Source organism: Micromonospora sp. NPDC049497, assembly GCF_044465805.1.
Classification (GTDB): Bacteria; Actinomycetota; Actinomycetes; order Mycobacteriales; family Micromonosporaceae; genus Micromonospora.
Window position 1 is genome coordinate 1 of the sequence record NZ_JBITMC010000027.1, and the last position, 56,197, is coordinate 56,197.

The 56,197-nt window shown below is 73.3% G+C and carries 54 protein-coding genes and 2 pseudogenes (1 of these 56 cut by a window edge); 40 read left to right on the top strand and 16 right to left on the bottom strand.

Annotated elements, in window-relative coordinates:
- Nucleotides 1-150 precede the first annotated feature (150 nt).
- The gene (locus tag ACIBR0_RS26425; protein WP_396720069.1) at nt 151-1,410 is read right to left on the bottom strand and encodes a cell wall anchor protein; all 1,260 of its coding nucleotides are present in this window, start codon (nt 1,408-1,410) and stop codon (nt 151-153) included.
- 317 nt (nt 1,411-1,727) lie between these two features.
- Here ACIBR0_RS26425 and rsmD point away from each other — a divergent pair, with 317 nt between their 5' ends.
- The 9 genes from rsmD to ACIBR0_RS26470 all read left to right on the top strand — a co-directional run bounded on the left by rsmD (nt 1,728) and on the right by ACIBR0_RS26470 (nt 9,646).
- Nucleotides 1,728-2,291 carry a 16S rRNA (guanine(966)-N(2))-methyltransferase RsmD gene (gene rsmD, locus ACIBR0_RS26430; RefSeq protein ID WP_396720071.1) on the top strand — a complete coding sequence of 188 codons (564 nt, stop codon included), beginning with the start codon at nt 1,728-1,730 and terminating at the stop codon, nt 2,289-2,291.
- Nucleotides 2,288-2,776 (top strand): pantetheine-phosphate adenylyltransferase, encoded by a 489-nt coding sequence (gene coaD, locus ACIBR0_RS26435; RefSeq protein WP_396720073.1) that lies wholly within the window; start codon nt 2,288-2,290, stop codon nt 2,774-2,776. The genes rsmD and coaD overlap by 4 nt, the downstream gene beginning before the upstream one ends.
- 146 nt (nt 2,777-2,922) lie before the next feature.
- Complete coding sequence (locus ACIBR0_RS26440; RefSeq protein ID WP_396720075.1) at nt 2,923-3,420, top strand: hypothetical protein; 498 nt, start codon at nt 2,923-2,925, stop codon at nt 3,418-3,420.
- Between the two features lie 109 nt (nt 3,421-3,529).
- On the top strand, nt 3,530-4,093 hold the full coding sequence (locus ACIBR0_RS26445) for a YceD family protein (RefSeq protein WP_357034283.1): 564 nt from the start codon (nt 3,530-3,532) through the stop codon (nt 4,091-4,093).
- Between the two features lie 5 nt (nt 4,094-4,098).
- Nucleotides 4,099-4,272 (top strand): 50S ribosomal protein L32, encoded by a 174-nt coding sequence (gene rpmF / locus ACIBR0_RS26450; protein WP_357034281.1) that lies wholly within the window; start codon nt 4,099-4,101, stop codon nt 4,270-4,272.
- A 112-nt stretch (nt 4,273-4,384) separates the two neighbouring features.
- Nucleotides 4,385-5,380 carry a phosphate acyltransferase PlsX gene (locus ACIBR0_RS26455; protein ID WP_396720155.1) on the top strand — a complete coding sequence of 332 codons (996 nt, stop codon included), beginning with the start codon at nt 4,385-4,387 and terminating at the stop codon, nt 5,378-5,380.
- 76 nt (nt 5,381-5,456) lie between these two features.
- Nucleotides 5,457-6,365: a ribonuclease III gene (rnc, locus tag ACIBR0_RS26460; RefSeq protein ID WP_396720078.1), complete on the top strand. Its 909-nt coding sequence runs from the start codon at nt 5,457-5,459 to the stop codon at nt 6,363-6,365.
- Nucleotides 6,358-7,215: a bifunctional DNA-formamidopyrimidine glycosylase/DNA-(apurinic or apyrimidinic site) lyase gene (mutM, locus tag ACIBR0_RS26465; RefSeq protein WP_396720080.1), complete on the top strand. Its 858-nt coding sequence runs from the start codon at nt 6,358-6,360 to the stop codon at nt 7,213-7,215. Before rnc ends, mutM begins: the two co-directional genes overlap by 8 nt.
- A 211-nt stretch (nt 7,216-7,426) precedes the next feature.
- Nucleotides 7,427-9,646: an MMPL family transporter gene (locus ACIBR0_RS26470; RefSeq protein ID WP_396720082.1), complete on the top strand. Its 2,220-nt coding sequence runs from the start codon at nt 7,427-7,429 to the stop codon at nt 9,644-9,646.
- Between the two features lie 67 nt (nt 9,647-9,713).
- On the opposite strand, the gene ACIBR0_RS26475 is transcribed toward ACIBR0_RS26470, so the two are convergent.
- Nucleotides 9,714-10,610 carry an endo alpha-1,4 polygalactosaminidase gene (locus tag ACIBR0_RS26475; RefSeq protein ID WP_396720084.1) on the bottom strand — a complete coding sequence of 299 codons (897 nt, stop codon included), beginning with the start codon at nt 10,608-10,610 and terminating at the stop codon, nt 9,714-9,716.
- Nucleotides 10,611-10,718: 108 nt separating this feature from the next.
- Nucleotides 10,719-11,942 carry a CAP domain-containing protein gene (locus ACIBR0_RS26480; protein ID WP_396720086.1) on the bottom strand — a complete coding sequence of 408 codons (1,224 nt, stop codon included), beginning with the start codon at nt 11,940-11,942 and terminating at the stop codon, nt 10,719-10,721.
- A 369-nt stretch (nt 11,943-12,311) separates the two neighbouring features.
- Between ACIBR0_RS26480 and ACIBR0_RS26485 the strand changes: the two genes are divergently transcribed.
- From ACIBR0_RS26485 to ACIBR0_RS26495, 3 genes are all read left to right on the top strand, one after another.
- A complete protein-coding gene (locus tag ACIBR0_RS26485; protein WP_357039589.1) occupies nt 12,312-12,506 on the top strand; it encodes a hypothetical protein in 195 nt (64 codons plus the stop codon).
- A 269-nt stretch (nt 12,507-12,775) separates the two neighbouring features.
- Nucleotides 12,776-16,399 (top strand): chromosome segregation protein SMC, encoded by a 3,624-nt coding sequence (gene smc, locus ACIBR0_RS26490; RefSeq protein ID WP_396720088.1) that lies wholly within the window; start codon nt 12,776-12,778, stop codon nt 16,397-16,399.
- Complete coding sequence (locus ACIBR0_RS26495) at nt 16,399-17,025, top strand: HAD family hydrolase (protein WP_396720090.1); 627 nt, start codon at nt 16,399-16,401, stop codon at nt 17,023-17,025. The genes smc and ACIBR0_RS26495 overlap by 1 nt, the downstream gene beginning before the upstream one ends.
- Before the next feature lie 24 nt (nt 17,026-17,049).
- On the opposite strand, the gene ACIBR0_RS26500 is transcribed toward ACIBR0_RS26495, so the two are convergent.
- From ACIBR0_RS26500 to ACIBR0_RS26510, 3 genes are all read right to left on the bottom strand, one after another.
- Complete coding sequence (locus tag ACIBR0_RS26500) at nt 17,050-17,580, bottom strand: DinB family protein (protein WP_396720092.1); 531 nt, start codon at nt 17,578-17,580, stop codon at nt 17,050-17,052.
- 114 nt (nt 17,581-17,694) lie between these two features.
- Nucleotides 17,695-18,135: a MarR family winged helix-turn-helix transcriptional regulator gene (locus ACIBR0_RS26505; RefSeq protein WP_396720094.1), complete on the bottom strand. Its 441-nt coding sequence runs from the start codon at nt 18,133-18,135 to the stop codon at nt 17,695-17,697.
- Between the two features lie 25 nt (nt 18,136-18,160).
- Complete coding sequence (locus tag ACIBR0_RS26510) at nt 18,161-19,873, bottom strand: alkaline phosphatase D family protein (RefSeq protein WP_396720096.1); 1,713 nt, start codon at nt 19,871-19,873, stop codon at nt 18,161-18,163.
- Between the two features lie 150 nt (nt 19,874-20,023).
- Between ACIBR0_RS26510 and ftsY the strand changes: the two genes are divergently transcribed.
- The 6 genes from ftsY to ffh all read left to right on the top strand — a co-directional run bounded on the left by ftsY (nt 20,024) and on the right by ffh (nt 28,175).
- Nucleotides 20,024-21,211 carry a signal recognition particle-docking protein FtsY gene (ftsY, locus tag ACIBR0_RS26515; protein ID WP_357034878.1) on the top strand — a complete coding sequence of 396 codons (1,188 nt, stop codon included), beginning with the start codon at nt 20,024-20,026 and terminating at the stop codon, nt 21,209-21,211.
- 7 nt (nt 21,212-21,218) lie between these two features.
- The gene (locus ACIBR0_RS26520) at nt 21,219-22,082 is read left to right on the top strand and encodes an aminoglycoside phosphotransferase family protein (RefSeq protein WP_357034881.1); all 864 of its coding nucleotides are present in this window, start codon (nt 21,219-21,221) and stop codon (nt 22,080-22,082) included.
- Nucleotides 22,083-22,323: 241 nt separating this feature from the next.
- Nucleotides 22,324-23,724 (top strand): ammonium transporter, encoded by a 1,401-nt coding sequence (locus tag ACIBR0_RS26525; protein ID WP_396720098.1) that lies wholly within the window; start codon nt 22,324-22,326, stop codon nt 23,722-23,724.
- A 25-nt stretch (nt 23,725-23,749) separates the two neighbouring features.
- Nucleotides 23,750-24,088, top strand: coding sequence for a P-II family nitrogen regulator (locus ACIBR0_RS26530; protein ID WP_170285500.1), 339 nt, complete (start codon nt 23,750-23,752; stop codon nt 24,086-24,088).
- 15 nt (nt 24,089-24,103) lie between these two features.
- Nucleotides 24,104-26,428, top strand: coding sequence for a [protein-PII] uridylyltransferase (locus ACIBR0_RS26535; RefSeq protein WP_396720100.1), 2,325 nt, complete (start codon nt 24,104-24,106; stop codon nt 26,426-26,428).
- 190 nt (nt 26,429-26,618) lie between these two features.
- Nucleotides 26,619-28,175 carry a signal recognition particle protein gene (ffh, locus tag ACIBR0_RS26540; RefSeq protein ID WP_396720102.1) on the top strand — a complete coding sequence of 519 codons (1,557 nt, stop codon included), beginning with the start codon at nt 26,619-26,621 and terminating at the stop codon, nt 28,173-28,175.
- 42 nt (nt 28,176-28,217) lie between these two features.
- Here the strand turns inward: ffh and rpsD are convergent, their stop codons facing one another.
- Nucleotides 28,218-28,829, bottom strand: coding sequence for a 30S ribosomal protein S4 (gene rpsD, locus ACIBR0_RS26545; protein WP_396720104.1), 612 nt, complete (start codon nt 28,827-28,829; stop codon nt 28,218-28,220).
- A gap of 146 nt (nt 28,830-28,975) precedes the next feature.
- Between rpsD and ACIBR0_RS26550 the strand changes: the two genes are divergently transcribed.
- Nucleotides 28,976-30,055, top strand: a complete 1,080-nt coding sequence (locus ACIBR0_RS26550; protein WP_396720106.1) for an amidohydrolase family protein — start codon at nt 28,976-28,978, stop codon at nt 30,053-30,055.
- Nucleotides 30,056-30,206: 151 nt separating this feature from the next.
- Here the strand turns inward: ACIBR0_RS26550 and ACIBR0_RS26555 are convergent, their stop codons facing one another.
- On the bottom strand, nt 30,207-30,803 hold the full coding sequence (locus tag ACIBR0_RS26555) for a TetR family transcriptional regulator (protein ID WP_396720108.1): 597 nt from the start codon (nt 30,801-30,803) through the stop codon (nt 30,207-30,209).
- Nucleotides 30,804-31,023: 220 nt separating this feature from the next.
- Here ACIBR0_RS26555 and proS point away from each other — a divergent pair, with 220 nt between their 5' ends.
- The 12 genes and pseudogenes from proS to ACIBR0_RS26615 all read left to right on the top strand — a co-directional run bounded on the left by proS (nt 31,024) and on the right by ACIBR0_RS26615 (nt 39,395).
- Nucleotides 31,024-32,430 (top strand): proline--tRNA ligase, encoded by a 1,407-nt coding sequence (gene proS, locus ACIBR0_RS26560; RefSeq protein WP_396720110.1) that lies wholly within the window; start codon nt 31,024-31,026, stop codon nt 32,428-32,430.
- A 73-nt stretch (nt 32,431-32,503) separates the two neighbouring features.
- A complete protein-coding gene (locus ACIBR0_RS26565; RefSeq protein ID WP_396720112.1) occupies nt 32,504-33,151 on the top strand; it encodes a DUF402 domain-containing protein in 648 nt (215 codons plus the stop codon).
- A gap of 245 nt (nt 33,152-33,396) precedes the next feature.
- Nucleotides 33,397-33,927 (top strand): 30S ribosomal protein S16, encoded by a 531-nt coding sequence (rpsP, locus tag ACIBR0_RS26570; RefSeq protein WP_396720114.1) that lies wholly within the window; start codon nt 33,397-33,399, stop codon nt 33,925-33,927.
- The gene (locus ACIBR0_RS26575; protein WP_172862164.1) at nt 33,902-34,162 is read left to right on the top strand and encodes an RNA-binding protein; all 261 of its coding nucleotides are present in this window, start codon (nt 33,902-33,904) and stop codon (nt 34,160-34,162) included. The genes rpsP and ACIBR0_RS26575 overlap by 26 nt, the downstream gene beginning before the upstream one ends.
- Complete coding sequence (gene rimM, locus ACIBR0_RS26580; protein WP_396720116.1) at nt 34,162-34,719, top strand: ribosome maturation factor RimM; 558 nt, start codon at nt 34,162-34,164, stop codon at nt 34,717-34,719. Before ACIBR0_RS26575 ends, rimM begins: the two co-directional genes overlap by 1 nt.
- A gap of 14 nt (nt 34,720-34,733) precedes the next feature.
- A complete protein-coding gene (gene trmD / locus ACIBR0_RS26585; protein WP_357036316.1) occupies nt 34,734-35,507 on the top strand; it encodes a tRNA (guanosine(37)-N1)-methyltransferase TrmD in 774 nt (257 codons plus the stop codon).
- Between the two features lie 144 nt (nt 35,508-35,651).
- Nucleotides 35,652-36,008: a 50S ribosomal protein L19 gene (rplS, locus tag ACIBR0_RS26590; protein ID WP_030335223.1), complete on the top strand. Its 357-nt coding sequence runs from the start codon at nt 35,652-35,654 to the stop codon at nt 36,006-36,008.
- A gap of 184 nt (nt 36,009-36,192) precedes the next feature.
- Nucleotides 36,193-37,064, top strand: a pseudogene (gene lepB, locus ACIBR0_RS26595) (signal peptidase I).
- Between the two features lie 9 nt (nt 37,065-37,073).
- Complete coding sequence (lepB, locus tag ACIBR0_RS26600; RefSeq protein ID WP_396720118.1) at nt 37,074-37,709, top strand: signal peptidase I; 636 nt, start codon at nt 37,074-37,076, stop codon at nt 37,707-37,709.
- A gap of 59 nt (nt 37,710-37,768) precedes the next feature.
- Entirely contained in the window at nt 37,769-38,269 is a 501-nt protein-coding gene (locus ACIBR0_RS26605; RefSeq protein WP_396720120.1) for an NUDIX hydrolase, read from the top strand.
- On the top strand, nt 38,263-39,075 hold the full coding sequence (locus ACIBR0_RS26610) for a ribonuclease HII (RefSeq protein ID WP_396720122.1): 813 nt from the start codon (nt 38,263-38,265) through the stop codon (nt 39,073-39,075). Before ACIBR0_RS26605 ends, ACIBR0_RS26610 begins: the two co-directional genes overlap by 7 nt.
- Nucleotides 39,072-39,395: a DUF2469 domain-containing protein gene (locus tag ACIBR0_RS26615; RefSeq protein WP_011905215.1), complete on the top strand. Its 324-nt coding sequence runs from the start codon at nt 39,072-39,074 to the stop codon at nt 39,393-39,395. The genes ACIBR0_RS26610 and ACIBR0_RS26615 overlap by 4 nt, the downstream gene beginning before the upstream one ends.
- A 165-nt stretch (nt 39,396-39,560) precedes the next feature.
- Here the strand turns inward: ACIBR0_RS26615 and ACIBR0_RS26620 are convergent, their stop codons facing one another.
- Nucleotides 39,561-40,667 carry a sulfite oxidase gene (locus ACIBR0_RS26620; protein WP_396720125.1) on the bottom strand — a complete coding sequence of 369 codons (1,107 nt, stop codon included), beginning with the start codon at nt 40,665-40,667 and terminating at the stop codon, nt 39,561-39,563.
- A gap of 62 nt (nt 40,668-40,729) precedes the next feature.
- Nucleotides 40,730-41,359, bottom strand: coding sequence for a methyltransferase domain-containing protein (locus tag ACIBR0_RS26625; RefSeq protein ID WP_396720127.1), 630 nt, complete (start codon nt 41,357-41,359; stop codon nt 40,730-40,732).
- A gap of 117 nt (nt 41,360-41,476) precedes the next feature.
- Here ACIBR0_RS26625 and ACIBR0_RS26630 point away from each other — a divergent pair.
- Nucleotides 41,477-42,133: pseudogene (locus ACIBR0_RS26630) on the top strand (murein hydrolase activator EnvC family protein); the annotation flags it as partial.
- A gap of 21 nt (nt 42,134-42,154) precedes the next feature.
- Here ACIBR0_RS26630 and ACIBR0_RS26635 read toward each other — a convergent pair.
- A complete protein-coding gene (locus ACIBR0_RS26635; RefSeq protein ID WP_396720129.1) occupies nt 42,155-43,336 on the bottom strand; it encodes an aminotransferase class V-fold PLP-dependent enzyme in 1,182 nt (393 codons plus the stop codon).
- Between the two features lie 69 nt (nt 43,337-43,405).
- Complete coding sequence (locus ACIBR0_RS26640; RefSeq protein WP_396720157.1) at nt 43,406-44,443, bottom strand: tyrosine recombinase XerC; 1,038 nt, start codon at nt 44,441-44,443, stop codon at nt 43,406-43,408.
- Between the two features lie 304 nt (nt 44,444-44,747).
- Here ACIBR0_RS26640 and ACIBR0_RS26645 point away from each other — a divergent pair, with 304 nt between their 5' ends.
- Entirely contained in the window at nt 44,748-45,083 is a 336-nt protein-coding gene (locus ACIBR0_RS26645) for a hypothetical protein (RefSeq protein ID WP_396720131.1), read from the top strand.
- A gap of 21 nt (nt 45,084-45,104) precedes the next feature.
- On the opposite strand, the gene ACIBR0_RS26650 is transcribed toward ACIBR0_RS26645, so the two are convergent.
- From ACIBR0_RS26650 to ACIBR0_RS26665, 4 genes are all read right to left on the bottom strand, one after another.
- Nucleotides 45,105-46,307, bottom strand: a complete 1,203-nt coding sequence (locus tag ACIBR0_RS26650; protein WP_396720133.1) for a DNA-processing protein DprA — start codon at nt 46,305-46,307, stop codon at nt 45,105-45,107.
- Nucleotides 46,308-46,371: 64 nt separating this feature from the next.
- Entirely contained in the window at nt 46,372-47,892 is a 1,521-nt protein-coding gene (locus ACIBR0_RS26655) for a YifB family Mg chelatase-like AAA ATPase (protein ID WP_396720135.1), read from the bottom strand.
- A 20-nt stretch (nt 47,893-47,912) separates the two neighbouring features.
- The gene (locus tag ACIBR0_RS26660) at nt 47,913-48,272 is read right to left on the bottom strand and encodes a YraN family protein (protein WP_396720137.1); all 360 of its coding nucleotides are present in this window, start codon (nt 48,270-48,272) and stop codon (nt 47,913-47,915) included.
- A gap of 247 nt (nt 48,273-48,519) precedes the next feature.
- Complete coding sequence (locus ACIBR0_RS26665; RefSeq protein ID WP_396720139.1) at nt 48,520-49,314, bottom strand: hypothetical protein; 795 nt, start codon at nt 49,312-49,314, stop codon at nt 48,520-48,522.
- Nucleotides 49,315-49,642: 328 nt separating this feature from the next.
- Between ACIBR0_RS26665 and ACIBR0_RS26670 the strand changes: the two genes are divergently transcribed.
- From ACIBR0_RS26670 to ACIBR0_RS26700, 7 genes are all read left to right on the top strand, one after another.
- Nucleotides 49,643-50,131: a diadenosine tetraphosphate hydrolase gene (locus ACIBR0_RS26670; RefSeq protein ID WP_396720141.1), complete on the top strand. Its 489-nt coding sequence runs from the start codon at nt 49,643-49,645 to the stop codon at nt 50,129-50,131.
- A 69-nt stretch (nt 50,132-50,200) separates the two neighbouring features.
- Complete coding sequence (locus ACIBR0_RS26675; RefSeq protein WP_396720143.1) at nt 50,201-51,244, top strand: hypothetical protein; 1,044 nt, start codon at nt 50,201-50,203, stop codon at nt 51,242-51,244.
- Nucleotides 51,245-51,557: 313 nt separating this feature from the next.
- Entirely contained in the window at nt 51,558-52,430 is an 873-nt protein-coding gene (gene rpsB / locus ACIBR0_RS26680) for a 30S ribosomal protein S2 (protein ID WP_357030376.1), read from the top strand.
- Between the two features lie 138 nt (nt 52,431-52,568).
- Nucleotides 52,569-53,396, top strand: coding sequence for a translation elongation factor Ts (gene tsf / locus ACIBR0_RS26685; protein WP_396720145.1), 828 nt, complete (start codon nt 52,569-52,571; stop codon nt 53,394-53,396).
- Nucleotides 53,397-53,557: 161 nt separating this feature from the next.
- Nucleotides 53,558-54,325 (top strand): UMP kinase, encoded by a 768-nt coding sequence (gene pyrH / locus ACIBR0_RS26690; RefSeq protein ID WP_357030372.1) that lies wholly within the window; start codon nt 53,558-53,560, stop codon nt 54,323-54,325.
- Between the two features lie 76 nt (nt 54,326-54,401).
- A complete protein-coding gene (gene frr / locus ACIBR0_RS26695; protein WP_357030370.1) occupies nt 54,402-54,959 on the top strand; it encodes a ribosome recycling factor in 558 nt (185 codons plus the stop codon).
- Nucleotides 54,960-55,249: 290 nt separating this feature from the next.
- Nucleotides 55,250-56,197 carry the 5' portion of a phosphatidate cytidylyltransferase gene (locus tag ACIBR0_RS26700; protein WP_396720159.1) on the top strand. 342 nt of this gene lie beyond the right edge of the window, so the window shows 948 of its 1,290 coding nt (coding positions 1-948); it begins with the start codon at nt 55,250-55,252; its stop codon lies beyond the right edge, outside the window.

Genomic DNA, 56,197 nt, shown 5'->3' on the forward strand with positions numbered 1-56,197 from the left:
GGGCGGGGGGTGGGGGGGGGGGGCCGGGGGGTGGGGGGGGGGGGGGGGGGGGGTGGGGGGGGGGGGGGGGGGCTGGGGGGGGGGTGGGGGGGGGGGGGGGGGGGGGGGCCCGCCGGGGGGGGGCCACGCCCCTAGTTGCTCAGCCCCGGATCAGGCGGTGAAGCGGACCCGGCGCCGACGGGCGACGACGAAGAGCACCGCGCCCGCGGCCAGCAGCGCGATCGCGCCCGCGGCGATGCCGCCGGCCGCCGCACCGGTGACCGGGAGGCCGCCACCCTCGCCACCCTCGTCGCAGCCCTTCGGCTGCTTCCAGGCCAGCGGGCCGCCCGAGTCCAGGTCACCGGTGACGGTGACGGTGAAGCCGGGGCCGGCCGTGAAGGTGAGCGTCTCGGTCCTGCCGGCCTCGACGGTCACCGTCCGGGCGGTGCCGGTGCTCGGGGTGAACGTCGAGGTCACCGGGGCGCCGTTCGCGGGGTTGGCGATCTCGAAGATCATCTCGTCGCAGGTGATGTCGTACCCGGCCTCGGGCTCGCCGACCTCCGGCTCCTGGCAGTCCTGCGGCTTCTCCCAGGCGCCGGTCCAGGTCTTCATGCCCTCGGCCTCGACGGTGACCTTCGTCGCCTGCTCGGCGGTGAGCGTGAGCGTCTCGGCCTTGCGCAGCGGTACGGGGACGGTGCGGGTGAAGTCGGCGCCACCGGTCACGACGAAGTCGACCGACGCGTTGCCGGTCCGGTTGACCAGGGTCAGTTCGACGGTGCCGTCGCAGTCGGAGGCGGCGACGACCTCCGGCGCGGCCACACAGGTGCCGTCGCCGCCGTTGTACCAGGCGCTAGGGCCCTTCGACCGTGCGCCCTCGCCGGACCGGCTGCCCACCTTGCGGTCGCCGTACCGGTCGCTGGTGTCGGTGAGCGGGTCGATGACCGTGCTGCCGAAGACGAAGTCGACCTGCGTGTAGCACTTCGGCACCTCGACCTCGAAGTCCAGGGTGGCCACGGCCAGCTCGCCCTCGCCGACGCCGGTGAACGCGCTCGCCGACGTGTCGAGCACGTACTGCGGCACGGCGAAGCGCGCCGACGGCGCCACATAGGACACCAGGGTCAGGTCCTGCCGCTCACCTTCACAGAGCGGGCCGTTGGTCAGCGTGATCGACGCCTTGCCGCCCGGCCCGTCGAAGGTGTGGGTGTAGCGAGCGTCGGCGGCCGTGACACAGGTCGGACCCTCCGGCGACGGGCTCCCGGCCGGCTGGGCGGTGGCGGTCGCGGTCGACTCGGCGCTGACCGGGGTCGACGGGGACGACGACGGGTCGGTGGCGAGTGCCGGCGAGGCGGCCGCGAACACCGTGGCGAGGCCGGCCAGGGCGGCGGCGGCCACGGTGAGCGGTCGCCGGCGCGACAGCGGGGGACGGATCACGCGTACTCCCGGGGTGATGAAGCGTCAGGGGGTGCGGCGCGGGAGAGGCGGCCGGAGGGGATCGCGCGATGCGTCGCGGGCCTCCGGTTGCGGGTGCCGTCCCGTGCCGTGGGCCGGCGGTGACCGCCGGCACCGGCAGACCCTAGCGAGATCGCCGCGCGCGTCACAGCGGTCGGCAAGCACCAAGGCTGATGTTATGAATGTGAGATCATTGATATACCACGTGTGATCATCTGGCCGGTTTCCCGGCACGGACGGTGTCGCAGCCGGCCCGGGGGAGGGTCGCGTAGCGTCATCGTCATGAGCAGGAGGAGACGGTGACCCGGATCGTGGCCGGGACGCTGGGTGGTCGCCGGATCGCGGCGCCGCCGGGCGCCGGCACCCGGCCCACGTCCGACCGGGTCCGGGAGGCGCTGTTCAGCGCGGTGCAGGCCGAGGTGGACCTGGCCGGCGTCCGCTTCGCGGACCTGTACGCCGGTTCGGGCGCGGTCGGTCTGGAGGCGCTCTCGCGGGGGGCCGCGCACGTGCTGCTGGTGGAGTCCGACGCCCGGGCCGCCCGGGTGATCCGGGAGAACGTGGCGATGTTGCGCGCGGCGTCCGGAGTGCGCCTGGTCACCGGAAAGGTGGCCACCGTCCTGGCGGCCGGGCCGGACGGCGACCCGTACGACGTGGTCTTCGCCGACCCCCCGTACGCGGTGCCGGGCGCGGAGATCACCGCGATGCTCGCCGCCCTGGTCGACGGCGGGTGGCTGGCCACCGACGCGCTCGTGGTGGTCGAGCGGTCCAGCCGCACCGGCCCGGTGGAGTGGGTGCAGGGCGTCACGGCGGAGCGCAGTCGCCGGTACGGCGAGACCGCCCTTTGGTACGGTCGCCGATCATGAGACGTGCGGTGTGTCCCGGCTCGTTCGATCCGGTCACCAACGGACACCTCGACATCGTGGGCCGGGCCAGCCGGCTCTTCGACGAGGTGATCGTGGGAGTGCTGGTGAACCAGTCGAAGAGCGGCCTGTTCACCGTCGAGGAGCGCATCGAGATGCTCCGCGAGGTGACGGCCTCGTACGAGAACGTCCGGGTCGAGTCCTTCCGCGGCCTGCTCGTGGACTTCTGCCGGGCGCAGGAGGCGAGTGTGCTGATCAAGGGACTGCGCGCGGTCAGCGACTTCGACTACGAGCTCCAGATGGCCCAGATGAACATCGGGCTGGCCGGCGTCGAGACGCTCTTCATGCCGACGAACCCGCTCTACTCGTTCCTCTCCTCCAGCCTCGTGAAGGACGTGGCGAAGTGGGGCGGCGACATCTCGGCGCACGTGCCGGACATCGTCCGTGCGGCCCTGCAGGCCCGCCTGGGCCCGGGGAAGCGCGCCTGACCCGGCCGGCGAGGCGGGAGTGCGGCGCGCCGGCCGGGGTGGATGGGGCGTGGGTCGCCGGCACACGACATCATGTGGGGAGCGCCGAATCCGGGTTCAGCCCGCATCATTGAGGTCGGCCGACGAACGACAGGAGTGAGGTACCGGTGGACCCGCTCGATCGCATCGACGAACTGATCACCATGGTGGAGCAGGCCCGCTCCGTCCCGATGTCGCGCAACAACTGCATGGTCGACCGTGGCGAGATGATCGCCGTGCTCGACGAGCTGCGCGCCGAGCTCCCCGCGGACCTGCGCCGCGCCGCCGCGCTCCTGGAGGAGCGGGACAAGATCATGGAGGCCGGGAAGCGGGAGGCGGACCGGATCATCAGCGAGGGTGAGGCGGAACACGCCCGGCTGGTCTCGGTGAACGAGATCACCGTGTCCGCCGAGCACGAGGGGGCCCGGATCATCGCGGAGGCCCGCGCCGAGGCGCAGCGTCTCCGTGACGAGGTGGACGACTACGTCGATACCGCCCTGGCGAACTTCGAGCAGTTCCTCACCCGGGCGTTGGCCTCGATAGAGCGCGGCCGCGACAAGATGCACGCGCTGCGGGAGATCGGCACCTTCGCTGGGGACGAGGCGGAACGCCCGCTACCCTTCTGAGCGGCACCCCAGCAGCCGACAGCCGGGTGGTGTCCGGGCCCCGGTTCGACTCTCGGGCCCCCGTCCAGGTAACCTTTTTTGTCGGCCTCTCACCGGCCGGAGTCTGACTATGCCCAAACACTCGTCTTCATCACTCAACCCCAAGGCGCCGCTGGTCCTCGACACGAGGGACCTGCCGCGTCGCCCTGGTGCGTTGCGTACGGTCAAGCGGGTCGCCCCGGCACCGGCGGACCTCGGCGGAGAGTTGATCAGCGTGCCGGAGGGCGCGGACCTCGACCTCGACCTGAGGTTGGAGTCGGTGTCCGAGGGCGTACTCGTCTCCGGGACCGTCTCCGGTCCCGTCCAGGGCGAGTGTGGCCGTTGTCTGCGCGAGATCAACGACTCGCTGGTCGTCACCATCCAGGAGCTGTACGCGTACGAGAACAGCACCACGGACGAGACGACCGACGAGGACGAGGTGGGCCGGATGCAGGACGATCTGATCGACCTGGAGCCGGCGCTGCGGGACGCGGTGGTGCTCGCACTGCCGACCAACCCGCTCTGCCGGGAGGACTGCCCAGGCTTGTGCCCCGAGTGCGGGGTGCACTGGGACGATCTGCCGGCCGACCACAGTCACCAGCAGATCGACCCGCGTTGGGCGGGCCTGTCGCAACTGACCCGTAAAGAGGAGTAAGAACCGTGGCCGTCCCCAAGCGCAAGATGTCGCGCAGCAACACCCGCGCCCGCCGGGCGAACTGGAAGGCCACGGCGGTCGTGACCGTGGCCTGCCCGCAGTGCAAGTCGGCGAAGCTGCCGCACGCCGCCTGCGCCGTCTGCGGCACCTACAACGGCCGCCAGGTCCTCGAGGTCTGACGGACACCGAGTGACGCCCCCGACCGCAGGTCGGGTGGTGCGCGCACCCTGGCATTCGCCCGGTGTCCCGGCTCCCTCCGACGCCGGCCGGCCTGAACCGGCCGGCGTTCCGGTGGAGCCGGGCACCGCGCGGATCGCCGTCGACCTCCTCGGCGGGGACGATGCTCCCGCCGTCGTGGTTGACGGCGCTCTGCGGGCCATCCGCACCGATCCTGACCTGCACCTGCTGCTCGTCGGCCCGGCCGAGGTCGCCGACGGGCTGATCCATGCCCTCGACCCGGCCGAACGCACCCGCATCGCGGTCCGGCCGGTCGGCACCGTGGTCGGCATGGCCGACCATCCCAGCGCCGCGCGGGCCGACAGCACCGTCCGGGCCGCCGTGCACGCCGTCCGGGCGGGCGCAGCCGACGCGCTGGTCTCCGCCGGGTCGACCGGCGCCACGGTCACCGCCGTCGCGCTCGGCCTCGGCCGCTGGCCGGACGTCCGCCACCCGGCCCTCGTCGCGACCCTGCCCGCCGTCGACGGCCCGGTGGTCCTGCTGGACGTCGGCGGTTCGTTGGAGCCCCGACCGAGCGTCCTGGCCCGGCACGCCGTGCTGGGCGCCGCCTACGCCGCGGTCGCCCACGGCATCGCCGAACCCCGGGTCGGGTTGCTCTCCGTCGGCTCCGAGCCGGGCAAGGGCGACCGCGCCCGGCGCCTCGCCGACCCGATCCTGGCCGCCGCGTCGCTGCCGCACGGCGGGCGGTACGTCGGCCTCGTGGAGGGCCACGACGTCTCCCTCGGCACGCGCGCCGATGTGGTGGTCACCGACGGGTTCACCGGTAACGTGCTGCTCAAGGCGATCGAGGGCGCGTACGCGATGGCCGGTGGAGCACCGGCGGGCGGTGGCGTCCCGCGTGCGGCCGCCCTGCTCGGGGTGGCCGGGACGGTGGTCGTCTGCCACGGCGCCGCCCAGCCCGGTGACGTCGCGTCCGGCATCGCCCTCGCCGCCCATCTCTGGCGGCGTCGTGCCGCCGAACTGGTCCGCGCACTGATCGACGGCGCCGACATTCCGGGCCGAGAAACCCGCACCGACCGCACCACCGACACCGAGGTATCCAATTCATGAACGAGCGTCAGCGAGTGAATCATCGGCTCAGCGCGAAGGTGCCTCATGGCGGCACGGAGCGCAGCGGAGTGCCGGCATGAGCAATGACAAGCGGCGGCGCACGTCCGTCGGTCACCTGGAGGCGGCGTTCGGCGTTGCGCTGGACCCGGAGCTGCTGGAGCGCGCCCTGACGCACCGCTCGTACGCGTACGAGAACGGCGGGCTGCCCACCAACGAGCGGCTGGAGTTCCTCGGCGACTCGGTGCTCGGCGTCGTCATCACCACGGCGCTGTTCCACAACCACCCCGACCTGCCCGAGGGGCAACTGGCGAAGCTGCGGGCCAGTGTCGTCAACATGCGGGCCCTCGCCGACGTGGCCCGGGGGCTCGGCCCGGACGGTCTCGGCGCCTACCTGCTGCTCGGCAAGGGCGAGGAGACGACCGGCGGCCGGGACAAGGCGAGCATCCTCGCCGACACCCTGGAGGCGCTGCTCGGCGCGATCTACCTGCAGTACGGGCTGGACACCGCCGCGATCGTCATCCACCGGCTGTTCGACCCGCTGATGGCCGAGTCGGCCGGCCGGGGCGCGGCGCTGGACTGGAAGACCAGCCTCCAGGAGCTGACCGCCGCACTGGGGTTGGGCGTCCCGGAGTACCGCATCGAGGGCGCCGGGCCGGACCACCTCAAGACCTTCACCGCCTGGGTGGTCGTCGCGGGCAACCGGTACGGCGGAGCCGAGGGGCGCAGCAAGAAGGAGGCGGAGCAGCGGGCCGCCGAGTCCGCGTGGCGGGTGCTCACCGCCCACGCCGAGGCCGAGCAGGCGGAGCGCGCCGCCCAGGCCGCCACCGAGGAGTCCACCCCCGCCGCCGGGGTCGCACCGGGCGTGGAGCAGCCCGCCGCCCCGGCGCAGGCCCGGGTCGCCGCCGAGCACAACGGCAGCGGCAACGGGCGGGTCGGGGCCCCCGACGCGGTCGCCGAGGCGGCGGACGAGGCGGGCCGTGCCTGAACTGCCCGAGGTCGAGACGGTCCGGCAGGGGCTGGCCCAGTGGGTCATCGGCCGGCGGATCGCCTCGGTCGAGGTGCGCCACCCCCGGGCGGTACGCCGGCACACCGCGGGCGGCGCGCACTTCACCGACGTGCTGGCCGGCCGGACCATCCTCGACGTACGCCGCCGCGGCAAGTACCTGTGGCTGCCACTGGACAGCGGCGACGCGGTGATCGGCCACCTCGGCATGTCCGGCCAGCTGCTGCTGCAACCGGGCGAGACCCCCGACGAGACGCACCTGCGGGTGCGGTTCCGCTTCGCCGACGACGGTCCGGAGCTCCGCTTCGTCGACCAGCGCACGTTCGGCGGGCTGTCGGTGAGCGAGGGCGGGGCGGACCTGCCGGCCGAGATCGCGCACATCGCCCGGGACCCGATGGATCCGGAATTCTCGGACCCGGGCTTCGTCGCCGCGCTGCGCCGGCGGCGTACCGAGGTGAAGCGGGCCCTGCTCGACCAGTCCCTGATCTCCGGCGTGGGCAACATCTACGCCGACGAGGCGCTGTGGCGGGCGAAGCTGCACGGCGTCCGGCCGACCGACGCGCTGACCGGGCCGGCCGCGCTGCGCCTGCTCGGCCACGTACGGGACGTGCTCGGCGAGGCGATCACCGAGGGCGGGACCAGCTTCGACGCCCTCTACGTCAACGTCAACGGCGAGAGCGGCTACTTCGACCGTTCGCTCAACGTCTACGGGCGGGAGGGGTTGCCGTGCCGCCGCTGCGGCGCCCCGATCCGGCGGGAGGCGTTCATGAACCGGTCGTCCTACAGTTGCCCGCGGTGCCAGCCCCGCCCTCGGGGAGCGCTCCGGGGTTGACCCCGAGACGACTCCGGGTCGCCTGCGGCGCGTCCGGGCGTCCGGTCCGGGAAGGATCCGGGTGACGGCCCCCTCCGGGCATCCTCAGGCGGTGCGGCGGGCCGGAAGCGGGTTCCGGGGTGGACCGGGGCCGATCCCCGATGTCCCGCGCGCGTCACGCCCATAGCGTCAGCACCGTTGACAGGGGACTGACGTGACAGGGGGACCCGGAATGGGTGCAAGACCGGTGACGGTGCGGCTGGCGAGGTGGAGTGCCGAGCACCCGTGGCGCGCGATCGCGCTGTGGGTGGTGTTCGTGGCGGTGTGCTTCGTGGGGGGGAACGCCGCCGGCCTCAACGAGGCGACCGACTCGGACCAGGCGATCGGTGAGTCGGGCCGGGCGGGGCTGATCGTCTCGTCCGGGAACTTCGCCGACCCGGCCGAGGAGAACATCCTCATCACGCCCCGTACCGGCACGCTCGACCCGGCGGCGGCGAAGGTGGCCGCCGACGACGCCGCCGCCACGCTGCGGAGCGTCGAGGGCGTGGCCTCGGTCGGCACGCCGATCCCGGCGCGGGACAGCGGCGCGCTGCTGCTGCCGATCACGATGTCCGGCGACCCGGAGACCGCCTCCGACCGCGTCCAGCCGCTGCGCGACGCCACCGCCGGTGTCCAGGACGCCCACCCGCAACTGCGGATCGAGCAGGTCGGTGGGCCGTCCATCAACAAGGCCCTGGACGACACGCTCGGTGCGGACTTCAAGCGCGCCGAGCTGCTCAGCCTGCCGGTCACCCTGGCCATCCTCATCGTCGCGTTCGGCGCCCTGATCGCCGCCGGCGTACCGGTGCTGCTGGCACTGTCCTCGGTGGCCGCCGCGATGGGCCTCAGCACGCTGGCCTCGCACCTGGTGCCGGCGACCGACACCACCGCCAGCGTGATCCTGCTGATCGGTATGGCGGTCGGTGTCGACTACTCGCTGTTCTACGTGCGCCGCGAACGCGAGGAACGGGCCAAGGGCCGGTCGGGGCTGGACGCGGTGGAGATCGCCGCCGAGACCTCCGGCCACGCCGTGGTCGTCTCCGGCCTCGCCGTGATGATCTCGATGGCCGGGTTGCTGCTCGCCGGTGACGTGGTCTTCTCGTCCCTCGCCGTCGGGTCGATCCTGGTGGTCGCGGTCGCCGTGATCGGGTCGCTGACCGTGCTGCCGGCGCTGCTGGCGAAGCTCGGCCGCTGGGTGGACCGGCCCCGGGTGCCCCTGCTCTGGCGGCTGACCGCTCCGCGTACCGGGCGGCACGGCCAGCCCGCCGCGCCCCGCTTCTGGCCGGCCGTGCTGAGGCCCGCGCTGCGGGCGCCGGTCGCCACCCTGGTGATCTCGGTCGGGCTGCTGCTCGCTCTCGCCGCGCCGGCGCTGGGCATGAAGATCAAGTTCCCCGGCATGGAGGACCTGCCGCGCACCACGCCGGCCATGCAGGCGTACGACCGGCTCACCGCGGCCTTCCCGAGCAGCGGCACGAGCCACACGGTGGCGGTCCGGGCGTCCGGGGCCGAGGCCGGCCGGGTGAAGGCGGCGCTGACCGAGCTGTCCGCCCGCGCCTCGGCGGACCCGCTGTTCGCGCCGCCGGAGGCGGACGGCCCGAACATCGAGGTGTCGGCCGACGGCCGGGTGTCGGTGCTGGAGGTGTCCATCCCGTACGCCAGCCGGGACGACCGGGCCGTGCAGTCGCTGGACCGGCTCCGCGACGACCTGGTCCCGGCCGCCCTCGGCGGGCTCGGCGGGGTCGAGTACGCGGTCGGCGGCGAGGTCGCCGGCAGCGAGGACTACGCGCAGCACGTCCGGGACAAGCTGCCGATCGTGATGGGCTTCGTCCTGGCGCTCACGTTCCTGGTGATGACGTGGGTGTTCCGGTCGGTGGTGATCGCGCTCAGCTCGATCCTGCTGAACCTGCTCTCCGCCGGGGCCGCGTACGGCCTGCTGGTCCTGGTGTTCCAGGGCGACTGGGCCGACGACCTGCTCAACTTCACCTCGATGGGCGCCATCGTCTCCTGGCTGCCGCTGTTCCTGTTCGTGGTGCTCTTCGGGCTCTCGATGGACTACCACGTCTTCGTGGTCAGCCGGATCCGCGAGGGAATCCGGGCCGGCATGTCCAACTCCGAGGCCGTCGCGTACGGCATTACGTCCTCGGCGGGCGTGGTGACCAGCGCGGCGATCGTGATGGTCGGCGTCTTCTCGATCTTCGCCACGCTGAGCACCATCGACATGAAGCAGCTCGGTGTCGGCCTGGCCGCGGCGATCCTGCTGGACGCCACGATCATCCGCGCGGTGGTGCTGCCGGCGCTGATGACGATGCTGGGCGACGCGAACTGGTGGGCGCCGAAGTTCCTCCGGGCCCGTCCGGCCGCGGCGCCCGCCGACCCGCCGGCACCGGCCCCGGAGCTGGTCGGCGCGCGCTGACCGACCCCGTACCGGGACCGGAGGGCCGGGCCGCACCCGCGGGCCGGCCCTCCGGTCGTACGCGGCGTCAGGGGAGGCGGCAGGGCTGCCGCTCGGCGTCCAGCTCCCGGCTCTTGCGGATCGAGGAGAACCCGTACCCGAGGGTGGTCACGCAGAACACCGCCGGGTCGCCGGTGAACTCGACGTGGAAGACCGGCTTGCCGGCGTCGGTGAACGGCAGCAGTTTGGCGCACCGGTTCAGCCGGACGCACTCCCGGCTGACCGCGAAGTCGAAGTCCGGCGCCAGCGCGGCGATCTGGCCCACGTCGTCGACCAGGCCGGGGGAGAGGTCCAGGGAACGGGCCAGGGTCGCCAGCCGCCGGTTGAAGACGAGTTGGTCGTCGAAGCCGAGCGGGAAGCCGGTGCGCTGGGCGTACCCGTCGGCGTCGACCAGGGCGACCGCGCCGAACCCCTTGCCCCGGCACAGCCGGAACCGGTCGGCGAGCACCGGCCCGAGCAGGTCCCAGCGGCGTACGTCCAGCCACCGGCGCTGCGGGTCGCGGCTCGTCACGCCCCGTACCGCCGCCCCGCGCACGGCCGACGGGAAGCGACCGGCGTCCGGGTCGGTGTCCGCGTACGAGCCGACGGGCACGTGGCACACCAGCCTCCGGTCCCGCCGGCGCAGGGCGGCGGTCTCCTCGGCGGTGACGCCGACCGCGTCGAGCAGGAAGACGTCGGCGTCGACCGTGACGTCCACCGGGCCGGTGAGCTGCCACTGCCACTGCCAGCGGTGCGCGTACGCCGCCGGCCACGGCGTCGGCGCCTCGGGTGGCGCCAGTTGCGGGTGGCAGGCGTACACCGGGGTCGGGAGGGTGAGCACGACGGCGGCCGCCAGCGCCCGCCGGAGCGCCCGTCGCCGCGGACGCCGGCCGGTCGTGCCGGACGGCGCGTGTCTCGGCGCGGACGCCCACCACCGGATCCGCATCGGTCGCTCCCGGGTCCTGGCGGGGCCCCCTCGCCGCACGCCGTACCCGGACAAACGAGCGCCCCCCGCCCGACGTCGCGGGTGGGGGGCGCTGCGAGGGGTGCCGGGTCAGCGCGGCGCAGCGAAGACCTGCGTCCAGTACGGGCCGTTGCTGCTGGCCACGCCGACGCCGATCTCGGTGAAGGCGCAGTTGAGGATGTTGGCGCGGTGGCCCGGGCTGTTCATCCAGGCGTCCATGACCGCGGCCGGGGTCTTCTGGTTCCAGGCGACGTTCTCGCCGTAGGTGCGCCAGGCGTAACCGACCCGGTCCAGGCGCTCACCCGCATCGCTGCCGTCACTGCCGTCGTGCGACATGTCCTGGTGGTCGGCCTGGTCCTGGCTGTGCCGCTGGGCGGCGGTCATCAGTTTGCTGTCGATGCCCAGCGCGCCACAGCCGGCCTTGGCCCGCTCGGCGTTCACCAGGTCGACGACCTGGCGTGCCTGGCTGCTGACGCCGGTGCTGGTGGCGGTGGCCTGTCCGGCGGTCGTCGGCGCGCTGCTCCGCTCGGTGCGCCGCGACGGCGCGGTGGTGCGGGACGGCGCGGGCGTCGGCTTACGGCTCGGGGTCGCCGCCGGGGTCGGCTTCGCGGACGTCGGTGACGCGGCGGGACTGGTGGGGGCGAGCGCGTCGGCCGGGGGCCCGTCGGTCTCGGGCAGCACCGGGGCTTCGGCGACGGTGTCGTCGACGGCGCTCGACGCGGTCGTCCGGTCGTCACCGCCCGTCAGCGCGACGGCGCCGACGCCCAGGCTCACCACGAGGGTGGCCGCGGCGGCGGCCCCACCGATCAGCATCGGACGGGGGAACCGGCGGGGCGGACGGTGCCGTCCCTCGCTGGTCGACTCGGCGTCCGGTACCGCCGGCCGGTACGCGTGCCCCGTCCCGGTGGCATCGAGCGGCGGGACGGCGGCCAGCTGCGCGGTCGGCGCCGCCTCGTGCCGGTCGGGTGCGGGCTCTTCCCGCCACGCGTCCGCCGGCTGCCAGTCCGTGGTGGGGTCGTCCCGCCACCGGTCGGCGGGCTGCCACGGAGCGGCCGGCTGGTCGTCCCGGTAGGGGTGGTGGCCGGCCCCGTACGGCTGGTCGGCCCGGTAGGGGTTGGCCTGCGGCGGTCCGGGTCGCCACTGCTCGGTGGGCTGGTCGTGGTGCCGCTCGTCGACGGGCCGGTCCGGCTCGTCGCCGAAGAGGTACGACGAGCGGGGCGCCGGACGGTCGGTCAGCCAGGCCGGCTCGTCGCTCGGCGGCTCGGGACGCGGATCGACGTCGTCCGGGTTGATCGGGTCGGTCCAGCCGTACACGCCTCAGCCTCCAGGGGTCGGTTCGGAGCCGTGGTGACGCTACGTGTCGGCCCGAACTGCGGCAACGTGGCTAAGGAAGAGTTAAGGGGAACCGGGACGCACGGGTAGGGACTTCCGGGGATCCGGGCGTACAGTGAAGTGGTCCGGACAGAGCGTGTCCGCGCCGCGAGGCAGCCCCCGACAAGTGGACAGGTCGACGTGGAGATGATCTACGGCCTGCGAGAACTTGACGAAGGAGGGGGTATCGGCTCAATATGTAGGTGTCGCCAGTCGCGCCCGGTCATGCCCAGAATCGCCTGGGTTGACAGCCGCGTACACATTGGGCGCGCGTTGGCCGGCCTTTCCGGCAGCGCATATCAAGGAGTCAACATGGCGAAGGCCCTGTACGGCCACGTAGGTGCGGCGCCCGACCGGCGCCTGCTCGACGAGGTCACCCGACTGCGTTCCAGGGTTCAGGCACTCGAGTTCGAGATCACGCGGTTGCGTGCCGAGAACGATCGGCTCGCGGCGGCGGCGTCCGAGGCGGACGACCTGCTCCGGCTCGCTGAGCCCGCACTGACCTGATCTCCGGGTCGGGGAAAAACTGAATCGCACCACCCGCGAAAAGGCGCGCCGACACTTATGTGCCGGCGCGCAGCTCTGTCCGCCCCATTCTCCGGCGACCATTTGACGATCTTGTTAGCGCCGGCGCGGAAACTGTCCCGACGGTGATCACGGAATGCGCACCAGGCGGGTCGCGTGCCGGCTGGTCCGCGACAGCGGGTTAGGCTGCGGGTTCACCAGGTCCGCGCAGCCGGCGACGGTACGGCGGCCACCGGACGAGGATCGAGAAGGTGCATCTCAAGAGCCTGACGGTGAAGGGCTTCAAGTCCTTCGCCTCCGCGACGACACTGAAGCTGGAGCCGGGGATCACCTGCGTGGTGGGCCCGAACGGCTCCGGCAAGTCGAACGTCGTCGACGCCATCGCCTGGGTGCTCGGCGAGCAGGGCGCCAAGGCCCTGCGCGGCGGCAAGATGGAGGACGTCATCTTCGCCGGCACGGCCGGCCGCGCCCCACTGGGCCGGGCCGAGGTGACCCTCACGATCGACAACACCGACGGCGCGCTGCCGATCGAGTACACCGAGGTCTCCATCACCCGCCGGATGTTCCGCTCCGGCGAGAGCGAGTACGAGATCAACGGCGGCTCCTGCCGCCTGCTCGACATCCAGGAGCTGCTGAGCGACTCCGGCATCGGCCGGGAGATGCACATCATCGTCGGGCAGGGCCGCCTGGACGGCATGCTGCACGCCAAGCCGGAGGACCGGCGGGCGTTCATCGAGGAGGCGGCCGGCGTCCTCAAGCACCGCAAGCGCAAGGAGAAGGCGCTGCGGAAGCTCGACGCGATGCAGACCAACCTCAACCGGCTGACCGACCTCACCGCCGAGCTGCGCCGCCAGCTCAAGCCGCTGGGCCGGCAGGCCGAGGTGGCCCGCCGCGCCGCCGCCATCCAGGCCAACCTGCGGGACGCCCGGCTTCGGCTGCTCGCCGACGACCTGGCCACCCTCCGTGCGACGCTCGACAAGGAGATCGCCGACGAGACCGCGGTACGCGAACGCCGCGAGCAGGTCGAGGCCGAGCACGTCGAGGTCCAGGCGCGCCTCGCCGAGCTGGAGGCCGCCCTCGCGGAGGACGCGCCGCTGCTCGCCGCGGCCCAGGACACCTGGTACCGGCTGTCCGCGTTGCAGGAGCGGTTCCGCTCGATCGAGCAGTTGGCCCGGGAGCGGCTGCGCCACCTCAGCGCGACCCCCGACGACGAGCGCCCGGGGCGCGACCCGGACCAGTTGGAGGCGGAGGCCGAGCGGGTCCGCGAGCAGGAGGAGGAGCTGCGCGCCGCGCTCACCGACGACCAGATCCGGCTGGCCGAGGCGGTGGAGCACCGGCAGGAGCTGGAGCGTCAGCTCGCCGCCGCCGAACGCGAGCTGGTCGCCGCGGCCAAGGCCATCGCTGACCGGCGGGAGGGGCTGGCCCGGCTGACCGGGCAGGTGAACTCCGCGCGGGCGCGTACGGCCACGGCGGGTGAGGAGATCGAACGCCTCGCCGCCGCCCACACCGACGCGCTCGGCCGGGCCGAGAAGGCACAGGCGGACCTGGACGCGGTCGCCGCGCAGTCCACCGAGGCGGACCGGGACAACGCCGATCTGGACGCCCGGCACGCGGAGGCCGTCGCCGCCCAGGAACGGGCGCAGGCCACCGTCCGCTCGTTGAGCGACGCCGAGCGTTCCGCGGAGAAGGACGCCGCCACCTGGAAGGCCCGGGAGGAGGCGCTCGCCCTGGGCCTGCGGCGCAAGGACGGCGCCGGTGCCCTGCTGGCCCGCGCAGGCGAGGTTCCCGGGCTGTTGGGCAGCCTCGCCGGGCTGCTGACCGTCGCGCCCGGACACGAGGCCGCGCTCGCCGCCGCCCTCGGCGGGCTCGCCGACGCCGTGGCCATGAGCGGGGTCGACGAGGCGGTCGAGGCGATGCGGCTGCTCAAGATCTCCGACGCGGGCCGGGCCGGCCTGCTGGTCGGCAGCCCCGCGGGACCCGGCATGGACGGGTCCGCCGACGCGCTGCGCCCGAGGCTGCCCGAGGGCGCCCGTTGGGCTCCCGACCTGGTGGAGTGCTCCGCCGAGATCCGCCCGGCCGTGCACCGCGCGCTGCGTGACGTGGTGGTCGTCTCCGACCTCGCGGCGGCGGCCGAGGTGGTCGCCGGTAACCCGGAGCTGCGCGCGGTCACACCGGACGGCGACGTGGTGGGCGCGTACGCGGCGGCCGGCGGTTCGGCCAAGGCGCCCAGCTTCATCGAGGTGCAGGCCGCCGTCGAGGAGGCCCGCACCAACCGCCTCGCCGCCGATCGGACCAGTGCCGAGCTGCGTGCGCAGCTGGTCGACGCGCGCGCCGAGGTGGCCACCGCGAAGGAGGCGGTGCAGCACGCCGCCGCCGCGAAGCGCGAGGCGGAGAGCCACCGCAACGCCGCCGCGCGCCGACTGGCCGAGCTGGGGGCCGCCGCGCGGTCCGCGAAGGCGGAGACCGACCGGCTCGGTGCGTCCCGCGCGCGGGCCGAGGCGGCCCGCGAACGGGACCTGCTCGCCCTCGCCGAGCTGGAGGAGCGCCTGCGGCTGGCCGAGGAGACCCCGATCGACGCCGAGCCGTCCACCGAGGAGCGGGACCAGCTCGCCGCGATGGTCCCCGGTGCCCGGCAGAACGAGATGGAGGTGCGGCTCGCGGTGCGTACCGCCGAGGAGCGGGTCTCCTCGATCGCCGGCCGCGCCGACTCCCTGCGCCGGCAGGCCGCGGCCGAGCGGGCGGCGCGGGAACGTGCCGCGGCGCGGCGGGCGGCCCGGACCAGGGGGGCCGGCATCGCGCGGGCCGTGGCCGGCGGCGCCCGCGAGGCGCTCACCCGCCTGACCGCGTCCATCGCGCAGGCGGAGGAGCACCGCGACGCCGTGGCGCGCGAACGCGCCGCGCGGGAGGCCGAGCTTCAGGAGGTACGCGGCGCCGGGAAGCGCCTCGGCGCGGAGCTGGAGCGGCTCACCAGCCAGGTGCACCGGGACGAGGTGGCCCGCGCCGAGCAGCGGATGCGCATCGAGCAGTTGGAGGCGAAGGCCGCCGAGGACTTCGGCCTCGACGTGGAGACCCTGGTCGCCGAGTACGGACCGCACCAGCTCGTCCCACCCACCCAGGTCGACGTGGCGACCGCCGAGCGGGACGGCCTGCCGGTGCCCGAGCCGGTGCGCTACGAGCGACCGGTGCAGGAGAAGCGGGCCGCCAAGGCGGAACGGGAGCTGGCCCTGCTCGGCAAGGTCAACCCGCTCGCGCTGGAGGAGTTCGCCGCGCTGGAGGAGCGCTTCAAGTTCCTCTCCGAGCAGCTGGAGGACCTCAAGGCCACCCGCCGCGACCTGCTGACCGTGGTGAAGGACGTCGACGACCGGATCCTGGAGGTCTTCGCCAGCGCGTTCGCCGACACCGCCCGGGAGTTCGAGCAGGTCTTCACCGTGCTCTTCCCCGGTGGCGAGGGACGGCTGATCCTCACCGACCCGGACGACCTGCTCACCACGGGCGTCGAGGTGGAGGCCCGCCCGCCGGGCAAGAAGATCAAGCGGCTGTCGCTGCTCTCCGGCGGGGAGCGGTCGCTGACCGCGGTGGCCATGCTGGTGGCGATCTTCCGCGCCCGGCCCAGCCCCTTCTACATCATGGACGAGGTGGAGGCGGCGCTCGACGACGTCAACCTGGGCCGGCTGATCACGCTGCTGGCCCAGCTGCGCGAGAAGAGCCAGCTCATCGTCATCACGCACCAGAAGCGGACGATGGAGGTCGCCGACGCCCTGTACGGCGTCACCATGCGTAACGGGGTCACCCAGGTGATCAGTCAGCGGCTCAACCGGGCCGACGGGGAGACCGCGCGGCCCGGCCGCGACGGCGACGACGAGGAGATCAGTTAGTGGCTCGGGAACGTGCGACGGCGCTCCTGGTGGACTTCGACGGTGTGCTGCGGCGGTGGGACCCGTCCGTGGCGGCCGGCGTGGAGCGGGAGTACGGCCTCTCCGAGGGCGTCCTCGTCGAGATCGCCATGCAGTGGGGCCGCCTCCAGCCGGTGGTGACCGGCCAGGTCAGCCACGCCGACTGGGTGACCAGCGTGGCCGACGCGCTCGCCGATTCGGCGGGCGGCCCGGAGCGGGCCCGCGCCGCCGTCGAGAAGTGGCAGCGTTACCGCGGCGAGGTGGACCCGGAGGTGCTGGACTTCGTCCGCGAGGTGCGCGCCGGCGGCATCCGGGTCGGGCTGGGCACCAACGCCACCGACCTGCTCGACGCCGACCTGGCCGCGCTGGACCTCGTCGGCGAGCTGGACGTGGTGGTCAACTCCTCGGCGCTCGGGGTGAACAAGCCGGCGAAGGACTACTTCCTGGCGGCCTGCGAGGCACTGGAGACCGCACCGTCGCGGGTGCTGTTCGTCGACGACGAGGACTGGGCGGTTCGTGGCGCCCGGACCGCCGGGCTCTCCGCGCACCGGTGGAGCGGCCCCGGCGACCTGCGCTACCTGCGGGCCGCGCTCGCCACGGCCGGCTGACCGGTCCCGGCAGCACCGACCTGCTCAGTCGCCGGTGGCGCCGTCGATGCGCTCCCGGATCAGGTCAGCGTGCCCGTTGTGCCGGGCGTACTCCTCGATCATGTGGACGTAGACCCAGCGCAGGCTGACCTGGTGCTCGCTGCCGTCCCGGCGGCGCAGCGTGAACTCCTCGCCCAGGTCGTGCCCGGCGGCGGCCGCGTCGGCGGCCGCGATCTCGGCCCGGAAGGCGGCGAACTCGGCCTCCGGGTCGGCGGTGGACACGGTGGTGAACTCGGCGTCCGGGTCGGCCGCCCAGTCGTGCAGCTCGGGCAGGTCCTCCCCGGCGAAGCGCTGCCGGAACCAGGCCCGCTCCACGACGGTCATGTGCCGGACCAGACCGAGCAGGTTGAGCCCGGACGGCTCGACGCTCGCGGTCCGCAACTGCTCGGCGGTCAGCCCCGCGCACTTGTGCAGCAGGGTGTCGCGATGGTAGTTGAGCCAGCCCTCCAGCATGGTGCGCTCGTCACCGAGGAAGGGCTCGTGCCGACGGTTGATCTCAGGTGCTCTCCAGGTCATGCCGGCCATCCTTGCGTCCGGGTCCGACATCCGGCGACCCGATTTACCCCTCCGGAGTGTGAGGAAGGGAACCTTTACCACGCGAGGCGTTAAGAAGGGGCCCTTCCTTTCACCTCAGAAGTAGTTTTCGTTGAAGCGGTTGAGCAGCCGCGCGAAGTCCTCCACGTCGCGGGTCGGCCAGTCCTCCAGCGTGCGGTGGAACCGGTCCAGCCGGCCCTCCCGCGCCACGTCGAACCGCCGCTGCCCCTCGTCGGTCAGGCTCAGCCCCCAGGCCCGGCGGTCGTCCGGGTCCGGGTCGCGCCGGACCAGCCCCAGTTCCTCCAGCGCCTGGATCTGCCGGCTCAGCGTCCCCTTGCCGATGCCCAGTTGGGCGGCCAGGTCGGTGAGCCGGACCGAGTCGGTGCGGCGCAGCCAGAGCAGCAGCCCGTACGCGTTCGGCTCCAGGTTGGGGTGCACCTGACGGGCGATCTCCCAGGAGACCGCGCGGCTGCGGCGCAACAGCGCGGTCAACTCGTGCTCCACCGCGCGCACCGTCTCCGGCGGGTGTTCCGTCACGGGTACCGAGGGTACGGTCTCCCGCTCAGCCGGCGTCGGTCAGTCGGCGTCGCATCACCGGTCGCAGGTGCCCGTCGGCGGTGGTGCCCTCCATGGTCACCTCGGCGGTGCGCCCGCTGTGCGTCAGCGTCGCCACCGCGTTGCCGAAGTACGGCCCGGCCAGCTTCCGCCACCGCACCGGCGACCGGCGTACCCCCGCGGCGCGGGCGAGCGCCCGGGTGGCCCCGGACGGCCCGGCGGACCACCCCATCCGCATCAGCGGGCGGATGCCGGCGGGCACCTGGTTGTGGATGGGCGAACAGGTGAGCTGGTGCACGGGGGTGGCCACGTCGGCGTCGGTGAACCGGACCCGGGCCACGTACGAGTGGTGCACGTCGCCGGAGAGCACGCTGATCGAGGCCGGTGGCGCGTACGCCGGCCCGGCGCCGACCCGGTCGCCCGACTGGCCCGGCGTGCCGGCGCCGATCCGGGCGAACAGTGCGCCCAGCGCCTCGAAGGAGCGGCGGAAGGCGGCCCAGTGCTCCAGGTCCAGCCCTCGGCGCAGCCTCTCGGCGAGCCCGGCGACCCATCGGCGCGGCGAGTCGGCGAGCTTCTCGTTCCACGCCTCCACGTGGTGGATGCCCGGCGGGAGCAGCCACGGCAGTGAGGAGCCCACGACGAGGTGGTCGTACACGCCGTGGGCCTGGTCGAGGAACCAGGACCACTCGCCCGGCGGCAGCATGGCCCGTTGCCCCCGGTCCAGGACACGGCTGCACCGGTTGTCCAGCATCACCAGGCGGGTCCGGCCGAGGTCGAGCGCGTAGCTCCACTGGTACTGCGCCGCCCGCCACCGCTCGGTGTCGTGGGCTTGGTCGGACTCCTGGTCGACCCGGTGGCCGAACTCCTTCAGCACGCCGGTCGCGTCCTCGGCGGCGACGACCTTGGCGTAGACCGGATCAGCCGCGATCTCGTCGGGGGAGAGGTTGCCCAGGTGCTGGTAGACCCAGTACGAGGCGAGGCCGCTGCCGATCCGCTCGGCCCACCACGCCTGCTCGCGCATCTCCGCCCGCCACGAGGCGGACGTGTTCCAGTCGTCGATGATCTCGTGGTCGTCGAAGATCATCACGCTGGGCACGGTGGAGAAGAGCCAGCGGATCTCCGGGTCGCGCCAGGACTCCAGGTAGAGCTTGGTGTACTCGTCGAAGCTGACCACCTGGTCCCTCGGTGCGTCCTTCGGCCGCCGCCGGCGCCGCTTGAGTAGCCGCTTCACCGTCGGCGAGGTCTCGTCGGCGTAGACCTGGTCACCGAGGAGCACCAGCAGGTCGGGCAGGTCGGCCGGGTCCGGGTCCGCGATCAACCGCCGGGCGTACGCGTCCAGCGCGTCCGGCGGCAGCTTCCGCGCGGTGGCGTGCTGGGTGGTCTCCCGGCACGAGCCGAAGATCAGCCGGACCGGCTGGTCGAGGTCGTCGGCGGCCCGGGTGCGGATGACGCTCGGCGGGAACCCGGCGCGCGGCACCGGCCAGGCGACCTCGTCGTCGATCAGCACCTCGTACGTCGTCGCGCTGTCGGGAGTGAGGCCGCTCACGACGACGAGGGCGTAGTGGTGGTCGTACGCCGAGAAGGTGGGCGCGCTGCCGGTGGCGCCGTCGGCCGTGCGGACGGTGACCACCGCGGGCGCGCTGGTCTCGACCCAGACGGTCGCCCGCGTGTCGACCACCCGCCGGAGCAGGGGGCCGATGAGCAGGTGTGCGGCGGGCATGGCGGACCTCCAGGTGAACGGGCTTCATCTTTACTACCCCGCCGGCGGTCGCACCACTGCTGGCTGACGTCGAGATTACCGCCGTCGGTGCGGGGGTGCGGAGAGAGCGGTGGTGAAGACGCGGTGGTCCCCATCTGACAGGATTCCGGCATGACGGAATACCTCCTCATCGCACTCGCCCTGCTCGGCGTGCTGATCCTCGGTGCCATCGGGCTGGTCGTGCCGCGGCTGCGGCGGCGCCCGGAGCCGCCGCTGCCGAGAACGGAGGTCGACACCCGGGCGGAGGAGGATCTCGCCGGCCCGCCGGTGCTCGCGCCGGAGGCGGAGATATCCACCGGAATCCTGGTCGAGCCGCCGGTCGTCGAGGCGCCGCCGCCCACGCTGGAGGTCCCCGAGCCGACCGCCGGGCGGCTGGTCCGGCTGCGCTCCCGGCTGTCCCGCTCGCAGAACGTCTTCGGCAAGAGCCTGCTCGGCCTGCTCAGCCGCGACCACCTGGACGAGGACACCTGGGAGGAGATCGAGGACAGCCTGATCACCGCCGACGTCGGCATCGACTCCACCCGCGAGATCGTCGACCGCCTCCGCGAGCGCACCCGCGTGCTGGGCACCCGCTCGGGCTCCGAGCTGCGCGCGCTGCTCGCCGCCGAGCTGGTCAACGCCCTCGACCCGAGCCTGGACCGGTCCCTGCACACCGCGCCCAAGGAGGGCGTGCCCGCGGTGCTGCTGGTCGTCGGTGTCAACGGCGCCGGCAAGACCACGACCTGCGGCAAGATCGCCCGTGTGCTGGTCGCCGACGGCCGCAGCGTGATCCTCGGCGCCGCCGACACCTTCCGCGCCGCCGCCGCCGATCAGTTGGAGACCTGGGCCGGCCGGGTCGGCGCGGAGACCGTCCGTGGCCCCGAGGGCGCGGACCCGGCCAGCGTCGCGTTCGACGCGGTCAAGCGGGGCATCGAGACCGGCGTCGACACGGTCCTCATCGACACCGCCGGTCGCCTGCAGAACAAGGTCGGCCTGATGGACGAGCTGGGCAAGGTCAAGCGGGTCGTGGAGAAGCACGGCCCGATCGACGAGACCCTGCTGATCCTCGACGCCACCACCGGACAGAACGGTCTGGAGCAGGCCCGGGTCTTCACCGAGGTGGTGAAGGTGACCGGCGTGGCGCTGACCAAGCTCGACGGCACCGCCAAGGGCGGCATCGTCATCGCCGTCCAGCGGAAGCTGGGCATTCCGGTGAAGCTGGTGGGGCTCGGCGAGGGCAAGGACGACCTGGCCCCCTTCGACCCCGCGCAGTTCGTCGACGCGCTGCTGGGGACCGAAGCCCCCGGACGGGACGCGTAACCTCGCAGTGACGACCGACGATCGCGCCTACGCCGGGTGGCGCGACCCCCGCCACCCGGCGCCGCGCCTCGGGAGACCGTACGTGACTTCGCAGGAGATCCCGCTGCACGGCGGGAACGTGAGCACCGTGGTCCGGGTCGGCGACACGGTCCGCCGCAACGCCGGCCCGTGGACACCGTCCGTGCACGCGCTCCTGCGCCACCTGGAGTACGTCGGGTTCACCGGCGCCCCCCGCGCCCTCGGCATGGACGAGCGCAACCGGGAGGTCCTGTCGTACCTGGAGGGGGAGTGCGGGGAGTACCCGCTGGCCCCGCACTGGGTCACCGACGAGGCCCTGGTGACCGTGGCGACCATGCTGCGGATGTTTCACGACGCGCAGTACGGCTTCGTCCCGCCGCCGCAGGCGGTGTGGCGCTCGTTCGGCCCGCCGCCGCCGGACACCGAGGTGATCTGTCACCACGACGCCGCACCCCACAACGTGATCTGGCGACCGGACGGCACCCTCGGGCTGATCGACTTCGACCTCGCCTCGCCCGGCGCGCGGATCTACGACGTCGCGTACGCGGCCTGGACCTGGGTGCCGATCTTCTCCGACCGGGACTCCATCACCCTCGGGTGGAAACGGCCCGACCGGCCCCGCCGACTGCGGCTCTTCGCCGACGCGTACGGGCTGATCCCGCGGGACCGGCACCGGCTGATCCGGACCATCCGCAAGCGGATCGTCGACCACGTCGAGGGGATCCGCCGGATGGCCGCCGCCGGGGAGCCGGCGTTCGTCCGGATCGTGCACCGGGGGCACCTGCGCCGGCCCATGCGGGACCTCCGGCTGCTCGACTACGAACGGCACGCCCTGGAGAACTCGCTCCGCTGACCCTCCGGGGGGCGGTCACGGCCGGTCGGACATCGGCGTACGCCGACCGGCCGATCCACCCCCGTCCATGTCGACGACTGTGCGGTCTTCTTCACACGTACGAAACAAGCCGTCACCGAGTGGAAACCGGTCGGGGACCTTCGATGAAACAGCCGGCGGCGAGGCTTCCGCGCAACCGGCTGACGGGCGATGCTGCCAGGTCTCAGCCGGAGGGAGGACTTCCACACCGAGAGGAGGCAGCGTGGAGATCAACACCGGCAACACCGCCTGGTTGCTCTTGTCGTCTGCGCTCGTGCTGCTCATGACGCCCGGCCTGGCCCTGTTCTACGGCGGCCTGAACCGGTCCAAGGGCGTACTCAACATGATGATGATGAGCTTCTCCGCGATCGGGCTCATCTCTGTTCTTTGGGTCATCTACGGCTTCACCCTGGCGTTCGGCACCAACGACAACGCCGGCCTGAACAACGTGATCGGCAGCTTCACCCAGTACCTCGGCACGGAGACCGACTTCATCGGCGAGGAGTGGCTGTTCCTCGGCGCGGGCACCGGCATCCCGACGTACGTCTTCATGGTCTTCCAGATGATGTTCGCGGTCATCACGGTCGCCCTGATCAGCGGCGCGGTCTCCGACCGGTTGAAGTTCTCCGGCTGGCTGCTGTTCGCCTTCGCCTGGTTCACCCTGGTCTACGTCCCGGTGGCGCACTGGGTCTGGGGCGGCGGCTTCATCGGCGCCAAGATCAAGGCGCTGGACTTCGCCGGTGGCACGGCGGTCCACATCAACGCCGGCGCCGCCGCGCTCGGCCTGGTCCTCGTTCTCGGCAAGCGCATCGGCTGGCCGCGGGAGAGCTTCAAGCCGCACAACGTCCCGCTGGTCGCGCTCGGCGCCGGCCTGCTCTGGTTCGGCTGGTTCGGCTTCAACGCCGGCTCCGAGCTGACCGTCGACGGCACCACCGCCGTCGCCTTCGTCAACACCCAGGTCGCCACGGCCGCCGGCGTGCTCGGCTGGATCATCGTGGAGTGGCTGCGCAACGGGAAGCCGACCCTGGTCGGCGCCTCCTCCGGAGCCATCGCCGGCCTGGTCGCCATCACCCCGGCGTGTGGCTTCATCGCCCCGCTCCCGGCGGTGCTGCTCGGCCTCATCGCCGGGGCGGTCTGCGCGGTGGCGGTCGGCCTGAAGTACAAGCTCGGCTTCGACGACTCGCTCGACGTGGTCGGCGTGCACTTCGTCGCCGGCTGGATCGGCTCGCTGTTCATCGGCTTCTTCGCCACCCTCCAGGTCAACTCGGCCATCGAGGGCCTCGGCGCCAGCGAGGGGCTCTTCTACGGCGGCGGTGTCACCCAGCTCGGCCGGCAGGCGCTGGCCAGCGGCATCGTCTCGGTCTACTCGTTCGGGGTCGCGGTGGTCCTCGCGCTGGCCGTCAAGGCGATCATCGGCCTGCGGTCCGACGCCGAGGACGAGGTCGCCGGCATCGACGTGGCCGAGCACGCGGAGAGCGCGTACGACCTCTCGCCGACCACCGGCAGCAGCAGTGGCGGTGCGTTCGCGATGGCCGGGCTCACCGCGGGCGGCAAGGCGGCGGACGAGCCGGCGGCGCCGGCCGAACCGGCCACCGGGCCGGTCAACGAGAAGGTCGCCGGTTAACGTTCCTGGGATGGAGGGGTTGGACATGAAGCTGGTGACCGCGGTCATCAAGCCGTACCAGCTGGACGCGGTGAAGGAGGCCCTGCACGCCCTCGGCGTGGCCGGCCTGACCGTCAGCGAGGTCCAGGGGTACGGCCGGCAGAAGGGGCACACCGAGGTCTACCGGGGTGCCGAGTACACGGTCGAGTTCCTGCCCAAGATCCGGGTCGAGGTGCTCACCGACGAGATGGACGTTGACAAGATCGTGGACGCCATCGTCGCCGCCGCCCGGACGGGCAAGATCGGCGACGGCAAGGTCTGGGTCACCGGCGTCGAGGAGGTCGTCCGGGTCCGTACCGGCGAACGCGGCCTCGACGCCCTGTAGGGGAGTCCCGAACCGATGACCTCGTTGATCAAGGGGAATGCGTCAGAGAAGACCGGCGACGGTGACGCGAACCCCTTGATCAACGGGGTCGTCGGCCTGCCCGGGGGGATCGGGGAGGGGGCGCGGGGGGCGCGGGCGGACGCGTTCGATGCCTGGTTGGGTGGGTTGCTGCCGGAGCGGGCGGGGGTGGCGTTGGTCGCCGTCGGGGGGCTGGGGCGGCGGCAGTGCGCGCCGTACGGGGACGTCGACCTGGTGCTGGTGCACGCCGGGGTGGCCGGCGTGGACGAGCTGGCCGCCTCGCTCTGGTACCCGATCTGGGACGCCGGCCTGCGGCTGGACCACTCCGTGCGTACCGTCGCCGAGGCGCTCTCGGTGGCCCAGGACGATGTCAAGGTGGCCACCGGGCTGCTCGACGCGCGGCTGGTCGCCGGTGACGCGGCCCTCGCCGACGCGCTGGCACGTACCGCGACCGACCACTGGCGGCGTACCGCCGTCCGGCAGCTGTCCGGGCTGCGGGAGATCACCGCCGCCCGGTGGGAGGCCCACGGCGAACTCGCCTTCCTGCTGGAGGGCGACCTCAAGGAGGCCGCCGGCGGGCTGCGCGACGTGGGCGTCCTGCGGGCGATCGCCACCGCCGGGATCACCGACGCGCTGCGCCCGGCGGTCCGCGCCGCCCACCTGCGCCTGCTCGACACCCGCGACGCCCTGCACCAGCAGGTCGGCCGTCGGGCGGACCGTCTCCTCGCCCAGGAACGCGACGGGGTGGCCGCGCTGCTCGGCCTTCGCCAGCTACCGGCCGGTGGGCCCGACGCCGGTGCGGAACCCGTCGTCGCCGACGGCGACGTCCTGCTGCGCCGGGTCGCCGGTGACGCCCGCACCGTCCGCCACGCCCTCGACGACGCCTTCCGGGCCGCCGACCGGCTCCGCGCCGGCCGCCGCCGGGGCACCGACGGCCGTCCGGCCCGCCGTCCCGTCGCCCGGGACGTGGTCGAGCAGGACGGGGAACTGGTGCTCGCCCGCACCGCCATCGGCGCCCGCCCCGACCCGAGCCTGTCGCTGCGCGTCGCCGCCGCGTCGGCGGCCACCCGCCTGCCGATCGCCCGGGCCACCTGCGAGTGGCTCGCCGCGTACTGCCCGCCGCTGCCGGCCCCGTGGCCCGCCGACGCCCGCGCCGCGCTCGTCACCCTGCTCGGCGCCGGTCCCGGCCTGGTGCCCGCCTGGGAGACCTGCGACCGGTACGGGCTGATCGACGGCTGGCTGCCCGAGTGGACGCGGCTGCGCAGCCTGCCCCAGCACAACCCGGTGCACCGGTTCACCCTGGACCGGCACCTGGTGCAGACCGCGTACGAGGCCGGGCGGCACACCCGCGAGGTGGACCGGCCCGACCTGCTGCTGCTCGGCGCCCTCCTGCACGACATCGGCAAGGGGCTGCCGGGGGACCACAGCCGGGTCGGCGTGCCGCTGGCCGAGGCGGTGGCCACCCGGATCGGCCTGCCCGAGCCGGAGGTGGCGCTGATCGGCACGCTGGTCCGCCTGCACCTGCTCCTGCCCGACGTGGCCACCCGGCGGGACCTCTCCGACCCGAAGACCGTCGCCGGTGTCGCCGAGGCGGTCGGCGACACCACCACGCTGGACCTGCTGCACGCCCTGGTCCGCGCCGACGCCGCCGCCACCGGCCCGGCCGCCTGGTCGGACTGGAAGGGGCGGCTGATCGCCGAACTCGTCGCCCGGGTGCGTACCGCCCTGGACACCGGAGCGCTGCCCGCCCCGCCCGCACCCGATCCCGCGCTGGTCGCGGGGCCGCTGCCGGTCGTACACCTGACCGCCGACGGGGTGGCGGTGGCCGCGGCGGACCGGCGCGGCCTGCTCGCGACGGTGGCCGGGTGCCTGGCGCTGCACCGGCTGGAGGTCCTCTCCGCCGACGCCGCCACGGTCGACGGCCGGGCCCTGGTGCAGTTCCGGGTGCAGCCGCGCTACGGCCTCGCGCCGGATCCGATCGCGCTCGGCGCCGACCTGCGCCGCGCGGTCACCGGCGACGTCTCGGTGATCCAGCGACTGCGCGGGCGGGCCCTCGCCGCACGAGGGTCGGGCGCCGCGCCCCGCGTCGTCTGGCACCGCGAGGCGGCCACCGACGCGGTGCTGCTGGAGCTGCGCGCCGCCGACGCGGCGGGCCTGCTCTACCGGGTGGCCTGCGCCCTCGACGAGGCGGGCGCCCAGGTGCGGGCGGCCCGCATCTCCACCCTCGGCGGGGACGTGGTGGACGCCTTCTACCTCACCGGCGGCTGGCCCGACGACGACACCCGCGCCCGCGTGGAGACCGCCGTCCTCGCCGCGGTGTAAGGAAGGGCACCCTGTTAACGCCTGCGGTAGAGGAAGGGTCCCCTCTTAACGACTGCGCCGGGCCGGAGGCGGGCCGGGGTGCGGCCGGCCAGGAGCGGTGGTGCGGACGGGGCGGTTACCCTTGCGGGTGGTCGGTCACCTCGCCCGGCCGTGCTGCGCTCACCGGAACACTGACAAACGGGATGTTCGCGTGTTTGACACCTTGAGTGACCGCCTGTCCGGGATCTTCACCAAGCTCCGCGGCAAGGGTCGGCTCACCGACGCCGACATCGACGCCACCGCGCGCGAGATCCGCATGGCGTTGCTGGAGGCGGACGTCGCCCTGCCGGTGGTCAAGGGCTTCATCGCCAACCTCAAGGAACGGGCCCGCGGCGCGGAGGTCTCCGAGGCGCTCAACCCGGCGCAGCAGATCATCAAGATCGTCAACGACGAGTTGATCAACGTCCTGGGCGGCGAGGGGCGGCGGCTCCAGTTCGCCAAGCAGCCGCCGACCGTGATCATGCTGGCGGGCCTCCAGGGCTCCGGTAAGACCACCCTCGCCGGCAAGCTGGCCCGCTGGCTCAAGGCGCAGGGCCACCAGCCGCTGCTGGTCGCCGCCGACCTCCAGCGCCCCAACGCCGTCGGGCAGCTCCAGGTGCTCGGTGGCCGCGCCGGCGTCGAGGTGTACGCCCCGGAGCCCGGCAACGGCACCGGCGACCCCGTCCAGGTGGCGCGCGCCTCCATCGAGCACGCGAGGCGTGCCGCCCGCGACATCGTCATCGTGGACACCGCCGGCCGCCTCGGCATCGACGCCGAGATGATGCAGCAGGCCGCCGACATCCGCGACGCCGTCGACCCCGACGAGGTCATCTTCGTCATCGACGCGATGGTCGGTCAGGACGCCGTCCGCACCGCCGAGGCGTTCCGCGACGGCGTGGGCATCACGGGCGTGGTCCTCTCCAAGCTCGACGGCGACGCCCGTGGTGGTGCCGCGCTGTCGGTCCGCGAGGTCACCGGGCAGCCGATCCTCTTCGCCTCCACCGGCGAGAAGCTGGAGGACTTCGACGTCTTCCACCCCGACCGGATGGCCAGCCGGATCCTCGGCATGGGCGACGTCCTCACTCTGATCGAGCAGGCCGAGCAGGCCTTCGACGAAGATCAGAAAGAGAAGATGACCGCCAAGCTGATGGGCGGCGAGCAGTTCACGCTGGAGGACTTCCTCGACCAGCTCATCGCGGTCCGTCGGATGGGCCCGATCGCCAACGTGCTGGCCATGATGCCCGGCATGGGGCAGATGAAGGACCAGCTCGCCGAGCTGGACGACACGCACTTCGACCGGGTCACCGCGATCATCCGGTCGATGACCCCGGGCGAGCGCACCAACCCGAAGATCATCAACGGGTCCCGCCGGGCGCGCATCGCCAACGGTTCCGGCGTCACCGTCATGGACGTCAACCAGCTGCTCAACCGCTTCGCCGACGCGCAGAAGATGATGAAGCAGATGGGCGGCATGATGGGCCTGCCCGGCGGCGGGCGGCGCAAGGCGACCAAGTCGCCGAAGAACAAGCGCAAGGGCACCAAGGGCGGCAACCGGCCGCGTACCGGCGCGGGCGCCGGCATGCCGGGCGGCTTCCCGGGCGGCATGCCGCAGCTCCCGCCGGGGATGGACCCGAACGACCTGGCCGGTGGGCAGGGGCTGCCGCCGGGCTTCAAGCTTCCGAAGATCGACTTCAACAAGCTCGGCAAGGGCGACCAGCGGCCCCGCTGACCCTGTGCGGGACGGGGCCGCGGTCGTTCGGAGCGGGCACGCTCAGCGCGCGATCGGCTCCTCGGCGCGGACGGCGAGGGGGATGTCCCGCAGCGCGGGCACCTCCTGCCGTCGCGGCTCCCGGGTCAGGGTCGCGGTAAACCGCTCCGGCCTGACCTCCAGGTACGGCGGTGCGTCCTCGTCGGCGTGTTCGGCCATGGCGACGGCGACCGGCGCGCGGCACTGCCGGTCCCGGCGCACCTCGATGGTCTGTCCCGGCTGCACCAGGTACGACGGCCGGTTGACCTTGCCGCCGTCGATGGTGAAGGTGTTGTGGGCGACGAGATCCCGTGCCGCGTCGACCGAGGGCGCGAAGCCGGCCCGGTGCACCAGCGAGTCCATCCGCTGTTCCAACTGGCCGATCAGGTTCTCCGTCGCGTCGCCCGGTTGGCGGCCGGCCGTCACCACCGCTCGGGCCAGCTGCCGCATGCGCAGCCCGTACGCCGCCCGGACCTGCCGCTGGTCGCTGTCGCTCAGTTCGTACCCGCGTGGGGCGCGCCGTGGCCCACCGCGTACGCCGATGGGGTGCCGCTGGCGACGCATCCGGAAGCCGTACGCCGGGTGCAGCGGGAACTCGTCGGTGGGCGAGGGATGTACCTTCGTCCGGACAGCCATCTTTCCTCCCTGAGCTCTCGGGTCCCGTTACCGTCCACCGTCACCGGGTGAGGCGGCCCCACCCGGTCCGGGTGAGCGGACCGGCGACCGCCGCGGGCGGCGGCCCGCCGAGGCGCGGCGGGGGATGATCCGGTAGGACTGTGTGCATGGCTCTGCATGTGCGCGGTGTGCTCCTGCCCGACGACGAGGTCCGGGACCTGTGGCTGGTCGGCGACCGGGTCACCTTCGACCCGGTGCCCGACGCCGAGACCGTCGCCGACGGCGGCTTCGTCCTGCCCGGCCTGACCGACGCGCACTGTCACATCGGCATCGCCCGGGGCGGCGCCCCGATCACCTCCCTCGACCAGGCCCGCGAGCTGGCCCGTATCGACCGGGACGCCGGGGTCCTCGCCATCCGGGACGCCGGCTCCCCGCACCCCTATCCGGAGCTGGAGGACGAGCCGGACCTGCCCCGGCTCGCCCGCGCGGGCCGGCACGTCGCGCCGCCGAAGCGCTACCTGCGCGACATCGGCGTGGAGGTCGGGCCGGCGGAGGTCGCCGCCACGGTGACCGAGCAGGCGGCGGCCGGCAACGGCTGGGTCAAGCTGGTCGGCGACTGGATCGACCGCGGGGTGGGGGACCTGGCGCCGGCCTGGGACGCCGACACCCTGACGGCGGCCGTCGCGGTCGCGCACGCCGCCGGGGTACGCGCGGCGGTGCACACCTTCTCCGAGGCGGCCGTGGAGATCATGGTGCGGGCCGGGGTGGACTCGGTCGAGCACGGCACCGGGCTCAGCCTCGACCTGATCGACCAGATGGCCCGCCAGGGCACCGCCCTGGTTCCGACGATGATCAACATCCGGACGTTCGGCGGGATCGCCGAGCAGGCACGGGCGAAGTTCCCCGGGTACGCCGACCACATGCTCGCCCTGCGCGACCGCTTCCCGGAGGTGGTGCGCGCGGCGTACGAGGCGGGGGTGCCGATCTACGTGGGAACCGATGCCGGCGGCGGGATCGACCACGGGCTGGCCGCCGAGGAGATGCTGCTGCTGCACGAGCAGGCCGGCATGTCCCCGCTCGACGTCCTCGCCGCCGCCTCCTGGGGCGCCCGCGAGTGGCTCGGCTTCCCCGGCCTGGTCGAGGGGGGCCTCGCCGACCTCACCGTGTACCCGGAGGACCCCCGCACCGACCTGCGCGTGGTCCGCACCCCGTCCCGCGTCGTCCTCCGCGGCCGCGTCATCCGCTGACCCCGCCGCGCGGGGCGCAGCGTCCGCCCGTCCGCCCGCATTTTCAGGGAAAGAGTGGTCATTCCACGGCGGATAGCCACTCTTTCCGTGAAACTGCGCCGGTGTCGGGGCGTGGGGGTGGGGCGCGGGGGGGTGGGGGCGTGGGGGGTGGTCAGCGGGTTGGGGTGGTGGACTTGAGGAAGAGGTGGACGGCCAGGTCCGCGAGGGCGCGGGCGGTCTGGTCGACCGGGGCCTGGGGGAGCACGATGTGGCTCACCACCAGGCGGACGGTCGAGTCCGCCGCGAACGCGAGGGCGGCCGGGTCGGCTCCGCGGAGGATGCCGCCGGCCCACTCCAGCAGCGCGCCGGACGCCTCGGTGAGCACCAGGTCGGCCCGGGTGGTCAGGTACGGCAGGAGTTCGTCCGAGCCGCCCCGGGCACTGGTCAGGATCGCCTTGATCAGTGGGTTGTCCGCCGCCTGGGTGAGGGTGTGCCGGATGGCCGCGTACGCGCCGGCGCGGACGTCGGTGCCGTGCGCTCCCAGCGCCGCCCGGACGTCGTCGACGAACCGGTCCACCTCGTGCCGTGCCAGGGCCTCGGCCAGACCCGCCTTGCTGCCGAACTCGTTGTAGACGGTCTGCCGGCTCACCCCGGCCGCGGTCGCGACGGCGCCCATCCGTACGCCGTCCCAGCCGCGCGCGACGGTCAGCGCGCGGGCGGCGGCGACGATGCCGTCCCGGACCGGTGTGGTGCTTCTCGACTCACCCATGGTGGTCGAAGTCTACGGCGGACCGGGGCGCGGACCGTGTGCTGCGCCCTGCCGGTCGGCGCCCGAGAAGCCGTGCCGGCCGGCGCCCGGACGGCCCTGCCGGTCGGCGCCCGGAAAGCCGTGCCGGTCGGCGCCCCAACAGCGGCGGCGGCACGACGCGGGATCCGGGCGGGCCGCCCGATCGCGTCGGTCGGTGGGGAGGCGCATAGGATGTGCGGTCATGGCACGCGTGCTCACTCCCCGTGCGGAGGACTTTCCCCGCTGGTACCAGGACCTGATCGCCAAGGCGAAGCTGGCCGACAACGGCCCGGTCCGGGGGACCATGGTGATCCGACCGGCCGGCTACGCCATCTGGGAGCGGATGCAGGCCGAGATGGACGCCCGGATCAAGGCGGCCGGCGCGGAGAACGCGTACTTCCCGCTGTTCATCCCGGAGAGCTACCTCAAGCGCGAGGCCGAGCACGTCGAGGGCTTCTCGCCGGAGCTGGCCGTGGTCACCCACGGTGGCGGCAAGCAGTTGGCCGAGCCGGTGGTGGTGCGCCCCACCAGCGAGACGGTCATCGGCGAGTTCATGGCCAAGTGGATCGACTCGTACCGGGACCTGCCGCTGCTGCTCAACCAGTGGGCGAACGTGGTCCGCTGGGAGCTGCGCCCCCGGATCTTCCTCCGTACCAGCGAGTTCCTCTGGCAGGAGGGCCACACCGCCCACGCCACCCGCGAGGATGCCCGCGCGTACGCCCGCCGGATCCTGCACGAGGCGTACGAGGACCTGATGGTCAACGTCATCGGCATCCCGGTGGTGGTCGGGCTCAAGACCGCCCGGGAGCGCTTCGCCGGGGCGACCGCCACCTACACGTGCGAAGGCATGATGGGTGACGGCAAGGCTCTCCAGCTGGGTACGAGCCACGAACTGGGACAGAACTTCGCCAAGGCGTTCGACATCAGCTACTCCTCGGCCGAGGGTGGCAGGGAGCTCGCCTGGACGACCTCCTGGGGCACCTCGACCCGGATGCTCGGCGGTCTGATCATGTGCCACGGCGACGACAACGGCCTGCGGGTTCCGCCGAAGCTGGCGCCCGTGCAGGCGTACGTCATGGTCGTCAAGGACGGCGAGGGTGTCGGTGAGGCGGCGGCCAAGCTCCGCGACGGCCTGCGCGACGCCGGTGTCCGGGTCGCGCTCGACGACCGCACCGACACCGCGTTCGGCCGCCGGGCCGTCGACGCCGAGCTGCGCGGCTATCCGGTACGCGTCGAGGTGGGCCCCCGCGACCTGGCCGCCGGCAACGCGGTCGTGGTCCGGCGTACGGACGGCTCGAAGGCTCCGACGCCGGTCGCCGACGTGGTCGGCGCGGTCCTCGCGGCGCTGGACGCGGACCAGAAGACGCTGCACGACCAGGCCCTCGCGAACCGCGAGTCCCGCACGGTGGAGGTCCAGACCCTCGCCGAGGCGATCGAGGCGGCGGCCAACGGCTGGGCGAAGGTGCCGTGGTCGGCGGTCGGCGTGCAGGGCGAGGCCGAGGCCAACGGGCAGGGCGTCACGGTGCGCTGCCTGCTCCGCGCCGACGGCTCGGTGCCGGACTCCGAGGACGAGCCGGACCTGGTCGCCATCCTCGCCCGCGCCTACTGAGGTGTAAGGAAGGGCCCCTTCTTAACGTCTCCGGTAGAGGAGGGGTCCCCTGTTAACAGTTGCGGGTGGTGACGTGCGCTTCGAGCCGGGACGGCTGATCATGCACCGGAACGTCCGGCACGGCCGGATCGGCTGGGTGCGGCCGGCCCGGGTGGTCCTCGACGACGACCGGGGTCTGCTGCTCTGGGTCGCCCGGGACAGCCCGGTGGCGCACGAGGTCACCGAGGCGGGTCTGGGCATGCGGGCGATGCCGTTCGCCGAGTGGGTCACCTCGTCCTACCGGCTGGCGCGGGGGCGGTGGAACGGCCCGCCGCTGCTGAAGTTCCTGCCCACCGGCGCCGCCCACTCGGTCTGGTGGTTCTCCGACGCCCGAGGTCGCTTCGCCGAGTGGTACGTGAACCTGGAGGAACCGGGCGTCCGCTGGGACGACGGGTCGGTCGCCGGGGTGGACATGATCGACCAGGACCTCGACGTGGTCGTCCGCCCCGACCGCAGCTGGGAGTGGAAGGACGAGGAGGAGTTCACCGAGCGGCTGGCCTTCCCCGACCACTACTGGGTGCCCGACCCGGACGCGGTCCGCGCCGAGGGCAAGCGGGTCGTCGCTCGTGCCGAGGCGGGGGAGTTCCCGTTCGACGGCACCTGGTGCGACTTCACCCCGCCCGTCGACTGGACGGCTCCGAGCGAGCTGCCGGCGGGCTGGGACCGGCCGCCGGCCCGCTGACCGGAGACGTGTTTCCGGTCACAGTCCGCGCCCGGTGGGTGACCCGTGCCGGTCCGGTGTGAGAAGTCCCGACCCGATCTGGCAGAATGGCTGGCTGGTATCCGGCGCGTGTCCGGCGCCCTCTAACCCGGGCACGTCCGCCAGTCCACCGAGTAGTCTCCGGCCCAACCCCACTGTGCCGGTCGGCGCTCACCCGTGCACCGCCCCGTTGGGGTCGGTGAGATCGCAACAGGAGCGAAACAACTGTGGCCGTAAAGATCCGGCTCCTGCGGATGGGCAAGATCCGCAACCCGCAGTACCGCATCGTCGTCGCCGACTCGCGCACCAAGCGTGACGGTCGCGCGATCGAGTTCGTGGGCGTGTACCAGCCGAAGGAAGACCCTTCGGTGATCGAGGTCAAGTCGGAGCGGGTCCAGTACTGGCTGTCCGTCGGCGCGCAGCCGAGCGAGGCGGTGCAGCGTCTGCTGGAGCTGACCGGTGACTGGCAGAAGTTCAAGGGCCTGCCGGCCCCGCCGCCGCTGAAGGTCGCCCCGGAGCGGGCCGACCGCAAGGCGGCGTACGAGGCCGAGGCGAAGGCCGCCGCCGGGCTGGCCCCGGAGACCCCGGCCAAGCCGGCCAAGAAGGCCGCCAAGGCGGAGGCCCCGGCCGCGACCGAGGCGCCGAAGACCGAGGCGCCGAAGGCCGAGGCGCCGAAGGCCGAGGCGCCGAAGACCGAGGCTCCGAAGACCGAGGCTCCGGCCGAGGCCCCGGCTGCCGACGCCGGTGAGCAGGCCTGACATGCCACTGCGTCCGGCGTTGGAGCACCTGGTCAAGGGCATCGTCGACCACCCCGATGACGTACGCGTCCGGATGGTCGACTCCCGTCGGGGCAAGCGGCTCGAGGTTCGCGTGCATCCCGAGGACCTCGGCACGGTGATCGGGCGGTCCGGCCGGACCGCCAAGGCGCTGCGCCAGGTGATCGGCTCCATCGGTGGGCGCGGCGTACGCGTCGACATCGTCGACTCGTACTGATGCAGCTCATCGTCGGCAGGATCGGCAAACCGCACGGGATCCGCGGTGAGGTCACCGTGGAGGTGCGGACCGACGAGCCCGAACAGCGTTTCGCCCCGGGCGTGGTGCTACGCACCGAGCCCGGGGCGACGCCTCCGGCCAACCCGGCTGCGGGTCCCGGCGTGGTCTTCCAGGTGCCACCGGAGCTGACCGTGGAGTCGGCCCGGTTCCACCAGGGGCGGCTGCTGGTGGCGTTCGAGGGCGTGCTGGAGCGTGACGTCGCCGAGGCGCTGCGCGGCACCATGCTCCTGGTGGACAGCGCCGACGTCGATCCGCCGGAGGACCCGGAGGAGTTCCACGACCACCAGCTCGTCGGGCTGGCCGTGGTCACGCCGGACGGCGAGCGGCTGGGCGAGGTGGCCCGGATCGACCACGCCCCCGCCTCCGACCTGCTGGTCCTGCGCCGCCCCGAGGGCGGCACCGCGCTGATCCCGTTCGTCAAGGCGATCGTGCCCGAGGTGGACATCGCCGGCGGTCGCGTCGTCGTCGACCCGCCCGGCGGCCTGCTCGACCTCTAGCTGGAGCACCCCGCATGCGCGTCGACATCGTGTCGATCTTCCCCGAGTACTTCGCCCCGCTGGACCTGTCGTTGATCGGCAAGGCCCGGGCCAACGGGACGCTGCGGCTGGCCGTACACGATCTGCGGACCTGGACCCACGACGTGCACCGCACGGTCGACGACACCCCCTACGGCGGCGGCCCGGGCATGGTGATGCGGCCCGAGCCGTGGGGCGAGGCGCTGGACTCCCTCGCCCCGGCGGAGGTCCCGCCGCCCCGGCTGCTGGTGCCCGCCCCCACCGGCGTGCCGTTCACCCAGGCACTGGCGCACGAACTGGCCGCCGAGCCGCACCTGCTCTTCGCCTGCGGCCGGTACGAGGGGATCGACCAGCGGGTACTCGACCACGCCGCCACCCGGATGCCGGTCACCGAGATCTCCCTGGGTGACTACGTGCTCTTCGGCGGCGAGGTGGCCGTGCTGGTCGTCCTGGAGGCGGTCACCCGGCTGCTGCCGGGCGTCCTCGGCAACGCCGGGTCACTGGATGAGGAGTCGCACGCCCACGGCCTGCTGGAAGCACCGATGTACACCAAGCCGGCCACCTGGCGGGGCCTGGACGTGCCCGAGGTGCTCCGCTCCGGCGACCACGGCCGGATCGCCCGCTGGCGGCGTGACGCGGCGCTGACCCGGACCGCGCTGCGCCGGCCGGACATGCTGGCCGCGATCGACCCCGCCGCCCTGGACAAACGGGACGCCGCCGCGCTGGAGAGGGCCGGATTTCAGGTGACCCCCGGGGATGTGGCAAAGTAGGGGGGTTGCCGCATCCGGCCGCGCCGCGGCGGGCTGCGAGGATCCCCGACCGGGGCCGGTGCAAGCCGGCCGCCACCCGGGGATCAGAATCACCCATCCGCGCACCGACTGACGGTGCGCCGTGAGCCTCACGAGGACACAGCGATGAACATCCTGGACGCCCTTGACGCCCAGTCGAAGCGGACCGACCTTCCCGACTTCCGTGCCGGTGACACCGTCAAGGTGCACGCGCGGGTCGTCGAGGGCAACCGGTCCCGTGTTCAGATCTTCCAGGGCGTGGTCATCCGCCGCCAGGGTGACGGCCTGCGGGAGACCTTCTCGGTCCGCAAGGTCAGCTTCGGCGTCGGCGTCGAGCGCACCTACCCGCTCAACGGCCCTGGCATCGACCGGATCGAGGTCGTGACCCGCGGTGACGTCCGCCGCGCCAAGCTCTACTACCTGCGTGAGCTGCGGGGCAAGAAGGCCAAGATCAAGGAGAAGCGCGAGAAGCAGCCCAGCTGACTTCCGGCTCGCCACGCCGCCTGAGCTGCGCGTATGCCGTACCGGCCGGACCGCACTACCCTGGTCGGTACGGGCGCAGCCGGGCGACACCCCCGCCGTGACGCGGGGAGACGTCCACTACCGCCCGGGGGGCCTCGACGAGGTCCCCGGGCGGTAGTGTCATTTCTGGGGACCGGGGAGTGGCGTGGTGCAGACGCTCGACGAGGACGGCACGGTCGATCCGTGGCGCCGGAGAACCCGCCGTGCCCGCCGGCAGATGCCGCTCTGGCAGGAGCTGCCGCTGCTGCTGATCGTGGCGTTCTGCCTGGCCGTGCTGATCCGCACCTTCCTGCTCCAGGCGTTCTTCATCCCGTCGGGCTCGATGGAGGACACCCTCCTCGTCGGCGACCGGGTGCTGGTCAACAAGGTCGTCTACGACGTCCGTGACCCGCTGCGCGGCGAGGTCGTCGTGTTCCGGGGCACCGACCGGTGGGCCCCGCAGGTCGACGAGCAGCCCGACCCCGGGTTCGTCGGCAAGCTCGGCCGCACCGTCGGCGACCTGGTGGGGGTGAGCCGCCCCGGCGAGAAGGACTTCATCAAGCGCGTCATCGGCCTTCCCGGCGACCGGGTGAAGTGCTGCGACGCGCAGGGGCGCGTGCTGGTCAACGGCACCCCCCTGGACGAGCCGTACGTCGTGCGCGACTCGCCACTGGACGTGCCGCCCAACCCACGGGAGTGCCGGTCCCGGCGGTTCGAGGAGGTCGTGGTCCCGCCCGGGCAGATCTTCGTCATGGGTGACCACCGGCTGGTCTCCCAGGACGCCCGCTGTCAGGGGCCGGTGCCCATCGACAACGTGGTGGGCCGGGCCTTCGGCGTGGTCTGGCCGTCGTCGCGGTGGAGTTCCCTGTCCGCCCCGGACACGTTCGCGGACGTCTCCGGGCCCGCCTCGGCGTCCACCGGTGGGCCGTCCCCGGTCCGTCCCACACCCGAGGGCGGTGTCGTGCTGCTCGTCCCGATCTCGGCGGGCCTGGCCGTTCTCGCGCGTTCCGGTCGGTGGCGTCCGGCCGGGCAACGTAGGCTCCTTCCGTGATTGACGAGCAGACCGACAAGCCGCGCAGTTCCTTCTGGAAGGAACTGCCGATTCTTCTCGGCGTGGCGATCCTGGTCGCGGTGCTGGTGCGGGCCTTCGTGCTGCAGACCTTCTTCATCCCGTCGCCCTCGATGGAGAACACGCTCCAGATCGACGATCGGGTGCTGGTCAACAAGCTGGTCTACGACTTCCGGTCGCCGGAGCGCGGCGAGGTCGTCGTCTTCAAGGCGCCGATCGAGTGGAGCGGCAATCCCGACGGCGAGGACTTCATCAAGCGGGTCATCGGCGTGGGCGGCGACCACGTGGTCTGCTGCGACCCGCAGGGGCGCATCACGATCAACGGCAAGCCGCTGGACGAGCCGTATCTGTTCTCGCTCGACGGCGAGCGGGACAAGCCCGCCGACCAGGACTTCGACGTCACCGTGCCGAAGGGTCGGCTCTGGGTGATGGGCGACCACCGCTCCGCCTCCGGCGACTCCCTGCAGCACTGGCAGCAGTCCGGCCAGGACGTCAACGAGGCGACCATCCCCGAGGACAAGGTCGTCGGTCGGGCCTTCACCGTGTTCTGGCCGGTGGACCGGGCCACCTGGCTGAGCGTGCCGGAGCAGTTCGACGGGATCCCCAGGCCCTGAGAGGTCGTCGTTCCGGACACGGCGTGGGCGTTGTCGGCGGTGTCTGGCAGTCTGGGACGGTGACTGTCTACACCCCTCGGCGCGCGGGCCGCGTGCTGCTGGTCGACGCCGCCGGCCGGGTGCTGCTCTTCGAGGGCTTCGACCCGGCCCGCCCCGGGCACCGCTACTGGTTCACCCCCGGCGGAGGGCTGGACCCCGGCGAGACGTACGCGGCCGGCGCGGCGCGGGAGCTGGCCGAGGAGACCGGGCTGCGGCTGCCGCCGGAGGCGTTCGGTGCGCCGGTGCACCTCGAGGTGACGGAGTTCCCGTTCGACGGGGTCTGGTACCGGCAGGAACAGGAGTTCTTCCTGGTCCGGGTCACCTCGCACGAGGTCGACACGGCGGGCTTCAACGAGATCGAGCGTGCCTGCATGCCCGACCACCGCTGGTGGGGCGTCGAGGAGCTGGTCGCGAGCGGCGAGCGGTACTACCCGGCGGACCTGCCGGCCGTGCTCGCCCGCGCGCTGGCCGAGGCCGACAGCCCGGCCGCCGGCACCGGCGTCGGAGGTGGGTCGTGCTGACGCCGCCGCGCACCGTGGTCCGCCGCGAGGCCGGCCTCTACGCGCTGGAGCGAGCGCTGCAGCGGCGCGGCTTCCGGCACGTCGCCGGGGCCGACGAGGCCGGTCGGGGCGCCTGCGCCGGGCCGCTGGTCGCCGCGGCGGCGATCCTGCCCGAGGGGCGGCGCGGGGAGATCGACGGGCTGGCCGACTCCAAGTTGCTCACCCCGGCCAGCCGGGAGCGGGTGTACGACGAGGTGGTGGCCCGCGCCCTGGCGTACGCCGTGGTGGTCATCCCGGCCGCCGAGGTGGACGCCCGGGGCCTGCACGTGTGCAACCTCGCCGCGATGCGCCGGGCCCTGGCCTCGCTGGCCACCCGCCCGGAGTACGTGCTCACCGACGGCTTCGGCGTGGACGGGTTGGACGTGCCGGGGCTGGCGGTGTGGAAGGGCGACCGGGTGGCCGCGTGTGTGGCGGCGGCCAGCGTCCTGGCGAAGGTCACCCGGGACCGGCTCATGGTCGAGTTGGACGGGTCCTTCCCCGGCTACGGGTTCGCCGAGCACAAGGGCTACATCACCCCGGAGCACACGGCGGCGTTGCGGGAGCGCGGGCCGTGCGCGGAGCACCGCTTCTCGTACGTGAACGTGGCCACCGTGTCGGGCCGCGACGGCGCCCCGCCCCGGTCCCGTCGACCGATGGGTGCACGGCCGGACGAGCCGATGGAGCGCTCGTGGGCGCCAGGGGGTACCGTCGGCGTGGCGTTGGGCGAGCAGCCTCGGCCCCCGGCGCCGGTGGGGGAAGATGTGGTCATGGAAGGCGGAGTGCGATGAGCGCGGAAGATCTCGAGAAGTACGAGACCGAGATGGAGCTGCAGCTCTACCGGGAGTACCGCGACATTGTCCGTCAGTTCTCCTACGTGGTGGAGACCGAGCGCCGCTTCTACCTCGCGAACCAGGTCGACCTGCACGTCCGCAACTCCGACGGCGAGGTCTACTTCGAGGTCGAGATGCACGACGCCTGGGTGTGGGACATGTACCGGCCCGCCCGGTTCGTGAAGAACGTGCGGGTGATGACGTTCAAGGACGTCAACGTCGAGGAGCTCGAGAAGCCGGACATCTCGCTGCCGGCCGACTCCGGCTTCGGCAGCTGACCCGCCGCTCCCGCACCCGCCCGGCGGCGTAACCACCGGGCGTCCCCCTCTCGACGGCCCCCACCCGTCGACCACCGCCTCCCTGCGATCCGGCGTGCCTCCGTCCGCCGGTCGCGGCCTGCCCGGGCCGGCGTCGGCGGTCCGCGTCGGGTGCCGGGTCGGCCCTCACTCCCCGAGGACGACGACCTCGACCCGTTGCACCAGGTTGTTGGCGAAGCCACCCCGGTTCCACGGCTGCTCGACCGGCTGGGTGCGGCCGGAGGCGTCGGTGGCCCGCGCCCCGAGCACGTACCGGCCCGGCGTGGGCTCCCAGTCGAGCCACCAGCGCCGCCAGGCGTACGCCCCGCCGGTCGGCTCGTCCAGCCGGGCCGGCGACCAGGTGGCGCCCCCGTCGGTGGTCACCTCCACCGACGCCACCGGCGCGTGGCCGGACCAGGCGCGACCGTCCAGGGTGCACGGCCCCGGCCGGAGCACCCGCGTACGGGACATGAAGTCGGGGAAGCCGGGCGGCCGGACCAGGGCGCGCGGCTCGATCCGGGTCACCGGCACACCCGGGTCGTCGGCGTCCTGCCGCAGCCGGTAGGCCACCGCGTTCTGGTAGCCCTCGAACGGCTCGGTGCGCACGCTGACCGAGCGCAGCCACTTGACGTGCGCCATGCCGTACCAGCCGGGCACGATCAGCCGCAGCGGTGCGCCGTGCTGCGGGAGCAGGGGGGCGCCGTTCATCTCGTACGCCAGCAGCACCTCCTCCCGCAGCGCGTCGTCGACCGGCAGCGCCCGCTGGTAGTCCTGCTCGACCCCGCGCTCGACGCCGTGGTCGGCGCCGGTGAACACCACGTCCACCGCGTCCGCGCCGAGGCCCGCCTCACGCAGCAGCGGCGCCAGCGGCGTCCCCGTCCACTCGGCGTTGCCGACGGCCTCGACCAGCCAGGGCTGGCTGACCGGCCGGGGGTGCAGCAGGGCGCGGCCGTTGCCGGCGCACTCCAGGGTCACCCGGTGGGTCACCCGGGGGCGCTCGCGCAGCGCCGCCAGGTCGAGGGCGAGCGGCCGGTCCACCGCGCCGTCGACGGTCAGCACGTGCGTCGTCGGGTCCACGTCCGGGATGTCGTAGTGGATCAGCAGGTAGTGCAGACCGGCCGGGGTGACGTCGTAGCGCAGGGCTTCCAGCGGGATGCCGTGGTTGCGGGCGGCCAGCTGGAGTTCCTCCGGGCTGATCGCCTCGTCCGGCTCGGCCAGCCGCGACGGCCGGCTCACCTCGTCCACAGTGGTCATCGTGGTCTCCCCGGGGGTGGGTGGCGGTGCCACCAGCCTAGACGGCGGGCTTCCGAGGCGTCCTAGCCGACGAACGCGAACATTCGCGCGCCACGTTCCAGGGGTCGGGGGGTACCGGTGAAGCGGTGTACGCCGACCCCGACGCCGTCGGCCGGCGTGCTGACCGCCACCGGCGTGAAGCCCTCCTCCGCGTACCACTCCGCGATGGTGGGGACCAGGTCGGGGCTGTTGCGGTGCCGGGTCCAGAGGACCGTGCCGCCGGTCGCGCAGAGCGCCGCGCAATGCCGGACGGTGGTCCGGATGTCGGCGTCGCTGATGTTGCCGAACACGCCGCAGACCAGGACGAGGTCCGCCGGAGCCAGGTCGGCGTAGAGGTCGGTGCGCGCGGCGTCGCCGACCACCACCTCGACCCCGGTCAGGCCGGCGGCGTCGACGGCCGTCCGGGCGATCTCCGCGTTGCGCGGGTCCAGCTCGACCAGCCGGGCGGTCACGTCGTCGCGGCGGGGATGCGCCGCCAGCACCGGAACGAGGTCGCGGCCCTGGCCGGCACAGAGGCTGACCGCCCGCAGCGGGCCGGGAGGAGCCTGGTCCAGCGCCTCACGGACCCACCGCCGCACCTCCCGCAGCCGGCGGGTCAGCGCCGACTCCGGGTCGTCGTAGTCCTCGTGCCAGGCGTACCAGTCCCGCGTCACCGGCCCAGCCTAGGCGGTGTCGCGCACGTCCGGTGACCCGTGGGCGCATAGCAGATCATCGCCCCGTCCGGTGCCTGTCCACAGGCCCGTCCGTCATCCACAGGGGACGGGCGCGGGGTGGCGTCCGACCGCCGGCGGCGACAGGCTGCCGGCATGTCGCCACCTCCGCGCGGGCCCGTCGCCGCGCTCTGCGCCCTCGGGATCTGCCTGCTCGCCATGGTGGGACCGGCCCCCGCACCGCTGTCCCGGTCCTTCCCGGTGACGGATCCGGCGGCCGTGCCTCAGCCGGTCACGCGGCTCGGGCCACCGGCGCCGGGCGGTGCCACCGTCCCCGTTCCCGCAGCGGGGGCATCCGTGTCATCAGCGTTCCGGTGGCCGCTCGACGGTCCGCCCGACCCGGTCCGCCGCTTCGATCCGCCGCTCCGGCCGTGGCTGCCCGGCCACCGGGGCGTCGACCTGGCCGCTGCGCCGGGTGCGGTGGTCCGCGCCGCCGGCCCGGGAACGGTGCTCTTCGCCGGCATGGTCGCCGGCCGTCCGGTGGTCACCGTGGGGCACGCCCAGGGCCTGCGCACGACCCACGAGCCGGTGCGACCGGCGGTCACGGTGGGCGACCCGGTCCGCCCCGGCGATCCCCTCGGCGTCCTGCTGGCCGGGCACGCGGGCTGTCCCGTACCGGCCTGCCTGCACTGGGGGCTACGCCGGGGCGCGGAGTATCTCGACCCACTCGCCCTGCTCGGCCTCGGGCCGGTGCGGCTGCTGCCCCTCGACGGGGCTCCGCCGCTGGAGGCCGACAGCTCACGCCCGGGCGAGCAGGGCCGGCAGGCGCACCGCCAGCCGCTCGTACTCCTCGGCGCGGTTGTAGACCTGGCCGCTCACCCGCAGCCAGCCCCGACCGCCCCACGCGTTGACCGCCACCTCGGTGGCGAGCCGGTCGGCGATCCGGGCGCGTAGTGCCCGCGCGGCGTCCAGGCTGGTCGCGACGCCGGGCGGCAGCGGGACGATCCGCATCGCCACCCCCGGTCCGCCGGGGTCCGGCAGGTCGGCGGGCGGCACGCCGAGCGCGTCCCCCACCACCCGCTGGCCGTACGCCGCCAGCGCGGCGTTGTGCGCACGGACCCGGTCGAGCCCGAGGCTGCGCAGGGTGAACAGGCCCACCGGCGCGGCCAGCCACCCGGTGTAGTCCATGGTCGCCTGCCACTCGACGTGACCCGGGAAGCCCGCCTCCTGCTCCCAGGAGACGACCAGCGGCTCGATGCGGTCCCGCCACGCCGGGGACACCACCAGGACGGCGGTGCCGCGGGCGGCGTACGCCCACTTGTGCAGGTTGCCCACCCAGAAGTCGGCGCCGATGCCGGCGACGGTGGCCGGCAGCATGCCGGGGGCGTGGGCGGCGTCGACCAGGACCGGCACCCCGTGCTCGCGGGCCACCCCGACGATCGCGGCCACCGGGAGGAGCCGGGCGGTGGGGGAGGTGAGCTGGTCGACCACGAGCAGCCGGGTCCGGCCGGGACGCAGCCCGGCGCGGACGATCTGGAGGATCTCCTCGTCGGTCGCGGCCAGCGGCACTTGGAGCGCCCGCGTCACGGCCCCGGTACGCCGGCACTCCCGGGCGATGGACAGGTCCACCGCGCCGTAGCCGTGCTCGGTGGTGAGCACCTCGTCGCCGGGGCGCAGGCCCATCGACTGCAGGACCACCGCCACACCGGTGGTGGCGTTCGGGACGAGCGCGGTGCCGTCCGGGTCGGCCCCGAGAAAGGTCGCCAGGTGCCGGCGGGTGTGCGTGATGCGCTCGGTCAGCCCCACCGTGAAGAAGCGCAGCGGGTTCGCCTCGACCTCGTCGCGCAGCCGCTGCTGGGCCCGCTGCACGCCGATCGGCACGGCACCGAACGATCCGTGGTTGAGGTGGCTGACCGCCGCGTCGAGGGAGAAGAGCAGGCGCGCTCCCGGAATCGGCTCGGGTGGCTGGGGAACGCTCACCGGATGATCGTAACGGTCGCCCCGATCACCGACCGTGCTCGTTGACGGTCGTCGATCGGCCGGTCCGGGTCAGGCGCGCGGGTGGGCCTGACGGTAGGCGGCCCGCAGCCGCTCCACCGAGACGTGCGTGTAGATCTGCGTGCTGGCCAGCGACGAGTGGCCCAGGATCTCCTGCACCGCCCGCAGGTCCGCGCCGCCTTCGAGCAGGTGGGTGGCGGCCGAGTGGCGCAGCCCGTGCGGGCTGGTGTGGGGAAGTCCGGCTGCCTCGGCGTACCCGCTCACGATGCGGCGGGCGGTCGTCGGGTTGAGCCGGCCGCCGCGGGCGCCCAGCAGCAGGGCGCCACGCGTGGCCGGACCGGCCAGGACGGGCCGACCGTCGCGCAGCCACTCGTCGAGCGCCCGCTGGGCCGGCAGCCCGTACGGCACCGTCCGTTCCCGCCCACCCTTGCCGAACACCCGGACCACCCGCCGGGAATGGTCGACGTCGGCGACGTCCAGGCCACACGCCTCGCTGATCCGCACCCCGGTGCCGTAGAGCAGTTCCAGCAGCGCCCGGTCGCGCAGCAGCACCGCCGCCCCGACGGCGTCGTCGGGCGGTCCGGCGGGCGGCATCGGGCCGGCGGGCGGCACCGGGCCGGCGGGTGGCACCGGGCCGGCGGGTGGCGCGGCGGGGCCGGGGGTGTCGTCGGGCGGCGCGGCGGTGCCGGGGGTGTCGTCGGGCTCCGCGGCGCTCCTGCCCGGCGCCTCCACCAGGGCGGCGGCCTGCTCGGCGCGGAGCACGGTGGGCAGCTCCCGTCTCGCCTTCGGACTGGCCAGGGTGGCCGCCACATCGGTGGGGAGCAGTCCCGCACGATGGGCCCAGGCGCTGAACGTCCGTGCCGACGCGGCGCGCCGGGCCAGCGACGACCGGGCGGCCCCCGTGGTGCGTTGCCGGGCAAGCCAGCTGCGCAGGACCCCCAGATCCAGGTCCGCCAGCTCGGTGCAGCTCATCCGGGTGGCATGGTCCAACATCGACACGACGTCCGCGACGTACGCCCGCACGGTGTGCGCCGAGCGGTTACGGACCCCGGCCAGGTGACCGGCGAAGTCGTCCACCGCCTCGCGCATCGTCGGCGGAAGGGCCTGGTGCGCCGCCCGGGTGCTGCGCGTCGCCCGCCCCGCCGCGTCGCCCGGCGTCGTGTCCTGGGTTGGCACGGGTCCACCCTACGACCGGGCGGTCCTCCGGTGGTGACAGCCGCTGCTGCACCAGGTGTCCGCGATACCCGAGCCGTCCTTTCCGTGGACTGCCGCGTGTCGCCCGGCGGGACGTCATGGATTAGCCCGGCTGCGGCGAGCAGACTGTCGTACAACGGGGCGCGAGCCCTGGTCGGTGGCCCGGCGGCCGGCCGGGAACGACGAAGGGGGACTGGCCATGGGGGTGGACGTCGTCCTCTACCGGATGGTGCCCGTCGGCCCGGGGCGGCGGCGGTACGTGACGGCGGAGGTGTTGCCCGACCCCGACGACGTGCTGCTGGGTCTGGTGCGGCGGGTCCGGAGCACCGGCCGTACCCCCGTCCTCGACCGGGTCGACCCGGTGGGTCTGCTGGTGGTGCCGGCCGACCGCGCGGCTCACCTCGCCGACGAGCTGGCCTGCCTGGAGGAGGTGGCCCGGGACGAGGCCGAGGTGGCGCACGTCCGCCGCCTCGACCGGTTGGCACGACGGCTGCGCGCGGATCACGACATGGAACTCCGCTTCGAGGGCGACTGACGGGCCGTACCGGTCCCGGGCTCACCGCACCCTTCCGGCGTCGGCGCGACCCGAGCGCCGAGGTGGCGGCACCAGCGCGTACCCGTCGTCGTGCCGGACCACCAGGGCCAACTCCTCCAGCATGGACAGTTTGCGCAGGGCGGTACGCAGACCGACACCGGCGCGGGCGGCCAGCACGTCCACCCCGACCGTGCCACGGCGCGGCAGGGCCTCCACGATCGAGCGCGCGTCGTCGTCCAGCAGGTCGGCCGGGCGTTCCGGGCCACGGGGCAGCGGGGCCAGGTCCCCGATCCGGTCCACCTCCTCCAGCACGTGCGCGAGCCCGGTGACGAGGCGGGTCTCGGGCTCCTCCCGCAGCAGTTCGTGGGTGCCGACGGACATCGCCGAGGTGACCGGACCGGGCACCACCATCGTCCGGCGGGCCAGGGCGAGCGCCCGGCGGGCCGTCTGGGTCGCGCCGCTGCGGGCCGCCGCCTCGACCAGCACCGTCCCCCGGGTGCCGGCGGCGATGACACGGTTGCGGATCAGGAACCGTGGCTTGAGCGGTTCCGCCCCGGGCATCCACTCACTCACCAGCAGCCCTGAGTCGGCGATCCGGTCGAACAGCGCGGCGTTGCCCATCGGGTAGGGCCGGTCCACCCCGCAGGCCAGCACGGCCACCGTCAGGCCACCGGCGGTGAGGGCGCCCCGGTGGGCTGCTGCGTCGATGCCGAAGGCGCCGCCGGAGACCACCGTCCAGTCCCGTTCGGCCAGTCCGTAACCGAGTTCGGTGGCGACGTGGTTCCCGTACCCGGTGGCGGCCCGGGCGCCGACCACCGCGACGGACCGCTCGAACGCCTCGCCGAGCGGCCACGAGCCGCGTACCCAGAAGCAGAGCGGTGGGGCGGTCTCCTGGTCGACGCGGCGGCGGGCATCGGGAAGGCGCAGGCGGCGCAGCTCGCCGACCCGCGCCGGCCACTCGTCGTCGGTCGGGACGACGACGCGGGCGCCCAGCCGGTCCGTACGGGCCAGCGCCTCGGCGGCCACCGCCCGCGCGTCCCCCTCGGCGCTGCGGGCCGCCACGGTGGCCCGCAGTGATTCCTCCGGCCCGCCACCGTCGAGCAGCAGGTCGAGCGCGTCGACCGGGCCATGGCACTCGACCAGGTGGTGGACCGAGCGGGTGCCCGGCTCGGTGAGCCAGGTCAGGGCCACGCGGGCCAGGGTCTGCTCGTCGGCGTCACTCACGCCGTCACCTCGCTGCGGCGGACAGCGTGCGTCACCACGCCGCCGAGCCGGACGGTCCACTCGCTCACGTTCCCTCTCCCGTCCTGAGTTGGATGGCCTCCCGGACGTCCTCCCGGTCCGGTCGGTCCCGACCGTCGAGGTCGGCGATCGTCCAGGCCAGGCGGACGATCCGGTCGAAGCCCCGAGCGGAGACCGAGCCGGAGTCCAGTCGCGTCCGCAGCTCGGCGGTGTCCTTCCCGGCCAGCCGCCACGGTGGGCGTCGCAGGTCCGGGCCGGGTATCTCGGCGTTGAGCCGTCGGCCGAGGGGCGCCCACCGCGCGCGGGCCGCTTCCCGGGCGACGGCCACCCGGCGCGCCACCGTGGCCGACGACTCCCGGTCGACGGTGGCCTCCATCAGCTCGGCCGCCCGCACCGGCGGAAGGCGCACCTGCACGTCGATCCGGTCCAGGAGGGGACCGGACAGCCGCCCCAGGTAACGCCGCCGCACCTGCGGCGCGCACTCGCAGTACGCGTCACCGGCCGGCTTCGCGCACGGGCAGGGGTTGGCGGCGAGGACCAGTTGGCTCCGCGCCGGGTACTCGGTGCCGCCGCGGCTCCGCGCCAGCTGCACCCGCCCGTTCTCCAGCGGCTGGCGGAGCGCCTCCAACGCGCCCTTGCTGAACTCCGGTGCCTCGTCGAGGAAGAGGACCCCGCGGTGGGCGAGGGACACCGCACCGGGTCGCGCCAGCCCGGACCCGCCGCCGACCAGCGACGCGACGGTGGCGGTGTGGTGCGGCGCCTGGAACGGCGGCCGGCGCAGCAGCCGCCCGCCCGCCGGCAGCAGGCCGGCGATCGAGTGCAGCGCCGTCACCTCCAGCGCGGCCTCGTCGTCCAGCTCGGGCAGCAACGACGGGAGCCGCTCGGCGAGCATGGTCTTCCCGGCGCCGGGCGGACCGAGCAGCGCCAGGTGGTGCCCACCGGCGGCGGCGACCTCCAACGCGCGGCGGCCCAGGTCCTGACCGGCGACGTCGGCCAGGTCCGGGCCGTCCGGCCCCGGGGGCGGGTCCGCCGTGTCCGGCTCGATCAGCGGTACGCCGTCGCGAACGAAGGCGACCAGCCGGTGCAGCGTGTCCACCGCCCGGACCCGGATCCCCGGGATGACGGCCGCCTCGGCGGCGTTGCCCACCGGGACGATCACCCGCTCGACGCCCGCCTTCGCCGCCGCCGCGACCATCGGCAGGACGCCCCGCACCGGCCGGACCGTGCCGTCCAGCCCCAGCTCACCGAGGACCGCCACCCGTTCCAGGGGTAGCAGGGGCAGCTCGCCGGAGCCGCCCAGCAGGGCCGCCGCGATGGCCAGGTCGAAGGCCGAGCCGAACTTCGGCAGGGTCGCCGGCAGGAGGTTCAACGTGATGCGGCGGTTGGGCCAGCGCTGGCCGGAGTTGACCACCGCCGCCCGGACCCGGTCCCGAGCCTCGTAGAGGGCCGTGTCCGGCAGCCCGGAGATCACCACCGCCGGCAGTCCGGGGGCGAGGTCCGCCTCGACCTCCACCAGGTGCCCGGTCACGCCGACCAGGCCCACGCAGAGCACCTTCGCGTAGCTCACGTCCACACCTCGCGCCGCATCTAGAACGCCCCCTTGAGGTGTTCGACGCGGGCGGCGCCGGCCGGGCTGAGGCGTACCGAGATCACGTCGAAGCGCACCTCGTCGGCCGTCGTGCAGGTCTCGCCCAGCCATCGGGCGGCCAGCCCACGCAGCCGGCGGGCCTTGGCCGGCACGACGGCCTCGGCCGGGCAGCCGAAGTCGTCCGTACGACGGGTCTTCACCTCGCAGAAGGCGAGCACCGGCCCGTCCCACGCGATGATGTCGATCTCACCGGCCGCACAGCGCCAGTTCCGCGCCACCGGCCGCAGGCCGGTCCCGATCAGGTGCCGTACGGCGCACCGCTCGCCGTACGCGCCGACCGCCTGGTTCCGCTTCGTCATGCCGGCACCGTGCCGCGTACGTCCGCACCGCGCAGCCCTCGACGGCCCGCCTGTGGACGACGGAGGCGCCTGTGGACAACCGGACGATCATGCCCTCGATGTGCTACGGCACCGACCCCGCACGAGTTGCGCCGTCCGACGGCAGCGAGCAGCGGTCAAGGGCGTTCCAGGTGGGCCTGGCAGGGGCTTTCCGCACAGGGTCGATCGACAAACCGGGGCGGCGCTGCGGGCGTGCGTGCCGTCGCCGTCAGACGGGCGCAGCGTTCCTCAGGAAGGACAGCAGACGTGGGTCGAGGTCGTTCGGCGTGAGAACTTCGGCGTCGGCCGGGGGCTCGATCGACAGCCGGTTACCAAAGCCGCTGTAGAGGAACCGCCATTCGCTGGCGTCCAACACCGGCTGGTCGAAACGGATCGTCAGACTGGTGATCCGGTCCTGCGGATCGAGGGTGGCGCTGAACGGCACAGTGGGATCCGTCGCCGGTGAGATCCTGTCCAGTGCGGTGCCGAGGAGAGGATGCTGACGCAGATCGAGGCTGCCACGAACAGCCCGCTCGGTGACGCGTTGCGGCTCGACCACCGTTTCGACGAGTCCCGGCAGGTCGGTTGCCACCTGCCTCAGGAGGAGAAGTGAGGAGTCGTCAGCTGGGATCCGCGAAAAATCGATCGGTAGCCACCCCGCAGGTGGCTCGCCGAAGCCGAAGAACCGGGCCCAACTTTCCGTGCCGACGGTCTTCACCTCGATCCACTGCGGGCGTCCTGGCTGCTCGATGGGAAAGCTGATGGTCATGGTGCTACGTCGCCGCGCGGGATCGAGCTCCAATTCAATCCCGCCCAGGTATCCCTCAACGCCGCCCTCGTGCCTCATGGTCAACCGCACGGTGAAGGTGTCCTGGCCGACTTTCTCGGCGCCCTCACGCAGCCATGTCTTGAGGTCCTTCGCCGCGGCTGTAGCGGAGGGACGAGGTACTGATCGCTGTGGCGAGTCATCGGCGCAGCCGCCGGCAACGGCCAGAAGGACAGCAGATACGGCTGATGCCGCCACCCTCTTCGCCCTGCCAGTTCCATGCCGCCGCGACTGACCGACCGACCCTGACCATCTGATCAACTGGCTCTCCTCTTCGAGAGTCACGGCACCGCGCCAGCGCAGTGCGCCTGCCAGCCGGCTTCGCGCCTCGATTCCCAGTTCACCATGCGAATCGGGGTGCAAGCGCGGTGCCGCGTAGCACGCCAGCAAGCTACAGCACCCGACGCCGAAGCGGCCTGAGGTGGTGGTGACCGCCGGCCGAAGGCTCTGTAGCACCGTCACCGAGCTCGCAAGGTCGCGTGGAGCGAGGACTGAGCGGCAGGGCGTAGCCGACTAGCCTCACGAGATGGCCTACGACTGGCGAGCCGACCGGGTCGGAGCGGCCCTCACCGGCCGCAATCCCACGGTCCTTCGACGCCTCACCGCCGGCTTCGCCGTGATCGGCGACGGGCAGCACCTCCCGGGCTACTGCGTCCTGATCACGGACGACCCGTCCGTCGATCGCCTCACCGACCTGCCCCGCGAGCGCCGCCTGGCGTTCCTCGCCGACATGGACCTGCTCGGCGAGGCGGTGGCCGGCGTGTGCGCCCGGCGGGATCCGGGCTTCCGCCGGGTCAACTACGAGATCCTCGGCAACCTCGACTCCTTTCTGCACGCCCATGTGCGTCCCCGTTACGACTGGGAGCCGGCCGAGTTGCGGCGTGGCCCGGTCTATCGGTACCCGGACGAGGTGTGGCGCGACCCCGCGTACGCTCTCGGCACGCGGCACGACGGCCTTCGCGCCGCGCTCACGGCGGAACTCGACCGACTGGTCGAACACGCCACCTCGGGGTGACTTTCCGTGTATGCCCGATCACCCCTCCCGCGTGAGGTGAGCGGGGCCGGCGGTTGGTGTGCGGGGCGAATGGCGCACGTGGATCCGGTCGCATACGGTGCCGACGTGGACGGACGACGGAGCTTTGCCGAAGACCAGGAGTCACGTTGGTATCCCGGGGGACGTGACCGAGGCTACGGGGACCCGGACTGGCGCGAAGGAGCCGAGGCCCGGTACCGGGACGATGACCCGCGTGCTCCCGAGCAGCGTGGCGGCGACGACGCCCGCTACGGCGACCCCGGGCCGGGCGTCGGGACGCGGCGCGGCGACGCCGACCGTGGGCGGTACGGCGGTGCCGAGGAATCCGGCCGGTTCGCGATCACCGAGGGTGACTCCGGCCGCTTCTCGCCCGTTGACGACGAGTCGGATCGGTTCGGCGCGGTGGGCGCGTACGGGGACGTCCGGACCGACACCGAGGGTTACCGTGCGAGCCGCACGCGCCGGGCGGAACCGGATTCGCCGGAGACGTCGGGGGAGTTGCCGGGCGAGCGGGGCGGCCGCCGTGCCGCCCGCGAGCCGCGCGACGGCCTGGCGGCGTCGAGCGCCGACGCGCTGGCCGGTGGCGGTCCCGTGGTCGATCCGACCCGGCCGGCACCGTTGGGCGGTTACCCGATCGTCGGGCCCAAGCCGGTCGAACCGCCCCAGACGCCCCACCCGCTGGAGATGCCGACCGGTCCGATGCCGTCGGTCGGCCCCCGGATGGACGGCCCGCCCGGAGAGATGCCGTACCCGCCGGTGGTCGCCCCGCCCTCCGGTGCCCCGGCCGGTGACGGGGTCTACCGCACCCGCCGCCCCGCGCTGGCGGTGCTCTTCGCCGTCCTGGTCGTCGTCTTCGAGATCCCCGCGCTGCGGGTGCTGCTGGACGGGCTGACCGGCGACCCGGTGTCGTCGTCGAACGTCGTGGTCGGGACGTTCCTCGTGTGCGGCCTGCCGATCTTCGCCACCGGGCTGTACGGACTGCGTACCGGTGGGCTGTCCCTGGCCGAGGGGAATCGGGGCTGGCTGCGCCCGCCGACGGCGTACCTCACGGTGGGCCTGGTGCTCTTCGTGGCCGCCGCCCTCGCCGCCGGCTGAGCGACGCCTCTCCGCACGCCGGCCGGGCCCACCGGTCGGCGTGCGGTGTTAAGCGGGGGCCCTTCTACTACCGCAGGCGTTAACGGGGGCCCTTCCTTGCATCCCCGGGGTGGGGTGGTCGGGGAGGGGCGTACACTGGTCGACTGGCGACCGCCTCGTGCGGTCGACCTCGCGCGCCCTCTCCACGAGTCTCGTGGGGCGACGGCCTCCCTGGTCCCGATCTTGGTCGGGTCCGCCATGGCCGACGACCGGGCGCCAGGATGCCCGGCCGCCGGCCGGGCGTGACAACCAGGGACGTCAGGAGTACCCCACCATGGCCGTCGTGACCATGCGCCAGCTGCTGGAGAGCGGTGTCCACTTCGGGCACCAGACCCGGCGCTGGAACCCGAAGATGAAGCGCTTCATCTTCACCGAGCGCAACGGTATCTACATCATCGACCTGCGCCAGACCCTCGACTACATCGAGAAGGCCTACGAGTTCGTGCGCGGGACCGTCGCCGAGGGTGGCAGCATCCTCTTCGTCGGCACCAAGAAGCAGGCCCAGGAGGCCATCGCCGAGCAGGCGACGCGGGTCGGTCAGCCGTACGTCAACCACCGTTGGCTCGGTGGCATGCTGACCAACTTCCAGACGGTGTACAAGCGCCTGCAGCGGATGAAGGAGCTGGAGGCCCTGGGTGACCTGACCGGCACCGCCGCCGGTTACACCAAGAAGGAGACCCTGCAGCTGTTCCGCGAGAAGACCAAGCTCACCAAGACCCTTGGTGGCCTGCGGGACATGCAGAAGCTCCCGGCCGCGGTCTGGATCGTGGACACCAAGAAGGAGCACATCGCCGTCGACGAGGCCCGCAAGCTGGGCATCCCGGTGATCGCCGTGCTCGACACCAACTGCGACCCGGACGAGGTCGACTTCCCGATCCCGGGCAACGACGACGCGATCCGCTCGGCCGAGCTGCTGACCCGGGTCGTGGCCGCCGCCGTCGCCGACGGCCTGATCGCGCGCTCCGGCCGTCGCCGGGGCACCGACGAGAAGCCGGAGCCGGGCGTCGCCTCCGACGAGCCGCTGGCCGAGTGGGAGCGCGAGCTGCTGGAGGAGCCGAAGAAGGCCGACGAGCAGCCCGCGCAGCAGCAAGCCGAGCAGCCGGCTGAGAAGCCGGCCGAGCAGCCGGCCGCCGCCGCCGCGGAGTGACCGCGCCGCCGCTTCCCCACCGTCCGATTTTTCGGACGGTGGGGAAGCGGCAGGTACGCCGGGCACATCGCGCTCGGATCCGGGTAACCGGCACCACAGACCATCCCACCCGCCGTCTCCAACACCGAAGAGAGAGCCATGTCCAACTTCACCGCCGCGGACGTCAAGAAGCTCCGCGACCTGACCGGCGCCGGCATGATGGACAGCAAGAAGGCGCTGACCGAGGCCGAGGGCGACTTCGACAAGGCCGTTGAGATCCTGCGCGTCAAGGGCGCCAAGGACGTCGGCAAGCGTGCCGGCCGGACCGCCGCGAACGGCCTCGTTGCGCACTCCGGCAAGGCCCTGCTCGAGCTGAACTGCGAGACCGACTTCGTCGCCAAGACCGAGGCGTTCATCGCGCTGGCCCAGCAGCTCGTCGAGCACGGCGAGCGGGCGGCCGTCAGCAACGCCGAGGAGCTGCTCGCCAGCGAGCTGAACGGCAAGACGGTCGCGGACCTGATCCAGGAGCAGTCGGCCAAGATCGGCGAGAAGCTGGTTCTCAACCGGTTCGCCAAGCTGGACGGCACCGTCGCGGTCTACCTGCACCGCAAGAGCCAGGACCTGCCCCCGGCGGTCGGCGTGCTCGTGGAGTACTCCGGCAAGACCGACGAGGCCGGTGACGCCGACGCGCGTGCCGCCGCCATGCAGATCGCCGCGATGCGGCCGAAGTACCTCACCCGGGACGAGGTTCCGGCCGAGGTCGTCGAGTCCGAGCGGCGCATCGCCGAGCAGACGGCCCGCGAGGAGAACAAGCCCGAGGCTGCGCTGCCGAAGATCGTCGAGGGCCGGGTCAACGCGTTCTTCAAGGACTACGTCCTGGTCGAGCAGGCCTCGGTCGCCGACAACAAGAAGACGGTGAAGCAGATGCTGGCCGAGGCCGGCATCGAGGTCAGCCGCTTCATCCGGTTCGAGGTCGGCCAGGCCTGAGCCGGTTCCCGGGCGTGCGGACGCCCGGGGCAGGGAAACGTCGACGAGGAGGCCGCCGGTGTACGTGACAGGCACCGCGGCCTCCTCGTCACATAGGGTCTGCTACGGCAGTTTCGCGGTACGCGGCGCCCGGGGCGCGCGCATGGGAGAGGGCGGGGCGGATGACGCAGGTTGTGAGTGACCGGAGTCTGGCGGCGGACGATCCGACGGCGCCGCCCCCCGGCCGATCCCGCCGGGTGGTGCTGAAGCTCTCCGGCGAGGTGTTCGGTGGGGGCGCGATCGGGGTCGACCCGGACGTCGTCCAGGCCATCGCCCGCCAGATCGCGACCGTGGTGCGCCGGGGCGTGCAGGTCTCCGTGGTGGTGGGCGGCGGCAACTTCTTCCGGGGCGCCGAGCTGCAGAAGCGCGGCATGGACCGGGCACGCGCCGACTACATGGGCATGCTGGGCACTGTGATGAACTGCCTGGCGTTGCAGGACTTCCTGGAGAAGGAGGGCATCGAGACGCGCGTGCAGAGCGCGATCACGATGGCCCAGGTCGCCGAGCCGTACATCCCGCTGCGCGCGATCCGGCACCTGGAGAAGGGCCGCGTGGTGATCTTCGGCGCGGGTGCCGGCATGCCGTACTTCTCCACCGACACGGTCGCCGCGCAGCGCGCGCTGGAGATCCGTGCCGACGTGGTGCTGATGAGCAAGAACGGCGTGGACGGCGTCTACACCGCCGACCCCCGGATCGACCCGACGGCCAGCAAGTTCGACTCGATCACCTTCTCCGAGGTGCTGCGCCGCAACCTGCGGGTGGCCGACGCCGCCGCGTTCAGCCTCTGCATGGAGAACGGCCTGCCGATGCTGGTCTTCGGCGCGCAGGGCGACGACACGATCATCCGGGCCGTGGGTGGCGAGCAGATCGGCACGCTGATCACCACCTGAGCGACCCGGCGGCGACCGCAGCGGTCCTGGCGACACGACAAGCCCACCACGAGCACAGAAGGAGGCGAGGAGACCGGTGATCGACGACACCCTCCTCGAGGCCGAGGACAAGATGGAGCGTGCCATCGAGCACGCCAAGGAAGAGTTCGGCGCCATCCGCACCGGTCGCGCCAACGCCGCCATGTTCTCGAAGATCATCATCGACTACTACGGCAGCCCCACGCCGCTGCCGCAGATGGCGTCGATCGGGGTTCCCGAGCCCCGGATGGTCATCATCAAGCCGTACGACAACTCGCAGATCAACGCCATGGAGAAGGCGATCCGCGACTCCGACCTCGGCGTGAACCCGAACAACGAGGGCAACCAGCTGCGCATCCTGCTCCCCCAGATGACCGAGGAGCGCCGCCGCGAGATGATCAAGGTGGCCCGGCACAAGGGTGAGGAAGCCAAGGTCGCCATCCGCAACATCCGGCGCAAGGGCAAGGAAGAGCTGGACCGGCTGGTCAAGGACGGCGAGGTCGGCGAGGACGACGGCCGCCGCGCCGAGAAGGACCTGGACGACCTGACCCAGAAGTTCGTGGCCGGCGTCGACGAACTGGTCAAGCACAAGGAAGCCGAACTGCTGGAGGTCTGACCCCCGGCCCGGCGACCGACCCCACGGCACCGGCGCCGCCCTCGCGGGCGTGCGACCGGTGCCGTCGTCGTCCGCGCGGCCGTCCGGGTCCGAAGGGGTGGAGGCCGACGTCCGGGGTACGTAGTCCGGGCGTGCAGTAGGCTCGGCACGATTCCCGGCCACCCTGGGGTGAACGGTGGGGATCGGCCGGCCGACGAACCGGTCAACTGGACGGAACGCTCGCTCGGGTAGGGGATGGTTGTGGTTGTGCGTCATGTGGTCCGTCTCGCGCCGTGTACGACCGGTGCGTGATGTCCCACCTAGACCCGTACGGCAGCGCCGATCCCCGTGGCCGGGAGCGGCCGGACCGTCCCGCCCCCACGTCCGGGTTGCCCTGGCCGGAGCCCGACATCGAGCCCGCTGCGCGGGCCCGCCGTCCCGGCATCGCGCCTGACCTGTACGCCGAACCGCGCACCCGCCCCTGGCAGGAGCCCGACGGCGGCACCCGGCCGCGGCACCACGGGGACGTCCCCGGTGACCGCCTCGGCCACGAGCACCCGGCCGAGCCGCACCGGCACGGCGATGTCGTGCCTCCCGCGTACAACGGCTTCCCGGGCGGTCGCGACCGTCCCGACGACGACCAGCCGACGGCGCAGTTCGAGGCGGTCCGGGAGACCGGGCCGGACTCCGGCCCGGAGAGCGACCCGGAGCGGGCGGGCGGCCGGCGGCAGCGTGGCCGGCGCCGGGCCGGCGCGGGCCGGCCGGCGAACGGTCAGCCGGCGCCCAGCCGGGCCGGCCGCAACCTGCCGGCCGCGATCGCGGTCGGCCTGTGCCTGGGCGCCCTGATCGTGGTCCCGCTCGTCCTCTACCCGCCGGCCTTCCTGCTGGTGCTGGCCGGCGCGGTCGGTGTGGGCATCTGGGAGATGGCGCGGGCGGTACGCCGGGCCGACGCGCACCCGCCGCTGGTGCCGCTGGTCGCCGGCGGAATCCTCACCGTCGGGCTCGCGTGGTTCGCCGGTCTCGACGCGCTCACCCTCGGCCTCGTGGTGACCCTGCTGGGGACGCTGGTCTGGCGTCTCGGCGACGGCACGCGCGGCCTCGCCCGCGACCTCACCGCGGCGACCGTGATCACGGTGTACGTGCCGTTCCTCGCCGGGTTCGCCGCCCTGCTCGCGGCGGCGCCCGACGACGGCCCGCTGCGGGTGCTGGTGACCGTGGTCGCGGTGGTGCTCTCCGACACCGGCGGGTACGCGGCCGGC

Bases quoted from the DNA above. Each gene is read 5' to 3' on its own strand.
- coaD (WP_396720073.1), top strand. From the start codon at position 2,288: ATGAGACGTGCGGTGTGTCCCGGCTCGTTCGATCCGGTCACCAACGGA.
- ACIBR0_RS26445 (WP_357034283.1), top strand. From the start codon at position 3,530: ATGCCCAAACACTCGTCTTCATCACTCAACCCCAAGGCGCCGCTGGTC.
- rnc (WP_396720078.1), top strand. From the start codon at position 5,457: ATGAGCAATGACAAGCGGCGGCGCACGTCCGTCGGTCACCTGGAGGCG.
- ACIBR0_RS26470 (WP_396720082.1), top strand. From the start codon at position 7,427: ATGGGTGCAAGACCGGTGACGGTGCGGCTGGCGAGGTGGAGTGCCGAG.
- ACIBR0_RS26475 (WP_396720084.1), bottom strand. From the start codon at position 10,610: ATGCGGATCCGGTGGTGGGCGTCCGCGCCGAGACACGCGCCGTCCGGC.
- ACIBR0_RS26485 (WP_357039589.1), top strand. From the start codon at position 12,312: ATGGCGAAGGCCCTGTACGGCCACGTAGGTGCGGCGCCCGACCGGCGC.
- ACIBR0_RS26500 (WP_396720092.1), bottom strand. From the start codon at position 17,580: ATGACCTGGAGAGCACCTGAGATCAACCGTCGGCACGAGCCCTTCCTC.
- ACIBR0_RS26510 (WP_396720096.1), bottom strand. From the start codon at position 19,873: ATGCCCGCCGCACACCTGCTCATCGGCCCCCTGCTCCGGCGGGTGGTC.
- ftsY (WP_357034878.1), top strand. From the start codon at position 20,024: ATGACGGAATACCTCCTCATCGCACTCGCCCTGCTCGGCGTGCTGATC.
- ACIBR0_RS26530 (WP_170285500.1), top strand. From the start codon at position 23,750: ATGAAGCTGGTGACCGCGGTCATCAAGCCGTACCAGCTGGACGCGGTG.
- ACIBR0_RS26535 (WP_396720100.1), top strand. From the start codon at position 24,104: ATGACCTCGTTGATCAAGGGGAATGCGTCAGAGAAGACCGGCGACGGT.
- rpsD (WP_396720104.1), bottom strand. From the start codon at position 28,829: ATGGCTGTCCGGACGAAGGTACATCCCTCGCCCACCGACGAGTTCCCG.
- ACIBR0_RS26550 (WP_396720106.1), top strand. From the start codon at position 28,976: ATGGCTCTGCATGTGCGCGGTGTGCTCCTGCCCGACGACGAGGTCCGG.
- ACIBR0_RS26555 (WP_396720108.1), bottom strand. From the start codon at position 30,803: ATGGGTGAGTCGAGAAGCACCACACCGGTCCGGGACGGCATCGTCGCC.
- proS (WP_396720110.1), top strand. From the start codon at position 31,024: ATGGCACGCGTGCTCACTCCCCGTGCGGAGGACTTTCCCCGCTGGTAC.
- rimM (WP_396720116.1), top strand. From the start codon at position 34,162: ATGCAGCTCATCGTCGGCAGGATCGGCAAACCGCACGGGATCCGCGGT.
- trmD (WP_357036316.1), top strand. From the start codon at position 34,734: ATGCGCGTCGACATCGTGTCGATCTTCCCCGAGTACTTCGCCCCGCTG.
- rplS (WP_030335223.1), top strand. From the start codon at position 35,652: ATGAACATCCTGGACGCCCTTGACGCCCAGTCGAAGCGGACCGACCTT.
- ACIBR0_RS26615 (WP_011905215.1), top strand. From the start codon at position 39,072: ATGAGCGCGGAAGATCTCGAGAAGTACGAGACCGAGATGGAGCTGCAG.
- ACIBR0_RS26620 (WP_396720125.1), bottom strand. From the start codon at position 40,667: ATGACCACTGTGGACGAGGTGAGCCGGCCGTCGCGGCTGGCCGAGCCG.
- ACIBR0_RS26640 (WP_396720157.1), bottom strand. From the start codon at position 44,443: ATGCGCGAGGCGGTGGACGACTTCGCCGGTCACCTGGCCGGGGTCCGT.
- ACIBR0_RS26645 (WP_396720131.1), top strand. From the start codon at position 44,748: ATGGGGGTGGACGTCGTCCTCTACCGGATGGTGCCCGTCGGCCCGGGG.
- ACIBR0_RS26660 (WP_396720137.1), bottom strand. From the start codon at position 48,272: ATGACGAAGCGGAACCAGGCGGTCGGCGCGTACGGCGAGCGGTGCGCC.
- ACIBR0_RS26670 (WP_396720141.1), top strand. From the start codon at position 49,643: ATGGCCTACGACTGGCGAGCCGACCGGGTCGGAGCGGCCCTCACCGGC.
- ACIBR0_RS26675 (WP_396720143.1), top strand. From the start codon at position 50,201: ATGGCGCACGTGGATCCGGTCGCATACGGTGCCGACGTGGACGGACGA.
- rpsB (WP_357030376.1), top strand. From the start codon at position 51,558: ATGGCCGTCGTGACCATGCGCCAGCTGCTGGAGAGCGGTGTCCACTTC.
- tsf (WP_396720145.1), top strand. From the start codon at position 52,569: ATGTCCAACTTCACCGCCGCGGACGTCAAGAAGCTCCGCGACCTGACC.
- pyrH (WP_357030372.1), top strand. From the start codon at position 53,558: ATGACGCAGGTTGTGAGTGACCGGAGTCTGGCGGCGGACGATCCGACG.